The sequence below is a fragment of the Nonomuraea sp. NPDC049269 genome, assembly GCF_043197155.1.
Classification (GTDB): Bacteria; Actinomycetota; Actinomycetes; order Streptosporangiales; family Streptosporangiaceae; genus Nonomuraea.
On the sequence record NZ_JBICSO010000011.1, the window covers coordinates 111,839 to 166,634 of the forward strand.

The 54,796-nt window shown below is 69.4% G+C and carries 55 protein-coding genes and 2 riboswitches (1 of these 57 only partly in view); of the genes, 33 read left to right on the forward strand and 22 right to left on the reverse strand.

Annotation, left to right across the window (positions count from 1 at the left end; translation table 11 throughout):
- Positions 1–192, forward strand: the final stretch of a protein-coding gene (locus ACGFNP_RS49895) for a DoxX family protein (protein ID WP_393330304.1). 381 nt of this gene lie to the left of the window's left edge; 192 of the gene's 573 nt are visible here — the last part of the coding sequence; its start codon lies beyond the left edge, outside the window; the stop codon is at positions 190–192.
- Positions 193–194: 2 nt separating this feature from the next.
- Here ACGFNP_RS49895 and ACGFNP_RS49900 read toward each other — a convergent pair whose 3' ends face one another.
- Positions 195–1,505 carry an aminotransferase class V-fold PLP-dependent enzyme gene (locus tag ACGFNP_RS49900; RefSeq protein WP_358320529.1) on the reverse strand — a complete coding sequence of 437 codons (1,311 nt, stop codon included), beginning with the start codon at positions 1,503–1,505 and terminating at the stop codon, positions 195–197.
- A gap of 42 nt (positions 1,506–1,547) precedes the next feature.
- Positions 1,548–1,663, reverse strand: a riboswitch (SAM riboswitch).
- A gap of 102 nt (positions 1,664–1,765) precedes the next feature.
- Between ACGFNP_RS49900 and ACGFNP_RS49905 the strand changes: the two genes are divergently transcribed.
- Both ACGFNP_RS49905 and ACGFNP_RS49910 read left to right on the forward strand, forming a co-directional pair.
- On the forward strand, positions 1,766–2,491 hold the full coding sequence (locus tag ACGFNP_RS49905; protein ID WP_358320526.1) for a TerC family protein: 726 nt from the start codon (positions 1,766–1,768) through the stop codon (positions 2,489–2,491).
- A 9-nt stretch (positions 2,492–2,500) separates the two neighbouring features.
- Complete coding sequence (locus ACGFNP_RS49910; protein WP_393330307.1) at positions 2,501–3,691, forward strand: cytochrome P450; 1,191 nt, start codon at positions 2,501–2,503, stop codon at positions 3,689–3,691.
- A gap of 178 nt (positions 3,692–3,869) precedes the next feature.
- On the opposite strand, the gene ACGFNP_RS49915 is transcribed toward ACGFNP_RS49910, so the two are convergent.
- Complete coding sequence (locus ACGFNP_RS49915) at positions 3,870–4,832, reverse strand: SAM-dependent methyltransferase (protein WP_358320521.1); 963 nt, start codon at positions 4,830–4,832, stop codon at positions 3,870–3,872.
- Between the two features lie 282 nt (positions 4,833–5,114).
- On the opposite strand from ACGFNP_RS49915, the gene ACGFNP_RS49920 reads away from it, so the two are divergent.
- The 4 genes from ACGFNP_RS49920 (at position 5,115) to ACGFNP_RS49935 (ending at position 10,284) form a co-directional block, all read left to right on the forward strand.
- Positions 5,115–6,005, forward strand: coding sequence for a DUF2520 domain-containing protein (locus tag ACGFNP_RS49920; protein ID WP_358320518.1), 891 nt, complete (start codon positions 5,115–5,117; stop codon positions 6,003–6,005).
- Positions 5,996–6,832 carry a pantoate--beta-alanine ligase gene (gene panC / locus ACGFNP_RS49925; protein ID WP_393330310.1) on the forward strand — a complete coding sequence of 279 codons (837 nt, stop codon included), beginning with the start codon at positions 5,996–5,998 and terminating at the stop codon, positions 6,830–6,832. The genes ACGFNP_RS49920 and panC overlap by 10 nt, the downstream gene beginning before the upstream one ends.
- Before the next feature lie 80 nt (positions 6,833–6,912).
- Complete coding sequence (locus ACGFNP_RS49930) at positions 6,913–9,498, forward strand: L-aspartate oxidase (protein ID WP_358320512.1); 2,586 nt, start codon at positions 6,913–6,915, stop codon at positions 9,496–9,498.
- 3 nt (positions 9,499–9,501) lie between these two features.
- The gene (locus tag ACGFNP_RS49935) at positions 9,502–10,284 is read left to right on the forward strand and encodes a type III pantothenate kinase (protein ID WP_358320508.1); all 783 of its coding nucleotides are present in this window, start codon (positions 9,502–9,504) and stop codon (positions 10,282–10,284) included.
- Positions 10,285–10,335: 51 nt separating this feature from the next.
- Here the strand turns inward: ACGFNP_RS49935 and ACGFNP_RS49940 are convergent, their stop codons facing one another.
- Positions 10,336–10,809, reverse strand: coding sequence for a hypothetical protein (locus ACGFNP_RS49940; protein ID WP_358320505.1), 474 nt, complete (start codon positions 10,807–10,809; stop codon positions 10,336–10,338).
- A 146-nt stretch (positions 10,810–10,955) separates the two neighbouring features.
- On the opposite strand from ACGFNP_RS49940, the gene lysX reads away from it, so the two are divergent.
- Positions 10,956–12,437 carry a bifunctional lysylphosphatidylglycerol synthetase/lysine--tRNA ligase LysX gene (gene lysX, locus ACGFNP_RS49945; RefSeq protein ID WP_393330314.1) on the forward strand — a complete coding sequence of 494 codons (1,482 nt, stop codon included), beginning with the start codon at positions 10,956–10,958 and terminating at the stop codon, positions 12,435–12,437.
- A 109-nt stretch (positions 12,438–12,546) separates the two neighbouring features.
- On the opposite strand, the gene ACGFNP_RS49950 is transcribed toward lysX, so the two are convergent.
- Positions 12,547–13,476 carry an NADP-dependent oxidoreductase gene (locus ACGFNP_RS49950; RefSeq protein WP_393330316.1) on the reverse strand — a complete coding sequence of 310 codons (930 nt, stop codon included), beginning with the start codon at positions 13,474–13,476 and terminating at the stop codon, positions 12,547–12,549.
- A gap of 80 nt (positions 13,477–13,556) precedes the next feature.
- On the opposite strand from ACGFNP_RS49950, the gene ACGFNP_RS49955 reads away from it, so the two are divergent.
- Both ACGFNP_RS49955 and ACGFNP_RS49960 read left to right on the forward strand, forming a co-directional pair.
- Entirely contained in the window at positions 13,557–13,955 is a 399-nt protein-coding gene (locus tag ACGFNP_RS49955; RefSeq protein ID WP_358320496.1) for a helix-turn-helix domain-containing protein, read from the forward strand.
- A 680-nt stretch (positions 13,956–14,635) separates the two neighbouring features.
- On the forward strand, positions 14,636–14,848 hold the full coding sequence (locus ACGFNP_RS49960; RefSeq protein ID WP_214641953.1) for a LuxR C-terminal-related transcriptional regulator: 213 nt from the start codon (positions 14,636–14,638) through the stop codon (positions 14,846–14,848).
- Positions 14,849–14,869: 21 nt separating this feature from the next.
- On the opposite strand, the gene ACGFNP_RS49965 is transcribed toward ACGFNP_RS49960, so the two are convergent.
- Positions 14,870–15,832: an NlpC/P60 family protein gene (locus tag ACGFNP_RS49965; RefSeq protein ID WP_393330319.1), complete on the reverse strand. Its 963-nt coding sequence runs from the start codon at positions 15,830–15,832 to the stop codon at positions 14,870–14,872.
- 86 nt (positions 15,833–15,918) lie between these two features.
- Positions 15,919–16,075: riboswitch (cyclic di-AMP (ydaO/yuaA leader) on the reverse strand.
- Between the two features lie 289 nt (positions 16,076–16,364).
- Between ACGFNP_RS49965 and ACGFNP_RS49970 the strand changes: the two genes are divergently transcribed.
- The 6 genes from ACGFNP_RS49970 (at position 16,365) to ACGFNP_RS49995 (ending at position 24,189) form a co-directional block, all read left to right on the forward strand.
- Positions 16,365–16,922 carry an amino-acid N-acetyltransferase gene (locus tag ACGFNP_RS49970; protein WP_393330322.1) on the forward strand — a complete coding sequence of 186 codons (558 nt, stop codon included), beginning with the start codon at positions 16,365–16,367 and terminating at the stop codon, positions 16,920–16,922.
- A 97-nt stretch (positions 16,923–17,019) separates the two neighbouring features.
- The gene (locus tag ACGFNP_RS49975) at positions 17,020–18,318 is read left to right on the forward strand and encodes an RDD family protein (protein WP_393330325.1); all 1,299 of its coding nucleotides are present in this window, start codon (positions 17,020–17,022) and stop codon (positions 18,316–18,318) included.
- Between the two features lie 108 nt (positions 18,319–18,426).
- On the forward strand, positions 18,427–18,915 hold the full coding sequence (locus ACGFNP_RS49980; protein WP_393330327.1) for an RDD family protein: 489 nt from the start codon (positions 18,427–18,429) through the stop codon (positions 18,913–18,915).
- Positions 18,916–19,425: 510 nt separating this feature from the next.
- The gene (locus ACGFNP_RS49985; RefSeq protein ID WP_214641947.1) at positions 19,426–19,758 is read left to right on the forward strand and encodes an Lsr2 family protein; all 333 of its coding nucleotides are present in this window, start codon (positions 19,426–19,428) and stop codon (positions 19,756–19,758) included.
- Between the two features lie 664 nt (positions 19,759–20,422).
- Positions 20,423–22,930, forward strand: coding sequence for an ATP-dependent Clp protease ATP-binding subunit (locus ACGFNP_RS49990; protein WP_358320480.1), 2,508 nt, complete (start codon positions 20,423–20,425; stop codon positions 22,928–22,930).
- A gap of 320 nt (positions 22,931–23,250) precedes the next feature.
- Positions 23,251–24,189 carry a TIM barrel protein gene (locus ACGFNP_RS49995; protein WP_358320478.1) on the forward strand — a complete coding sequence of 313 codons (939 nt, stop codon included), beginning with the start codon at positions 23,251–23,253 and terminating at the stop codon, positions 24,187–24,189.
- Positions 24,190–24,275: 86 nt separating this feature from the next.
- Here ACGFNP_RS49995 and ACGFNP_RS50000 read toward each other — a convergent pair whose 3' ends face one another.
- Positions 24,276–24,746 carry a MarR family winged helix-turn-helix transcriptional regulator gene (locus ACGFNP_RS50000; RefSeq protein WP_358320475.1) on the reverse strand — a complete coding sequence of 157 codons (471 nt, stop codon included), beginning with the start codon at positions 24,744–24,746 and terminating at the stop codon, positions 24,276–24,278.
- A gap of 113 nt (positions 24,747–24,859) precedes the next feature.
- Between ACGFNP_RS50000 and ACGFNP_RS50005 the strand changes: the two genes are divergently transcribed.
- Positions 24,860–25,186, forward strand: a complete 327-nt coding sequence (locus ACGFNP_RS50005; RefSeq protein ID WP_358320473.1) for a cupin domain-containing protein — start codon at positions 24,860–24,862, stop codon at positions 25,184–25,186.
- 224 nt (positions 25,187–25,410) lie between these two features.
- A complete protein-coding gene (locus ACGFNP_RS50010) occupies positions 25,411–25,827 on the forward strand; it encodes a cupin domain-containing protein (RefSeq protein ID WP_393330332.1) in 417 nt (138 codons plus the stop codon).
- Between the two features lie 8 nt (positions 25,828–25,835).
- On the opposite strand, the gene ACGFNP_RS50015 is transcribed toward ACGFNP_RS50010, so the two are convergent.
- A complete protein-coding gene (locus ACGFNP_RS50015; RefSeq protein WP_393330335.1) occupies positions 25,836–26,711 on the reverse strand; it encodes an A/G-specific adenine glycosylase in 876 nt (291 codons plus the stop codon).
- A 78-nt stretch (positions 26,712–26,789) separates the two neighbouring features.
- On the opposite strand from ACGFNP_RS50015, the gene ACGFNP_RS50020 reads away from it, so the two are divergent.
- Complete coding sequence (locus tag ACGFNP_RS50020) at positions 26,790–27,467, forward strand: hypothetical protein (protein ID WP_358320464.1); 678 nt, start codon at positions 26,790–26,792, stop codon at positions 27,465–27,467.
- Positions 27,468–27,482: 15 nt separating this feature from the next.
- Here the strand turns inward: ACGFNP_RS50020 and disA are convergent, their stop codons facing one another.
- Genes disA through ACGFNP_RS50045 form a run of 5 tightly spaced genes read right to left on the reverse strand, consistent with a single transcriptional unit; the run spans position 27,483 to position 31,488 of the window.
- Positions 27,483–28,565 (reverse strand): DNA integrity scanning diadenylate cyclase DisA, encoded by a 1,083-nt coding sequence (gene disA, locus ACGFNP_RS50025; protein ID WP_358320461.1) that lies wholly within the window; start codon positions 28,563–28,565, stop codon positions 27,483–27,485.
- Positions 28,566–28,606: 41 nt separating this feature from the next.
- Positions 28,607–30,013, reverse strand: coding sequence for a DNA repair protein RadA (gene radA, locus ACGFNP_RS50030; RefSeq protein ID WP_358320459.1), 1,407 nt, complete (start codon positions 30,011–30,013; stop codon positions 28,607–28,609).
- Positions 30,014–30,069: 56 nt separating this feature from the next.
- Positions 30,070–30,375, reverse strand: coding sequence for a thioredoxin (gene trxA / locus ACGFNP_RS50035; protein ID WP_358320456.1), 306 nt, complete (start codon positions 30,373–30,375; stop codon positions 30,070–30,072).
- Positions 30,372–30,746, reverse strand: a complete 375-nt coding sequence (locus ACGFNP_RS50040; RefSeq protein ID WP_219532997.1) for a MerR family transcriptional regulator — start codon at positions 30,744–30,746, stop codon at positions 30,372–30,374. The genes trxA and ACGFNP_RS50040 overlap by 4 nt, the downstream gene beginning before the upstream one ends.
- Positions 30,747–30,789: 43 nt before the next feature.
- Positions 30,790–31,488, reverse strand: a complete 699-nt coding sequence (locus tag ACGFNP_RS50045; protein WP_393330338.1) for a class I SAM-dependent methyltransferase — start codon at positions 31,486–31,488, stop codon at positions 30,790–30,792.
- 55 nt (positions 31,489–31,543) lie between these two features.
- Here ACGFNP_RS50045 and ACGFNP_RS50050 point away from each other — a divergent pair, with 55 nt between their 5' ends.
- The 7 genes from ACGFNP_RS50050 to ACGFNP_RS50080 all read left to right on the forward strand — a co-directional run bounded on the left by ACGFNP_RS50050 (position 31,544) and on the right by ACGFNP_RS50080 (position 38,228).
- A complete protein-coding gene (locus ACGFNP_RS50050; protein ID WP_358320448.1) occupies positions 31,544–32,353 on the forward strand; it encodes a sugar phosphate isomerase/epimerase in 810 nt (269 codons plus the stop codon).
- 11 nt (positions 32,354–32,364) lie between these two features.
- Entirely contained in the window at positions 32,365–33,114 is a 750-nt protein-coding gene (locus tag ACGFNP_RS50055) for a class I SAM-dependent methyltransferase (RefSeq protein WP_358320446.1), read from the forward strand.
- The gene (locus tag ACGFNP_RS50060) at positions 33,111–33,692 is read left to right on the forward strand and encodes a TetR family transcriptional regulator (RefSeq protein WP_358320443.1); all 582 of its coding nucleotides are present in this window, start codon (positions 33,111–33,113) and stop codon (positions 33,690–33,692) included. The genes ACGFNP_RS50055 and ACGFNP_RS50060 overlap by 4 nt, the downstream gene beginning before the upstream one ends.
- A 115-nt stretch (positions 33,693–33,807) precedes the next feature.
- Positions 33,808–35,907 (forward strand): (Fe-S)-binding protein, encoded by a 2,100-nt coding sequence (locus ACGFNP_RS50065; RefSeq protein ID WP_358320440.1) that lies wholly within the window; start codon positions 33,808–33,810, stop codon positions 35,905–35,907.
- 148 nt (positions 35,908–36,055) lie between these two features.
- Positions 36,056–36,853 (forward strand): hypothetical protein, encoded by a 798-nt coding sequence (locus ACGFNP_RS50070; RefSeq protein ID WP_358320437.1) that lies wholly within the window; start codon positions 36,056–36,058, stop codon positions 36,851–36,853.
- Complete coding sequence (locus ACGFNP_RS50075) at positions 36,850–37,917, forward strand: glycosyltransferase (protein ID WP_393330342.1); 1,068 nt, start codon at positions 36,850–36,852, stop codon at positions 37,915–37,917. The genes ACGFNP_RS50070 and ACGFNP_RS50075 overlap by 4 nt, the downstream gene beginning before the upstream one ends.
- Positions 37,918–37,946: 29 nt before the next feature.
- Entirely contained in the window at positions 37,947–38,228 is a 282-nt protein-coding gene (locus ACGFNP_RS50080) for a metal-sensitive transcriptional regulator (RefSeq protein ID WP_080044376.1), read from the forward strand.
- 506 nt (positions 38,229–38,734) lie between these two features.
- On the opposite strand, the gene ACGFNP_RS50085 is transcribed toward ACGFNP_RS50080, so the two are convergent.
- Positions 38,735–40,426: a hypothetical protein gene (locus tag ACGFNP_RS50085; RefSeq protein ID WP_393330345.1), complete on the reverse strand. Its 1,692-nt coding sequence runs from the start codon at positions 40,424–40,426 to the stop codon at positions 38,735–38,737.
- A gap of 62 nt (positions 40,427–40,488) precedes the next feature.
- Between ACGFNP_RS50085 and ACGFNP_RS50090 the strand changes: the two genes are divergently transcribed.
- Complete coding sequence (locus ACGFNP_RS50090) at positions 40,489–41,391, forward strand: hypothetical protein (protein WP_358320429.1); 903 nt, start codon at positions 40,489–40,491, stop codon at positions 41,389–41,391.
- Here the strand turns inward: ACGFNP_RS50090 and ACGFNP_RS50095 are convergent.
- Positions 41,363–41,884: a gamma carbonic anhydrase family protein gene (locus ACGFNP_RS50095; protein WP_358320426.1), complete on the reverse strand. Its 522-nt coding sequence runs from the start codon at positions 41,882–41,884 to the stop codon at positions 41,363–41,365. The two genes, ACGFNP_RS50090 and ACGFNP_RS50095, sit on opposite strands and share 29 nt — an antisense overlap.
- 147 nt (positions 41,885–42,031) lie before the next feature.
- On the opposite strand from ACGFNP_RS50095, the gene ACGFNP_RS50100 reads away from it, so the two are divergent.
- Positions 42,032–43,162 carry a hypothetical protein gene (locus ACGFNP_RS50100; RefSeq protein WP_393330348.1) on the forward strand — a complete coding sequence of 377 codons (1,131 nt, stop codon included), beginning with the start codon at positions 42,032–42,034 and terminating at the stop codon, positions 43,160–43,162.
- Positions 43,163–43,426: 264 nt separating this feature from the next.
- Here the strand turns inward: ACGFNP_RS50100 and ACGFNP_RS50105 are convergent, their stop codons facing one another.
- The 4 genes from ACGFNP_RS50105 to ACGFNP_RS50120 form a co-directional block, all read right to left on the reverse strand.
- Positions 43,427–43,666: a hypothetical protein gene (locus ACGFNP_RS50105; protein WP_358020553.1), complete on the reverse strand. Its 240-nt coding sequence runs from the start codon at positions 43,664–43,666 to the stop codon at positions 43,427–43,429.
- 119 nt (positions 43,667–43,785) lie between these two features.
- On the reverse strand, positions 43,786–44,538 hold the full coding sequence (locus ACGFNP_RS50110) for a GntR family transcriptional regulator (RefSeq protein WP_358320419.1): 753 nt from the start codon (positions 44,536–44,538) through the stop codon (positions 43,786–43,788).
- Positions 44,539–44,689: 151 nt separating this feature from the next.
- Positions 44,690–45,154, reverse strand: coding sequence for a VanZ family protein (locus ACGFNP_RS50115; protein ID WP_358320415.1), 465 nt, complete (start codon positions 45,152–45,154; stop codon positions 44,690–44,692).
- A gap of 164 nt (positions 45,155–45,318) precedes the next feature.
- Positions 45,319–46,032 (reverse strand): dienelactone hydrolase family protein, encoded by a 714-nt coding sequence (locus ACGFNP_RS50120; protein ID WP_393330352.1) that lies wholly within the window; start codon positions 46,030–46,032, stop codon positions 45,319–45,321.
- Between the two features lie 280 nt (positions 46,033–46,312).
- Here ACGFNP_RS50120 and ACGFNP_RS50125 point away from each other — a divergent pair, with 280 nt between their 5' ends.
- The 4 genes from ACGFNP_RS50125 (at position 46,313) to ACGFNP_RS50140 (ending at position 50,684) form a co-directional block, all read left to right on the forward strand.
- On the forward strand, positions 46,313–47,008 hold the full coding sequence (locus ACGFNP_RS50125; protein ID WP_393330355.1) for a 2-keto-4-pentenoate hydratase: 696 nt from the start codon (positions 46,313–46,315) through the stop codon (positions 47,006–47,008).
- Between the two features lie 13 nt (positions 47,009–47,021).
- Positions 47,022–48,176 (forward strand): ABC transporter substrate-binding protein, encoded by a 1,155-nt coding sequence (locus ACGFNP_RS50130; protein WP_358320406.1) that lies wholly within the window; start codon positions 47,022–47,024, stop codon positions 48,174–48,176.
- A 4-nt stretch (positions 48,177–48,180) separates the two neighbouring features.
- The gene (gene kynU / locus ACGFNP_RS50135; protein ID WP_393330358.1) at positions 48,181–49,377 is read left to right on the forward strand and encodes a kynureninase; all 1,197 of its coding nucleotides are present in this window, start codon (positions 48,181–48,183) and stop codon (positions 49,375–49,377) included.
- 122 nt (positions 49,378–49,499) lie between these two features.
- Positions 49,500–50,684 (forward strand): serine hydrolase domain-containing protein, encoded by a 1,185-nt coding sequence (locus tag ACGFNP_RS50140; RefSeq protein WP_393330361.1) that lies wholly within the window; start codon positions 49,500–49,502, stop codon positions 50,682–50,684.
- Between the two features lie 6 nt (positions 50,685–50,690).
- Here ACGFNP_RS50140 and ACGFNP_RS50145 read toward each other — a convergent pair whose 3' ends face one another.
- Both ACGFNP_RS50145 and ACGFNP_RS50150 read right to left on the reverse strand, forming a co-directional pair.
- Positions 50,691–51,065, reverse strand: a complete 375-nt coding sequence (locus ACGFNP_RS50145; RefSeq protein ID WP_214641916.1) for an MmcQ/YjbR family DNA-binding protein — start codon at positions 51,063–51,065, stop codon at positions 50,691–50,693.
- 11 nt (positions 51,066–51,076) lie between these two features.
- Positions 51,077–52,120, reverse strand: coding sequence for a DUF2293 domain-containing protein (locus ACGFNP_RS50150; RefSeq protein WP_358320394.1), 1,044 nt, complete (start codon positions 52,118–52,120; stop codon positions 51,077–51,079).
- Between the two features lie 102 nt (positions 52,121–52,222).
- Between ACGFNP_RS50150 and ACGFNP_RS50155 the strand changes: the two genes are divergently transcribed.
- On the forward strand, positions 52,223–53,095 hold the full coding sequence (locus tag ACGFNP_RS50155) for an FKBP-type peptidyl-prolyl cis-trans isomerase (protein WP_393330365.1): 873 nt from the start codon (positions 52,223–52,225) through the stop codon (positions 53,093–53,095).
- A 64-nt stretch (positions 53,096–53,159) separates the two neighbouring features.
- Here the strand turns inward: ACGFNP_RS50155 and ACGFNP_RS50160 are convergent, their stop codons facing one another.
- Together ACGFNP_RS50160 and ACGFNP_RS50165 are read right to left on the reverse strand one after the other, a co-directional pair.
- Positions 53,160–54,566: an N-acetylmuramoyl-L-alanine amidase gene (locus ACGFNP_RS50160; protein ID WP_393330368.1), complete on the reverse strand. Its 1,407-nt coding sequence runs from the start codon at positions 54,564–54,566 to the stop codon at positions 53,160–53,162.
- 2 nt (positions 54,567–54,568) lie between these two features.
- Positions 54,569–54,790, reverse strand: coding sequence for a hypothetical protein (locus ACGFNP_RS50165; protein ID WP_393330371.1), 222 nt, complete (start codon positions 54,788–54,790; stop codon positions 54,569–54,571).
- Between the last annotated feature and the right edge of the window lie 6 nt (positions 54,791–54,796).

Here is a 54,796-nt window from a genome sequence, read left to right on the forward strand (position 1 = left end):
GGCATCCTGCACAGCACGTACCGGCGGCGCGCCGAGCGCCGCGCGGCCGAGCAGGATCTGGCCGGTCACGCCCCGGCCACCTCCATCAGACCGGAGGCGGACACCACCAGACCCATGTCCACGCGCCCCACCGGGTACTTCGATGAGACCGTCGCCGACGAGCCATCGCGCAGACGCCCACCGCCCGGCTGACCTCAGCGGGCGGCGAGGTCCCGGAGTGCGTCGACGAGGCGGTCCACGTGCTCCTCCGTGGTGCCGATGCCGATCGAGGCACGCACCGCGGAGGCCGTGTCGTCCTCGCAGCCGCCGTCCGCGGTGCCGAGCAGGTGCCGGACGAAGGGGTGCGCGCAGAACTTGCCGTCACGCACGCCGATGCCGTACTCGCCGGACAGCACCTCGGCCACCTCGCGCGCCGAGTGCCCGTCCACGACGAACGAGACGATGCCCACGCGCGGCTGGTCCGGCCCCCACAGCGACAGCTCGCGCACGCCCTCGATCGTGGCCAGCCCGGACCGGAGCCGGGCGATCAGCCGCTCCTCCTCGCGCACCAGCTCGGTCCAGCCGGTCGCGCTGAGCGCGTCACAGGCGGCGGCCAAGGCGATGGCACCCAGCACGTTAGGGGTGCCCGCCTCGTGCCGCGGCTCGGCATCGTCATGCCACTCGATACCTTCCTGGACGTCACCTTCCTGGACGTCAGCGGCGACCGAACGCACCGCGCCACCGCCCTTCAGGTACGGCTCGCCGGACGAGAGCCAGTCACGGCGGCCGACCAGCACCCCGGCGCCGAAGGGGGCGTAGAGCTTGTGGCCGGAGAAGGCGACGTAGTCGAGGTCGAGCGCGGTCAGGTTGAGCCGCCGGTGCGGCACCAGCTGGGCGGCGTCCACCAGGATCCGGGCCCCGTGGCGGTGCGCGATGTGCGCCAGGGCGGCGATCGGCCAGAGCTCGCCGGTGACGTTCGAGGCTGCGGTGACGACCAGCAGCTTGGGGCCGTCGATCCCGGCCAGCGCCTCGTCGGCCACGCGGACCGCCTCACCGGGGAAGGCGGGCGGCGCCAGCCGTACGGACCGCTTCCAGGGCAGGAGCGAGGCGTGGTGCTCGGTGTCGAAGACGACCGCGGTCGTGCCCTCGGGCAGGCAGCGGGCCAGCAGGTTCGTGGCGTCGGTGGTGTTGCGGGTGAAGATCACGGCATCGTCGGGGCGGGCGCCGACGAAGGCCCTGACCGTGTGGCGGGCCTGCTCGTAGCGGGCCGTGGTGAGCTGGGAGGCGTACCCCGCGCCGCGGTGCACGCTGGAGTAGGCCGGGAGCGCGGCGGTGACGGCGGCGCTGACCGGCTCCAGACAGGGGGCGCTCGCCGCGTAGTCGAGGTTCGCGTACGTCACGAGCCGGCCGCCCTTGACCGGGACCTCCAGATCCGTGCCGAGCACGGCGGGGATCGGACGGCTGTGCCCGACCGGCGTCTCGGTGGCCTGGGCGGGCAGGGAGCTGAAAATCGTCAAAGTGGACATGGCGCACCTCCTGGGGACATCGGACCCCTGGAGCACCCAGCAAGCCCGCGCTTGCCCGCCACACCTCGTGACGGACCAGGTCTTCACCCGGGGCACCCCGCCGCGGACGCGAGGGTTGCCGGCCAGCAAGCCGGGGCTGTGCGCTGGCACTCATGACCTACACCCCGCACTATAACCGACACTCGGCCATCAATCACAACGGTGAACTTCTGCGGCCCTTGCCTCGTTGGAACCTGAAACCCCTGCCGTGAGGAGTACTAATGCTGGACTGGGTGACCGACCCTCAGATCTGGATCGGGTTTTTCACCCTGGTCGCGCTGGAGATCGTGCTCGGTATCGACAACATCATCTTCATCTCCATCCTGGCCGGGAAGCTGCCGCCGGAGCAGCGTGACAGGGCCCGCGTCATGGGTCTGGGCGCGGCTCTGATCAGCCGGTTGCTCCTGCTGCTCGCGTTGTCGTGGGTGGTGCGGCTGACCGCGCCGCTGTTCGAGGTCTTCGGCCACGAGATATCGGGGCGCGACCTGATCCTGCTGCTGGGCGGTCTGTTCCTGCTGGCCAAGAGCGTCACCGAGATCGGGCACAGCATGGAGCTGAAGGAGGAGGACGGCAAGACGCGGGCCGTCACGTCGTTCGCCTCGGTGATCGCGCAGATCATGGTGCTGGACGTGGTGTTCTCGCTCGACTCGGTGATCACCGCCGTGGGCATGGTGGACGAGCTCGGCGTGATGATCGCCGCGGTGATCGTGGCGGTGCTGGTCATGCTGTTCGCGTCGGGGCCGATCAGCAGGTTCGTGGACAAGCATCCGAGCATCAAGATGCTGGCTCTGGCGTTCCTGGTGCTGATCGGGGTGGTGCTCATCGCCGAGGGGCTCGGCCAGCACATCTCGAAGGGCTACATCTACTTCGCGATGGCATTCTCGGTCATCGTGGAGCTGCTCAACATCCGGATGCGCAGCAGGCATGCCAAGCAAGCATCCTCATAAGATGAAATAGTGCGCTTCGACCCCTGGAATCCGGATTTTGTCGCCTATCCGTACGGCGCCTACGCGGCGCTGAGGCATGACGCGCCCGTCAGCTACTTCGAGCCGACGGGTCAGTGGCTGGTCTCCCGGCACGCGGACGTGAACGCGCTGCTCAGAGACCGTCGCCTGGGCCGCTCCTACCTGCACGTGGCCACGCACGAGGAGTTCGGCCGACCGGCCGAGCCGGAGTTCCAGGAGCCGTTCTGGCGGGTGACCAGGGCGGGCATGCTCGACGTCGAGCCGCCGGTGCACACCAGGCTGCGCCGGCTGGTCTCCAAGGCGTTCACGCCGCGCATGGTCGAGTCGCTGCGTCCCCGGGTCAGGTCGATCGCGGAGGGGCTGGTCGCCGCGTACGTCGAGAAGGGCGGCGGCGACCTGATCGCCGAGGTGGCCGAGCCGCTGCCGGTGACCGTCATCGCGGAGATGCTCGGCGTGCCCGAGGCGGACCGGCACCTGCTGCGCCCCTGGTCGGCCGACATCTGCCGCATGTACGAGCTGAACCCGAGCCTGGAGTCGCAGCACCTGGCCGCCAAGGCGGCGTCGGAGTTCGCCGGCTACCTCGCGGACCTGGCGCGCGAGCGCGCCGTGCGACCGGGCGACGACCTGATCAGCGCGCTCGCGGCGATCGACGAGCTCACCGAGGACGAGCTGGTCGGCACGTGTGTGCTGCTGCTCAACGCCGGCCACGAGGCGACCGTGAACGTGACCGGCAACGGCTGGTGGTCCCTGTTCCGCAACCCCGCCGAGCTGGCCCGGCTGCGCGCGGACCGGAGCCTGCTGCCCACGGCCGTCGAGGAGTTGATGCGCTGGGACACCCCGCTGCAGATGTTCGAGCGGTGGGTGCTGGAGGACATCGAGGTGCACGGGGCCGAGATCCCGCGCGGGGCCGAGGTGGCGCTGCTGTTCGGCTCGGCCAACCGGGACGAGACGGTGTTCGACGACCCGGACCGGCTCGACGTCGGGCGGCCGGACAACCCGCACATCTCCTTCGGGGCCGGGATCCACTTCTGCCTCGGTGCCCCATTGGCCCGCCTGGAGCTGATCGAGTCGTTCGGTGTCCTGCTGGAGCGGGCGCCGAAGCTGGAGCTCGTCACCGAGCCGGAGTGGAAGCCCGGCTACGTCATCCGAGGCCTGCAGTCCCTCGACCTCACAACCGGCTAGCCGCGCTTTCGCACAGACCGCTCCGTCTCCGACCCCGCGAACAACCGCCGCCCCGCTCCTCAGGCCGAAGCACGGCGGAAGGACCCCAGCCGCCCCTCTCCCCAGAAGGACCCCAGCCGAAGTACGGCGGGAAGTGCGGGAACAAGGGGTAGTCGTGATGACGCGCCGAATACCAGGGTCAGCGGTCCTGGGTGAGCCAGCCGAAGCCGCCGAGACCCTTCGCGTCGATCAGCTCCCCCTCCTCCGAGGCACGGGCCAGAGCCCGCAGATAGCCCGGCGGATCGAGGTGGGCGAGGTCGATGGGCGGACGCGTGCCGGTGACCCCCAGAGCCTTTAGCGCATCCCGCTGTGTGGACAAGCCTGTGGATATCGCACCGGCCCGCCGACCGGCCTCCGCGCACGCATCGAGCGCCACGTGCGCGGTGATGTCGCAGGTCCCGTCGGGTATGGGCGCCACGACCGCACCGTCGCGGTACCCGGTGAGCGTGCCGTGGCAGGGACGGTTATCCACAGGGTGTGCATAATCAATGGCCACCGCGCGCCCCCTGCTGAGCCGGGTCAGCACCGCCGCCCAGGCGGCGTCCCGAGGGCACCCGATCTCCCCGCGCGAACCGATGCGGCCCAGCGGCCACCACCGGTCGAGCCAGGCGCGGCCGATGCCGGGCACCGGGTCGCCCAGCCGTTCCTCACCTGTCTCGGTCTCGACCAGAACCAGCCGCGGCCCGTCGGCCGTCTGCTCGGCCACGTCGAGCGGGATGTTGTCCAGCCACTCGTTGGCGATCGCCAGCCCGGTGATGCCGTACGGGATCCGGGATCGCCAGGCGATGCTCTCCGGCAGGCCGTCGGGCCGGGGCGAGAGGTCGACGGCGGTGATGTTGAGCCGGGCGCGCAGTGCGGGGTCGGCGGCGTCGAGCACGCGGGCGACCAGAACGCCCTCTCCCGCGCCGATGTCGACCAGGTCGAGGCGGTCCGGCGAGCCGAGCTCGGCGTCGACCTGGGTCAGCAGCGCCAGAACCGCCTCGGCGAATGCCGCCGAGGCGCTGACCGAGGTACGAAAGTGGCCCGAAGGGCGCTCGCGAAGGTAAAAGCCGTCCTCGCCATAAAGCGCGTGCCGCATCGCGGCGCGCCAGGTGAGCCACATGCCCTGGACTATCTCATGGCTCGCCGAAACGAGGACCTGGCCGGCCAAGTCCGCACCTCCAAGAGGCTCGCATTTCTACGCGGGCGTCGGGTCGCAACTCGGCGCCCGCCACCAATGCGATGACCCCTCTCCTCATCTCTTCCGACAGGGGGTGCATAGTTTTATATGCCCTTGTCCCATTTGTCGGTAACTCAACATGCAGCAAAAGCCTGGTCACGTACGTAGTCTCAAGCGGCCGTTACGCTGAACGGCAGTGCCATCAGGTCGACAGGGGTGGACGTCATGGACGCAGGGGATCGCCCGGGGCGGTTGGCAGTGGGTGTGCTGGGCGCGGGCAAGGTCGGTTCGGTGCTCGGTGCCGCACTGGCTCAGGCCGGGCATCACGTGGTCGCCGCCAGCGGAGTTTCCGACGCCTCGCAGCGGTGGGCGGCGAAGCGGCTCGGTGTGCAGCCGACCCGGCCCGAGGAGGTCGTCAAGGTCGCTGAGCTGATCCTGCTCACCGTGCCCGACGACGCGCTGCCCGATCTGGTCAACGGGCTGGCGTCGACCGGCGCCGACCTTCAGGGCAAGCTGCTCGTGCACACCAGCGGCGCGTACGGGCTGTCGGTGCTCGACCCGGCCGCCAGGGCGGGCGCGCTGCCGCTCGCGCTCCATCCGGTGATGACGTTCACCGGGAGGGACGACGACCTCAACCGCATCACCGGCATCTCGTTCGGCGTGACGGCGCCCGATCCGCTCAGGCCCATCGCCGAGGCCCTGGTCATCGAGATGGGCGCCGAGCCGGTCTGGATCGCCGAGGCCGACCGTGCCCTCTATCACGCGGCCCTGGCCGGGGCGGCCAACCACATGGTCACGCTCATCGCGGAGTCGCAGGAGCTGCTGCGGGGGATCGGCGTCGAGCATCCGGGGATCATGCTCGGCCCGCTGCTCGGCGCGGCGCTCGACAACGTGCTCCGGCTCGGCATCGCCGGGCTGACCGGCCCCGTGGTGCGGGGTGACGCGGGCACCGTGCGCAAGCACGTCGACGCGCTGATCCTGGCCGCCCCCGAGGCGGCCGACGCCTACATCGCCCTCGCTAGGCTCACCGCGGACCGCGCGCTCGCCGCAGGGCTGCTGAAGCCCGAAGAGGCCGAGCGCCTGCTCGACGCGCTCGGAGGCAACATATGGACCTGATCGTCGCCAGGAACCGCACCGACCTGGTCAAAGCACGCGGCCAGGGGAGCGTCGCCCTGGTGCCCACGATGGGCGCGCTGCACGAGGGCCACCGCTCCCTGATCCGCGAGGCCCGCACCCGCGCCGACCAGGTCGTGGTCAGCATCTTCGTCAACCCCCTGCAATTCTCCCCAAACGAGGATTTTTCCCGCTATCCACGGACGTTCGACGCGGACCTGGAGGCGTGCCGGGACGAAGGCGTGGACGTCGTCTTCGCTCCGACAGCCGACGACATGTATCCCCCCGACCGCCAGGTCAGCGTCCAGTCCGGGGAGATGGGCACGATCGTCGAGGGCGCGGTCCGGCCCGGCCACTTCGACGGCGTGCTCACGGTCGTGCTCAAGCTGTTCAACCTCGTCCAGCCCGACGTGGCGATCTTCGGCCAGAAGGACGCCCAGCAGCTCGCCATGATCCGCAGGATGGTCGCCGACCTCGACCTGCCGATCGACATCGTCGGCGCCCCCACGGTCCGCGAGCCCGACGGCCTGGCGCTGTCGAGCCGCAACCGCTACCTGTCCGCCGACGAGCGGCAGGTCGCCCTCGCGCTCTCCACGGCCCTGCGGGCGGGCGCGGCGGAGTCCGTCCCGTCGAAGATCCGCGCGGCGGCGCTGTCCGTACTCGAAGCCGCGGCGCCCCGGCTCGCGCTCGACTACCTGGTGCTCGTCGACCCGGCCACGTTCACCGAGGTGTACGAGCTCTTCCAGGGCGAGGCGGTGCTCGCGGTCGCCGCCAAGGTCGGCACCACCCGGCTGATCGACAACGTCGTCCTGACGCTGCGCCCTGCTTGACAGACCCACCCCCCGGAGTCATCGCATCCTCCGATGGCGTTATCGTCATAGTGACGAAATCGCCTCTTTGAGGAGACTCCATGAGCGCACCGGCGATTCCCCTCCGACTGACGGCCCCCGATCCCGGCTGGATCGCCGAGGCCGACGTGGTCGTCGTGGGCTCCGGCATCGCGGGGCTGACCGTGGCCCTGCGCTACGCCGAGCTGGATCCCGCGGCCAAGGTCCTCGTCGTCACCAAGGACGTGCTCTCGTCCGGGTCCACCCGCTGGGCTCAGGGCGGGATCGCGGCCGTGCTCGATCCGCGCGACAGCCCCGACGAGCATCTGAACGACACCTTGGTCGCCGGGGTGGGCCTGTGCGACGTACGGGCCGTACGGACGCTGGTGACCGAGGGCCCCGGGGCGCTGCGGCGGTTGATGGAGCGCGGCGCCCGGTTCGACCGGACCCCCGACGGTGAGCTCCAACTGACCAGGGAAGGCGGCCACCGGCGCGACAGGATCGTGCACGCGGGAGGCGACGCCACCGGCGCCGAGGTGCAGCGGGCGCTGGTCGAGGCGGTCAGGGCGGGCTCGGTGGAGGTCATCGAGCACGCGCTGGTCCTCGACCTGCTGACGGACGCGCGCGGCCGGGCCAGGGGCGTGACGTTGCACGTCATGGGCGAGGGCGCGCGCGACGGCGTGGGCGCGGTGCACGCGCGGGCGGTCGTGCTGGCCACCGGCGGCATGGGGCAGGTGTACTCGTCCACGACGAATCCCGTCGTCTCGACCGGCGACGGCGTCGCGCTCGCGCTCAGGGCGGGGGCTGTGGTGCGCGACATCGAGTTCGTCCAGTTCCATCCCACGGTGCTGTGGCTCGGCGAGGAATCGACCGGGCAGCAGCCGCTGATCTCCGAGGCGGTCAGGGGCGAGGGCGCCTTCCTGATCGACCACGAGGGCCGCGCGTTCATGAAGGGCGTGCACGAGCTGGCCGACCTCGCGCCGCGCGACGTGGTCGCCAAGGCCATCATGCGGACCATGCGCGAAAGCGGGCAGAGCCACGTCTTCCTCGACGGCCGCCACTTCGGCGAGGATCGGTGGAAGACCCGCTTCCCCACGATCTACGAGGTCTGCCGCGAGCACGGCATCGACCCGGCCACCGAGCCCATCCCCGTCGCCCCCGCCGCCCACTACGCGAGCGGCGGGGTCAGGACCGACCTGCACGGCCGTACCTCCATCGAGGGCCTGTACGCGTGCGGCGAGGTCGCGTGCACGGGCGTGCACGGCGCGAACCGGCTCGCGTCCAACTCACTGCTGGAGGGCCTGGTCTTCGCCGAGCGCATCGCCGCGGACATCCACGCGGTCCGCGGGGCTGAGAAGCAGGCGGCGGTACGGTCGGCGTCGGGCGATGAGGTCGCGAGGGAGCAGGCAGCGGTACGGCCGGCGCCGGGTGACGTGGTCGCGAGCCGGGCGGCGACGGGGCTGGCCGACCCGAGGATCCGCGCCAGGGTCCAGGCCCGCATGAGCGGGGGAGCGAGCGTGCTGCGTAGCCGCGAGTCGCTCGCGGAGACGGCGCGCGCGCTCCGCGACGCCCGCTGGACCCCGGTCCAGGTGCTCCCGTGCACCGAGTCGTGGGAGGCCACGAACCTGCTGACCGTCGCCACCGTGCTGGTGGGCGCGGCCCAGGCGCGGCTGGAGACCCGCGGCTCGCACTGGCGCGAGGACTTCCCCGACCGGGACGACAATGAATGGCTGGGCCACCTGGACGTGACCCTGACCGAAGAGGGGCCGCAGATGACGTACACGCCGCACGGCGACACCACGCCGCCGCGACTGGCGCAGGAGCTCGCCGCCGCCGGGCTGAACCCGGCGGAGATCGACGCGCTGATCGACCGGGCCCTCGACGAGGACCTGCAGGAGGCGGGCGACGTGACGAGCCTGGCCACCATCCCGGCGGAGCAGCGCGCGATCGCGGACGTGGTGGCGCGCAAGGACGGCATCGTCGCCGGGCTGGCCGTCGCCGAGGCCGTGTTCGTCCGGCTGGGCGCCGCCCGTACCGAACGAAGGGCCAAGGACGGCGAGCACGTCCGGGCGGGCGACGTGCTGATGACCGTGGAGGGGCCGGTCAGGGGCCTGCTGACGGCGGAACGTACCGCGCTCAACCTGCTCACCCACCTGTCGGGCGTCGCCACGCTGACCGGCAGGTGGGTCGAGGCGATCAGCGGCACCCGGGCCAGGGTGCGGGACAGCCGCAAGACGCTGCCCGGGCTGCGGGCGCTGGAGAAGTACGCGGTGCGCTGCGGCGGCGGCGTCAACCACCGGATGTCCCTGTCGGACGCCGCACTGATCAAGGACAACCACGTGGTGGCCGCCGGCGGGGTGGCCGAGGCGTTCCGCGCGGTGAGAGAGCGCTATCCGGAGCTGCCGATCGAGGTGGAGGTGGACCGGATCGACCAGCTCGGTCCGGTGCTCGACGAAGGGGCCGAGGAGATCCTGCTCGACAACTTCACGGTCGAGGAGACCGCCCAAGCCGTCCACATGGTGAGAAATCGGGCGAAGCTTGAGGCGAGTGGGGGGTTGACCTTGGAATCGGCCCGTGATGTAGCCGAAACTGGCGTTGACTACCTTGCGGTGGGAGCGCTCACGCACTCGGCGCCGGCCCTCGACATCGCACTGGATCTACGGGGGTAATCGATGCTGCTAACGATCGACGTCGGCAACACGCACACGGTGCTCGGCCTGTTCGAGGGCGAGGAGGTCATCGAGCACTGGCGGCTGGCCACGGACGCCCGCCGCACAGCCGACGAGATCGCGGTCGTGCTCCAGGGACTGCTCGGCCAGTCGCCGTTGCTCAAGGGAGCCGATGTCAGCGGCATCGCGATCTGCTCGACCGTGCCGAGTGTGCTCAACGAGATGCGCGAGATGTGCCGCCGCTACTACGGCGACGTGACCGCGGTGATCGTGGAGCCGGGCATACGCACGGGCGTGCCCGTCCGCATGGACAACCCCAAGGAGGTCGGCAGCGACCGCATCGTCAACGCGCTGGCGGCCATCGACCAGTACGGCGGCCCCTGCGTCATCGTCGACTTCGGCACCGCGACCTCGTTCGACGCGGTGTCGGCCAAGGGCGAGTACATCGGCGCGGTCACCGCGCCCGGCATCGAGATCTCCGTCGACGCCCTGGCGGCGGCGGGCGCCCAGCTGCACAAGGTGGAGCTGGTCAGGCCGCGCTCGGTCATCGCCAAGAACACGGTCGAAGCACTCCAGGCCGGCATCATCTACGGCTTCGCGGGCCAGGTCGACGGCATCGTCGAGCGGATGACGGCCGAGCTGGCCGACGACCCCGACGAGGTGACCGTGGTGGCCACCGGCGGCCACGCGGCGCTGGTGGTGGGCGAGTCGCGCACGATCGACGTGCACGAGCCGTGGCTGACGCTGATCGGCCTGCGTCTGATCTACAACCGCAACACGACATGAACAAGCGGCCCCCCGCTCGGGTGAGGGGGCCGCTTGCGTTCGTGGACCGTCTTACTCGGATTCGTTGGTGTACAGGTACTCCCAGCTGCCGCAGTTCTTCGGAGAGCTGCTGTGGAGGCCGATCTGGCAGACCTTCACCCTGATGCTGGAGGCGTCGTCGGTGTCGAAGGAGAAGCGCTTGAAGGCGGGGTAGCCGCAGTACTTCTTGCTGTAGACCGTCGACCAGTCCTCGTCGAAGTCGCTGGCCTGGAACTTCACGTAGGCGCACTTGCCGCCCTCGTCGTAGCTGCGGTTGTCCAGGTCCCAGAGCTTGCCCTTGACGGTGACCGTGTTTGATTCCTCGTCGTCATCCCACTCCACGCCGATCCAACCGGAGGCCTTGGCCTGGTAGTGCTGCGAGTAGACCGGGCCCCAGGACTCGGAGTAGTCGTCGGTGGTGCTGGCGCTGGCGGCCGTGGGCAGCGCTAAGGCCAGCGCGCTCGTGGCGGCGACGGCGGCGAGGCCGGTCGCGAGCTTCTTCATCATGATTTCTCCTTGAGCTCCCCTGGGCCGGCACTGTGCCGGTCCCCCCCTGAGCTCGATGTGTCATTAGTAAGGGGGAGCTCTTGCAAGCACCCTGCAGAGAGGTGACGAGCCCTTGCAGTTCGCCATATCCCCTACTCTTTGATGCTGTGAGCGACGAACTTCCCGAGCAGATGCGCATCCGGAGGGAGAAGCTCGACCGCCTTCGCAGTGAAGGCGTCGATCCTTACCCGGTGACCTTTCCCCGCACGGCGACCAACGCCGAGGTCAGGGAGAAATACCAGGGCCTCGACCCGGACACCGCGACCGGCGACAAGGTCGGCGTGGCGGGCCGCGTCATGCTCAACCGCGTGGGCGGCAAGCTCTGCTTCGCCACGCTCCGCGACGGCGGCGGCGACCTGCAGGTGATGATCTCGCTCGACAAGGTCGGCGAGGAGTCGCTCGCGGCCTGGAAGCGCGACGTCGACCTGGGCGACCACGTGGGCGTGGAGGGCGAGGTGATCACCTCCCGCCGCGGCGAGCTGTCGATCCTGGCCGACCGCTGGCAGATCACCGCCAAGTGCCTGCGCCCGCTGCCGGAGAAGCACGTCGGCCTCACCGACCCCGAGGCCCGGGTCCGCCAGCGCTACGTCGACCTCATCGTCAACGACGAGGCGAGGGAGATGGCCCGGATCCGCAGCGCCACCGTGCGCGCGGTGCGTGACTTCTGGCACGAGGAGGGCTACCTCGAGGTCGAGACGCCCATGCTGCAGCCGATCCACGGCGGCGCGACGGCCCGGCCGTTCAAGACCCACATCAACGCCTACAACATGGAGCTCTACCTTCGCATCGCGATCGAGCTCTATCTGAAGCGGCTCGTGGTCGGCGGCATCGAGAAGGTCTTCGAGATCAGCCGCAACTTCCGCAACGAGGGCGCGGACTCCACGCACAACCCCGAGTTCACCATGCTCGAGGCCTACGGCACCTACCTCGACTACAACGACATGGCCGACCTGACCCAGCGGATGTACCAGAAGGCCGTCGTGGCCGCGCTGGGCACCTCTGTGGTCGTCCACGACGGCGTCGAGGTGGACCTGGGCATCCCGGAGTGGCCGCGCGTCACGCTGTACGGGACGGTGTCCGAGGCGCTCGGCGAAGAGGTCACCACCGACACCCCGATCGAGCAGGTCCGGAAATTTGCTGACAAGCGGGATGTCCACTGGGACCCGAAGTGGGGCCAGGGCAAGCTCGTCCAGGAGATCTTCGAGGCCCTCGTCGAGCACACGCTCATCCAGCCGACGTTCGTCATGGACTACCCGCTGGAGACCTCGCCGCTGACCCGCCAGCACCGCGACAACCCGCTGCTGACCGAGAAGTGGGACCTCATCGGGTTCGGCACCGAGCTGGGCACCGCCTACTCCGAGCTGGTCGACCCGATCGAGCAGCGCCGCCGCCTGGTCGAGCAGTCCCTGCTGGCCGCCGGCGGCGATCTGGAGGCCATGCAGCTCGACGAGGACTTCCTGCAGGCGCTGGAGTACGCCATGCCGCCCACGGGTGGCATGGGTGCCGGCATCGACCGGATGATCATGGCCTTCACCGGCAAGAACATCCGGGAGACGATCCTGTTCCCGCTGGTCAAGCCGACCCACTGACCCGCACGGCTACGTCCTGACCCGTGCGGCTACGTCCTGATCCGCGCGGCCGCGTCGTACGGCGCTCGGCCGGCGAGCAGCTGACTCACCGGCCGATGCGTCGGGCGGCTCACGGCACCAGCACGAGCCGTCCACGCAGGCCGCCCGCCGCGAGGCGGGCGTGCGCGTCGGCGGCCTTCTCCAGCGGGTACGTGCCCGCGACGCGAAGCGTGATCCGGCCCGCCTCGACCAGGCGCACCACCTCGTCGAGCTGAGCCGCGTCCGCCCTGAAGAACACCGACGCCACGTCCGTGCCACGCAGCGGGATGACCGTCACCCCGGGCGTCAACGAGACGTACGTGCCGCCGTCCCGTACGGCGTCGAGCGCGCCCAGCCCCAATACCGCCGCGTCCACGACCGCGTCCACGCCACCGGGCACCAGGGACCGCACCGCCGACGCCAGATCCGCGGACCGGGGAACGAACCACTCGGCGCCCAGCCCGCGCACGAGCTCCTCGTCGCCGTCTCCGGCCGCCGCCACCACCCGGAGACCCCGCACCGCGCCCAGCTCGACCAGGTAACCGCCGACGGCTCCCGCGGCGCCCGTCACGAGCAGCGTCCGTCCCGGAGCGAGCGGGGCGCGGTCCAGCGCCTGCCAGGCGGTCAACGCGTTGAGCGGGATCGTCGCCGCCGCCACGGCCGACGCGCCCCGGGGCGCCCTCGCCACGGCCGAGGCGTCGACCACCACGTACTCAGCCTGCGCCTTGACCGGCAGCTCCAGCCTGGCCACCAGCGCGATCACCTCGTCCCCGATGCGGTAAGAGACCCCTTCGCCCACCTGGTCGACCGTCCCGGCCACGTCGAAGCCGAGCCCGTAGGAATCCAGCTTCCTGGCCACGCCGTGGTCGGCCAGTGTTCCCGCGGCCACCGCAAGGTCGAAGGGGTTCATCCCGGCCGCCGACATCCTGATCCGCACCTGTCCCGGTCCCGCCTCCGGCACCGGCACCTCCACGAGCCGTGGGGAGCCGGTACCGCCGATGAGCGCGCGCATGTTCGTCATGCCTGCGACCCTAGGAAGAGTTACTCTCTTCTGGTAAGTAGGCACCTGCGAGTGCGTAACTCAACTGGAGGGACGAAGAAATGGCGACGACCACGGCGGCCGGCCGGCGCGAGGAGGCCAAGCAGGCGTTCGACGCCTACTTCGCGGAGTGCCCGTCGAGGAAGCTGCTCGACCGGCTCAGCGACAAATGGGTGACGCTGGTGCTCACCGGCCTGGCGAGCGGGCCGCGCCGCTACAGCGACCTGTCGAGGCGCATCGCGGGCGTCAGCCAGAAGATGCTCACCCAGACGCTGCGCGGGCTGGAGCGCGACGGCCTGGTGCGGCGCACGGTCACGCCCTCGGTGCCGGTCCGGGTCGACTACGAGCTCACCCCGCTTGGCGAGAGCCTGATGCCGCTGGTGGCCGCGATCAAGGGCTGGGCCGAGGCCAACATCCAGACCGTCGAAGCGGCCAGGAAGACGTACGACGCCACTGCCTGACCACCCGCTCACCGCATGAGGCGTACGGGCCGTGCCCGCCGTGTGCCGCGTAACGTTCAGGACGCCGTCGACGGTTAGGTTGACAGCGGTCCCGTGCCCGGCGGCGAGTAGGAGAGCAGTGATCAGCTCGGCCTCGTTCGGCAGCGTTCAGATCAGCTCGGTTGCGATCGTCTCGGCCCGCGCCCGCGGGCGCGCTCTCTTGGCCGGCCCGCTCAGGCGGCCGGGAGTCCATGAGCAGGAACGATTCCACCGGCTCTGTCGGATCGCCTTTGCCGAGCGGGTCGGAACCGTGTCCGAAAGGGGGATCGTGCGGCAGGGCTCGTACGTACCGCCGACCCGGGGTACGAAAGAGTGGCGCATGCCGCTGTATTTCCCGATATTTCGTATATGGGGCGCGGAGGAAAAGCCATGTCTCAAGGATCGAAGCCCAGCATGTCCGCGATGCTCGGCAGTGGTGGGTCGGAGCCCTTGTAAGGACGGCTGTGCTCGCCCATCAGGCCCCGAAGTGTGCCGACATATGGCGAGTACTTCACATATAGAGGATCATGTCAATGTTGATCGTCAAATGTGAGGATTGGCTTGCTTGACGACCTTTCCAGAATGCGTTTACCGTCTGCGAGACGAGCAGCTCTGCTCGGACAGAGACGTCTCGAGTTCTGCTGTTGGGGGGAGGGCTCCCGATGTATGTGCTCACTGAGGGCGTCGAGCTCAGCCATGCGGATCTGGCGTTGCTGGCGGAGCTTGCCAAGGGAGTCACGGTTGACCGGGTGGGCAGACGACTGGATATCAGCGGGCGCACGGTACGCCGGAGACTACGGGGTATCTGCGACCGCATCGGAGTCGCCACCGCGATCGAGGCCGTGGCTTGGGCCGCCCGCCGTCAGCTCATCTGACCGCGCCGCCGGGCCGGAGGTTCAGTCGGCGATGCGTACGGCGCCCGCGAACGGACGGCGAGCGATGGACGCGATGCGCACGACGTCGCCGGTCTGCGGCGCGTGGACCATCATGCCGCCACCGATGTAGATGCCGACGTGATGCAGGTCGCCGTAGAAGAAGACCAGATCGCCGGCGCGCAGCTCCTCCTTGGAGATGTGCCGGCCGGCCGTCCACTGATCGCCGGTGTAGTGCGGCAGTGAGATGCCCACCCGCTGGTAGGCCGCCATCACCAGGCCGGAGCAGTCGTACGAGCTCGGGCCCTCGGCGCCCCAGACGTAGGGCTTGAGCTGCTGCGTGAGCGCCCACCTGGCGGCTATGGCGGCCTTGCCGGCGCCGATGACCGGCAGGCTCACCTTCACGGCGCGGGTGCCGGGGCGGCCCGCCTCGCCGATCGCGCGCTTGAAGAGGCTGCTCTCGACCTTGGAGACCAGCTTGGTGATCTTGTCACGCTTGGTGTCGAGGCCGTCGACGATCTCCTGGACCTCGTCGATGCGCGTCTTGGCGCTGGTCCTGGCCCGCTCGGCGGCCTCCCTGGCCGCGGTCACCAGGTTGACCTCGGCGCCCTGCTGCTGTTCCAGCGCGTCGGTGGTGGCCGCCCGGTCGAGGAAGCTCTCGGGGTCGTCGGAGGAGGCGAACGCCAGGGAGTGGCCGAGGCCGCCGTTCATGTAGGCGTTCTGGGCCAGCAAGGCGGCCTTGGCGCGCTTGGTGGCGAGATCGGACTCGCTGGCGGCCAGCGTCTTCTGGGCCGACTCGACCGCCTTCTTGGCGGTCTTGAGCTTCTCCCGCTGGCCGTTGTACTGCTCGCTGAGCGTCTCGATCTGGGTGTGGAGCTCCTCGGCCTGCTTGGACAGGGCCTTCAGCGAGGGCTTGGGATCGGCGACGGCGGAGGCGACGGGGATGGCGAGCAGGAGGGTGGCGACGGTCGCCGCGATGACACCCAAGCGGGTGGAGGCTTTCCGGGATCCCGGAGGGCGGGCATGAGCGCCCGCCGGCTTCCCCTCGCGATTGCGGGTGTACTTCACCAACCAGCTCCTCTCATCGGCGCCTACCGGGTTAGCTGACGGGTTCGGGCCGGAGCAGCCCTACCGAACGAATCGCTCGGATTCACCCCAGGGTGGCGTCAGGATGAGCTCGCCACCGGCGGGTCCCCGGTTCTCCTCGCGGAGATTGGGCGCGTCTCCACGCTTGGCTCGCGCGGGTGACATCGTCGCTGGACACTAGTGCACTCCGCGTTCGTGCTCAACCAGAACTGCCAAGTCAGTAGAGGTTTCGCAACCGAAGGGTCACGAGAGGGTCTCGTGCTTGGCCGTACAGAACAGACTTTATGTCCTTTTTCCACCAAGTTCGCCAAGACATGGAAGCCTAGAAGCCAAGGGATCCCCCATCGTGATCGATCAACCACCAGATGTCATGAGATGGGGGAGAGGTCGCAGTTAGGGGGGAGCCGTAATCGGATCTGTACTCTGGAGACCCATGGAGCAGGTCGCCGAAGTGACAGTCCCGGACGCGGAAACCGTCGTCCGGCGTGCCCGCACGCCGGATGTCAGGACGATAAGGCGCCTGGTCGACACCTATGCGGGCGCTGGACCACGGCTTCTGGAGAAGGCCACCGTCACCCTGTACGAGGACGTGCAGGAGTTCTGGATCGCCGAGCGCGGCGGCCAGGTGGTCGGTTGTGGCGCGCTGCATGTGCTTTGGGAGGATCTCGCGGAGATTCGCACGGTGGCCGTCAACCCGGAGTTCCGCGGCCTCGGAATCGGGCACCGGATCGTCTCCTCCTTGATCATGACCGCCCGAGAGCTCGGCCTGCGCCGGGTATTCTGTCTGACTTTTGAGGTCGATTTCTTCGCGAGGCATGGATTCCGCCCGGTTCAGGGCACTCCGGTCTCGCCAGAGGTCTACGCGGAGCTGCTGGCCTCGTACGACGAGGGTGTCGCCGAGTTCCTCGACTTGGAACACGTCAAGCCCAACACTCTGGGGAACACCCGCATGCTGCTCCACCTGACATCGGGTGACGCGGACCTTGACTAATGGGAAAGGTGATTGTTGATACCTATGTCGATACGTTGGGCAGCACAGGCATGTGTCCTGACACGTGCCACATGCGCACTCGAAGCGAGGTGACACGGTGAGCACCGGACAGCCGCCGTATCCACAGGACGAATCCGGCGAGAACTCTGCGCCTGGCGGGACTCCCGAATACGGACAGCACAACGCGGGCCGCCCCTATGGCGGGCCCGACCCGGATGCAACGATCGTTGGCTACCGGGCGGACGACGCCTATGGTCAGCAACCCAACTATGGGCAGCAGCAGCCGGGCTATGGTCAGCAGCCGCAGTACGGCCAGCAGCAGCAGCCGGGCTACGGCCAGCAGCCCGGTTACGGGCAGCAGCCGCAATATGGCCAGCAGCAGCCCCAGTACGGGCAGCAGCCCGGCTACGGCCAGCAACCTGAATACGGCCAGCAGCCCGGCTACGGGCAGCAGCAGGCCTCGGGCCAGCAGCCCGAGTACGGCCAGCCGGACTACGGTCAGCAGCCGCAGTCGCAGCCGGGCTACGGCCAGCAGCCCGGTTACGGGCAGCAGCAGCCGTCCCAGCCGGGTTATGGCCAGCAGCCGCAGTCGCAGCCCGGTTACGGCCAGCAGCCCGGCTATGGGCAGCAGCCCCCGTCGGGCCAGCAGCCTGGTTACGGTCAGCAGCCCGGCTACGGTCAGCAGCCTGGTTATGGGCAGCAGCCCCCGTCGGGTCAGCAGCCTGGTTACGGTCAGCAGCCCGGCTATGGCCAGCAGCAGCAGTCCCAGCCGGGATACGGTCAGCAGCCGCCGCAGTACGGTGGTCAGCCCGGATACGGGCAGCAGCAGCCCCAGTACGGCCAGCAGCCCGGTTACGGCGCCCAGCCGTACGGGATGCAGCCGCCCGGAGCCCCGGCCCCGCTCGCCGAGTGGTGGCAGCGGCTCGTGGCGAGGATCATCGACGGTGTCATCTTCGGCATCGTGTCCGGGGTGCTGGGCCTCATTCTCGCGGCCGTCCTGCTCAGCAGCTACAACTCCGTGACCGGTACGACGAGCGGCCTGCTGGGCCCGCTCGCCTACGGGATCGTGCAGACCATCATCATGACGGCGATATATGTCGCCTACGAATACTTCATGACCAAGATGAGCGGCCAGACGGTCGGCAAGCTGGTCATGGGTATCAAGATCGTGCCCATGGGCAACATGCTGCCGCCCGGCGGCCTGCCCAACGAGGTGGCGCTCAAGCGGGCGGCCATCACCTGGGGCGGATACCTCCTCGGCATCATCCCGTTCGTCGGGACGCTGCTCGGTGGGATCGCCGTCGCGCTGAACGGTGCCTCCCAACTCTGGGACAAGCCGCTGCAGCAGACGTTCGCCGACAAGTTCAGCAACACCGTGGTAGTGAAGATCAAGTAGTCCTCGCGAGCGCGAAACAGAGGTCGGCCGGTGGCCGGCCTCTGTTTTGTGTGTGCGGGCCGTACCAAAATGGGTAGCGGCCGGTTCGCCGAAGGGTCGAGGTGGGTTATGACCGGGTCGCCGCCGTGGAGTGACGCGGCCCCAGCGGAATGGTGGGAACGGCTGGCCGCCCGGCTCATTGAAGCCCTCGTCTTCGGTGTCTTCTATTACATTCTGTTCGTTGCGCTCTGGGCGGCCTTTCGAACTGTCGGGTTGCTGGAGGCGTTCGACGGCCGGTTGCCCGGCGTGTTCGCGTGTCTGCTCGCCGGGCTGGGATATACGGTCTATGACTGGACCGCGCATTCCATGGGCTGCCGCACCTTCGGCAAGGCGATCATGAAGATTCGCCTGGAGCCCGGTGGCCTTCGGCGAGGCGCGCTGCTGAAACGGTCCCTGATCTATCCCGGAGCTGTCATGGTGATGGGCATTCCGGTGGTCAATGTGCTGGCCGGAATCTTCGTCTTCTGGGTCGGGATCCTCATCTTGATCGACAGGCCGCTGCAGCGCGGGCCGCACGACAGGCTCGCCGGAACACTGGTGACCAAAGATCTTCGTTGAGCCTTGGGTACCTGGGCCGATGCCTTTCCGTAAAATTTTCACTTGATCCGGTAAGGAGTCTGGAGAGACTGGCATTAGGCTATGAGACGTCCGGGTTGCCGGATGTTGGCGCTCTTGGCACACGGACAGCATCGGTGTACCACTATGGTCAGGTGCGGGCGGTTGTCCACCTGGTGTGGCATGAGGGGCGCTCATGCTGGGGCCGCTTGTGGATAAAGCGCCCATCGAAACCCCGGTCCGCTGTGGAGACGAGGACGAATGCAGGCCCTTACCGACGTATTGTCAGCCCTCATCCCACCCGTGGTCGTGGGCGGCGCCTTCATCTTTGGCGTAGTGAAGTTGGTCCGATCCGAGGCCGCTGGACGCCGTCCAAACCGCCAGGATCAGGCCGAGAACCACAACTGATCGGTGACTCAGCGGAATCCTTGTAGCGCTGAATTGTCTCAACGCCTTTCCGGGTATATGTTTGCCCTGGCGAATGAAACAATGCTCCGCGAAAGGATTGCGTAGATGGCCAAGCAGATCCAGGAGATTCTCATCGATGACCTCGATGGGGGCGAGGCCAATGAGACGGTCAGCTTCGCTATTGACGGCTCCTCCTATGAGATTGACCTGAGCGACCTTAACGCCAAGAAGCTGAGGGACGCGCTCACGCCTTTCGTACAGCACGCTCGTCGGTCCGGTGCCGTCACCACGCGTCGGCGCGGTCGCGGCGGACAGCGTGCGATGAGCCGCGAGAAGAGCTCGGAGATCCGGCAGTGGGCCAAGGCTCACGGTCTGCCGGTGAGCGAGCGTGGCCGAATCGCCTCCACCGTGGTGGAGAAGTACGAAGCAGCTCACTGAGAGAGTCATCTCCCGACCATGCGCTTATGCCGCTCGCCTAAGGACCCCGGCGAACGCCATAAGCGCATGATCATTTTATCGGCTCTTCTCAAATGCTGGACAGTTCGCGGGGCGATCTTCTAATCGCCCATATGTGATCATTTTGGGCTGATCGCTCGGTAGATTCCGGGCGGTTTTCCGTTCTGGTGCGTTCCAGCCCCGGGTGTGGGCTCCCCGGTGGCGCGACGGCCCGGGTTGGTAACCCGGCTGACCAGACGGGCGATTTCGCGGCCTCCGGGCGACGTACCACGATCGATTGGCGCGGAGCGCGCTTCCCTACATAGGATGTTTGCGTATGGCTCACTGATGTGGCATGGGCGATGCGCGGGCGAGCCCTCTCACCCGTGGCGGCCAGAAGCCGCTCCATGTTGATCTGCCGGCGCCGTGGCGACCAATTCCAGGTGCTTCGCCGAAGCTTCCCAAACATCGTTCGCTTGCGGCGTATCGGGAACACGTAACCCCCGATCGGTAGTTGGATAGAGGGTGAACGCCCTGCTCCCGGGGAACGTCTCTGCTATAGAGCGTGTCAGTGGCAGTGGGCACGGTTCGCCGAGCCAGGGCTAGCATGCGGGATGACGGGACCGGATTTACCGGCCTGACTGACCGCTCTGTGAGGAGCGACGAGATGTTCGAGAGGTTCACCGACCGAGCAAGGCGGGTTGTCGTCTTGGCCCAAGAAGAGGCCAGGATGCTCAACCACAACTACATCGGCACTGAGCACATTCTTCTTGGTTTGATCCATGAAGGTGAGGGCGTAGCCGCCAAGGCTCTGGAGAGCCTCGGCATCAGCCTTGAAGGAGTGCGTCAGCAGGTCGAGGAGATCATCGGCCAAGGCCAGTCGGCTCCGTCGGGGCACATTCCGTTCACCCCGCGGGCCAAGAAGGTTCTTGAGCTGTCGCTCCGTGAGGCCTTGCAGCTGGGTCACAACTACATCGGCACCGAGCACATCCTGCTCGGGCTCATCCGTGAGGGTGAGGGTGTGGCAGCCCAGGTGCTGGTCAAGCTTGGAGCCGATCTCAACCGTGTCAGGCAGCAGGTCATCCAGTTGCTCCACGGCTACCAGGGCAAGGAGCCGGCCGCAGCCGGCGGCCCGCAGGAGTCGGCCCCGTCGACCTCCCTGGTGCTCGATCAGTTCGGCCGTAACCTGACCCAGGCCGCCCGCGAGGGCAAGCTGGATCCGGTCATCGGCCGTGAGAAGGAGATCGAGCGGGTCATGCAGGTCCTCTCCCGGAGGACCAAGAACAACCCGGTGCTGATCGGCGAGCCCGGCGTCGGCAAGACCGCCGTCGTCGAGGGCCTGTCGCAGAAGATCGTCAGGGGCGAGGTGCCCGAGACGCTGAAGGACAAGCAGCTCTACACGCTTGACCTCGGCGCTCTGGTGGCGGGTTCCCGCTACCGCGGTGACTTCGAAGAGCGTCTGAAGAAGGTGCTCAAGGAGATCCGCACGCGCGGCGACATCATCCTGTTCATCGACGAGCTGCACACGCTCGTCGGCGCGGGCGCGGCCGAGGGCGCGATCGACGCGGCCAGCATCCTCAAGCCGATGCTGGCGCGTGGCGAGCTGCAGACCATCGGTGCCACGACCCTCGACGAATACCGCAAATACCTGGAGAAGGACGCCGCTCTGGAGCGGCGCTTCCAGCCGATCCAGGTGGCCGAGCCCTCGCTCAGCCACACGATCGAGATCCTCAAGGGTCTGCGCGACCGCTATGAGGCGCACCACCGGGTGTCCATCACCGATGGCGCGCTGGTCGCGGCCGCGCAGCTGGCCGATCGCTACATCAGCGACCGCTACCTTCCCGACAAGGCGATCGACCTCATCGACGAGGCCGGTTCGCGGATGCGCATCCGCCGGATGACCGCTCCGCCGGACCTGCGCGAGTACGACGAGAAGATCGCCAACGTCCGCCGGGACAAGGAGTCCGCGATCGACGCGCAGGACTTCGAGAAGGCGGCCGCCCTCCGCGATCAGGAGAAGCAGCTCCAGCTCAAGCGCGAGCGGCGCGAGAAGGAGTGGAAGGCCGGCGACATGGACGTCGTGGCCGAGGTCACCGAGGAGCTCATCGCCGAGGTCCTGGCGACGGCCACCGGCATCCCGGTCTTCAAGCTGACCGAGGAGGAGTCGCAGCGCCTGCTCCGCATGGAGGACGAGCTGCACAAGCGGATCATCGGTCAGGACGACGCCATCAAGGGCCTGTCCCGGTCGATCCGGCGCACCCGCGCCGGGCTGAAGGACCCGCGCCGTCCCGGTGGCTCGTTCATCTTCGCCGGCCCGTCCGGCGTCGGTAAGACCGAGCTGTCCAAGGCGCTGGCGGAGTTCCTCTTCGGTGACGAAGACGCTCTGATCAGCCTGGACATGTCGGAGTTCATGGAGAAGCACACCGTCTCCAGGCTGTTCGGTTCGCCTCCCGGCTACGTCGGCTACGAGGAGGGCGGTCAGCTCACCGAGAAGGTGCGGCGCAAGCCGTTCTCCGTGGTCCTGTTCGACGAGATCGAGAAGGCCCACCCCGACATCTTCAACTCGCTGCTGCAGATCCTGGAAGACGGTCGCCTGACCGACGCCCAGGGCCGCGTGGTGGACTTCAAGAACACGGTCATCATCATGACCACCAACCTCGGCACCCGCGACATCTCCAAGGGCATCGGGGTCGGGTTCGCCAAGTCCAACGACGCCGACTCCAACTACGAGCGGATGAAGTCCAAGGTCCAGGAGGAGCTCAAGCAGCACTTCCGGCCCGAGTTCCTCAACCGTGTCGACGACATCGTGGTCTTCCACCAGCTGACGCCGGCGGAGATCATCCTGATCGTGGACCTGATGCTCGCTCAGGTCGACGCCCGGATGAAGGACCGCGACATGGGGCTCGACGTCTCGCAGGAGGCCAAGCAGCTGCTGGCCGACCGCGGTTACGACCCGGTCATGGGTGCCCGGCCGCTGCGCCGGACCATCCAGCGCGAGCTCGAAGACTCGCTGTCGGAGAAGATCCTGTACGGCGAGCTCCGTCCGGGCCAGATCGTCAAGGTCACGATCGAGGGCGAAGGCGACGACGCGAAGTTCATCTTCACCGGTGAGGACGCGGCGTCCAGCCAGGTTCCCGACTCGGCCGCGGCGATCGCGGCGCCGATCAAGAACTAACGGCGCCCGAGTTCGACCCAGCGACCCCCGTGTGAGAGATCACACGGGGGTTTCGTCGTTTCATAGGCCGGTTGCTTAATTTGTTGGAAACCTGGGTGTACCGCCACCGGTAGTAGTACTACACTGCGTAGAGCATCGCCTGGCCTCCCCATGTCGTCCGCAAGACGGCGTTCCCAAGGGGAGGGCTGCTCCCTGGGGAGTACGCGCGAATCAACTCAGGGCGGACGCGTGCGCCACCCGGCAGCAGGCATGCTCGACAGAGTCCGCATCATCCCCAGGGCGGGCGACGGGAACGACCAGTGCAAGCCGTGGAGGATTCAATGCGTCTGCGTCACGATGACGGAACGCTGGTTCACCTCGCCTACAACGCAGGCGTACACCCCGCGGAAGACCTGGAGAACCTGATCGCCCACCTGACCCGCTACGCGGTGCCGGTGCGCAAGCGGCTCGGGGTCGAGCGGATGGGCGTCGGCCTGTGGCTCTCGCCCGCCGTGGCCGACCACCTCACGGCCGACCGCATCGAGCTCGTACGGCTGCGCAGGTCGCTGGAGGAGCGCGGCCTGGAGGTGGTGAGCCTCAACGGCACCGGCGGGCGCAACCTGGAGGTGCCAGGTCCCGACTGGGCCAAGCCGGAGCGCTACCGCTACACGATGGCGCTGGCCAAGATCCTGGCGTTCCTGCTGCCCGACGACGTACGGTTCGGCAGCATCTCCACCATCCCGATCGGCTGGCGCCACGACTGGCCCGCCGACCTGCACGCCATCGCCACCCGGCGGCTCGAACGGCTGGCCAGAGAGCTCCGTGGCATCTACAGCGTCACCGGCAAGACCATCCGCGTCGGCTTCGAGCCGTGGCCCGGCTGCGTGCTGGAGACGACCGAGCAGGCGCTGGAGCGGGTGTGCGGGATCGACTCCGACCACCTGGGCGTGTGCCTCGACGCCTGCCACCTGGCCTGCGGCGCCGAGGAGCCGGGTGCGGCACTGCGCGGCCTGGCCGCGGCGGGCGCTCCGGTGGTCAAGCTGGGGCACGTGCACAACCACACAGGGGATACGCCCAGTACGGGCGCGGTGCTGTACGACACGATGGCGGCGATGCTGTCGGGCGCGGTCAGCGGGAGCGCGCACATCGAGGTCGAGACGCACAACCTGGCGGTGCCGGGACGCGCCAAGGGGCCGGGGGCGCTGGTGTCCCTGCTGGCCGAACAGCTCGACTGGGCCCGCAACAGCCTGACCGGGCTGGGCCTGCAACTGGCCGCGTAACAACCTGACCGCGGTTGGGCCTGCAACTGGCCGTGTAACAGCCTGACCGCGGTCGGGCCTGCATCCAGCCGCGTAGCTCCCGGCCGCTACAGCGTCCCGAACCAGCCCGGCGTGTCCAGACGGAACAGGTCGGGCGGAGTTACCTTGCGAAGATCGGCCACCAGGGCCTGGACGCGCTCTTCGCCCAGTTCCCCGGCCCAGCGTTCGCGGAGGGTTTCGAAGATGCGGCCCGAGCGGACCAGGGCGTCGACGCCGTAGGGCGTCAGACGGACGATCTTACGTCGCGTGTCGTGGGGGTCCACGGTGCGCTCCACATAGCCGATGCGTTCCAGCACGTCGATCGTCTTGCCGGCCGCCTGCTTGGAGACGCCCAGCGTCCGGCCGAGGTCCACGGCGGTCGTGCTGCCCCGGCCGATCGCCTGCATGACGAAGCCGTGCATCGGCCGGATGTCGGGATGGCCCTGGCGGCCCAGCTCCGCGTGGAGCTCGTCGATGAGCACGCGGAAGCCGAGAAGGAGGCGGAGCGGAAGCTCGAAGCCGGGGATGTCGCTTGACACGATAGACAACCTGGTTCACTATATAGACAACTTTGTTGTCCATCTTAGGGGTTGCCGGGATGACTGTCATCCGTGATGCCGATGCGCGTCGATCAGAGACCGCCGGCGGGGTCATGACCACGTTCGCCTCGCCGAGCCAAGGGGGTGCGTCGCGGTCCCTGTGGCGGGTCGACGCCAAGCCCGGTGTGGCCGGGCCGTCGCACGACTTCGACAGCGAGCAGGTGTGGACGTGGCTGGCCGGGACGGCCACCGTCGAGCTGGGCGAGGAGACGTTCGGCGTCGGGCCGGGCGACACCGTCGTCATGCCCGCCCGCACGGTACGGCGCGTCACGGCCGGCGCCGAGGCCGGCTACACGGCCGTGGTGACGGCACCGGCCGGAGCCAGGGCACTCGCGGCCGACGGCTCTGACGCCTACGGCACGCCACCGTGGATCGCGTGACCCACCGCCCGTACGCCCGACCACAGACCGGCCACCAACTGCCGGTCACCCGCGAACCACAGGCCAGTCGCTAGCACTAGTCGCGCTGCCCAGGACCCGCGCTGCCCAGGGCCCGTGGGCCGCCAACAAGCGCGGTCCGTGTGCCCTGGCCGGAGGCCGGTCATCAACCGTAGGTCGCCGACCGATTGTCAACCGCAAGCCGATCATCCATTGAGGAGAAACCGATGCCTGTTGTCCTTTCCGCCGGCTCCCGCCGGACCGAGACGCCCAACGCCGTCATGACCACCCTCGCCTCACCGACCCAGGGCGAGGCGGGGGCGGCCGTGTGGCGGGTGGACGCCGTGCCGGGGATGGTGGGGCCGGTCCACGTCTTCGACGCCGAGTCCGTGTGGACGTGGCTGGCCGGGACGGCCACTGTCGAGCTGGGCGGCGAGCTGTTCACCGTGGGGCCCGGCGACACCATGGTGCTGCCCGCCGACGTGACCCGGCAGATGACGGCCGATCCACGCGACGGCTTCGCGGCGATCGTGGTCGCGTCTCCGGGAGTCGAGGCGTACAACCCGGACGGCGTGTCGGCCCCGGACGCCTGCGACCTGGCGCCCAAGGGCTCGGAGCGGACGGTCCCGCCCTGGGTCCGGTGAGCCGGCGGTCAGGAGTGGGGCAGGCGGTAGGTGCCGTCGTCGAGGTGTTCGGCCAGGCCGTCCGCGATCAGGCCGTCCAGGGCGCGCTCTCGTTGCACCGGATCGTCCCAGACCACGTCGAGCGCGGCCTTGGGCACCGGCCCGTGGGCCGCCCGCAGCACCGCCAGCAGGCGCCCCCGGCACTGGCGGTCGGTCCCCGCGTACGTCTGGCCCTTGCGGGCGGGCCCGTCATGCGGCGGCTTGCCGGCCAGGCGCCACGCGCACACCTGGGCGATCGGGCAGTCGGCGCAGCGTGGCGTGCGGGCCGTGCAGACCAGGGCGCCCAGCTCCATGACGGCCACGCCCCAGCGGGCGGCACCGAGCTCGGGCAGGAGCGTCTCGGCCAGCCGACGTTCGGCGGCGGAGGTGGCCGTCGGCGGATACTCCTCGGCCCGTACCGCCCTGGCGAACACCCGCCGGACGTTGGTGTCGAGGATCGCGTGCCGCCCGCCGTACGCGAAGCTGGCGACCGCGGCGGCGGTGTACTCGCCGATGCCGGGCAGGGCCAGCAGGGTCGCGTGGTCCGACGGCACCTCGCCGTCGTGCTCCTCGGTGATGGCCTTCGCGCACGCGTGCAGCCGCAACGCCCGGCGCGGGTAGCCGAGCCTGCCCCAGTGGCGTACGGCCTCGCCGGGGAGCTCGGCCGCCAGGGCCTTCGGGGTGGGCCAGCGGTTCATCCACTCGTGCCAGATGGGCAGGACGCGGATGACCGGGGTCTGCTGCAGCATGATCTCGCTGACGAGCACGCCCCACGGCGTCGCGTTGGCGGTACGCCACGGGAGGTCTCGGGCGTTGTCCTCGTACCACTCCAGAACGGGGACGTGTAGGAGGTTCGGCTCAACCACGCGCCCTAGGCTATGCCGAGATGGCGACCAGCGGCGTGTCGTCACACTCCGTGGCCAATGGATTACCATGCTGTGTGTATGGATCCGGATACGATGGGTGACGGCAGCGGCGACATCTACTGGCGACGGCGTATGAGCGTCCTGGTGGCGGTTCTCGTCGTGGTGGCGGTTGTCGCTTGGGCGTGTTCCAGCGGGGGGAGCGGGCCGCAGCGGCCCTCCAGCACGCAGAGCTCCGTGAGCGTCACCCCGACGGCGGCGGATCCGCTGCTCGCCGGTCTGCACACCATGACCGTGAGCACCGGCACCCCCTCGCCCACACCGAGCGCCGGCAAGACCACGACGGCGGCCCTGCCGCCCCAGCGGCCCGGCGATCCCTGCAGCGAGGGCGACCTGGTGCTCAGCATGCAGGGCAAGCAGGATGTCTACGCGCCAGGCGCCCAGCCCAACTTCCTCATCAGCCTGGTCAACACCGGCCCCGTCATGTGCTCCGCCGACGTGGGCCCGCGGTCCATGGAGGTCCGCATCACCTCCGGGGAGGACCGCATCTGGTCCAACTCCGACTGTGTCAGCGGCGAGGCCACCGAGCTCAGGCAGTTGCAGCGCGGGGTCCCCTTCGTGCGCTCGCTCGACTGGGACCGGCGCCGCTCCAGCAGCGACTGCCGCACCGACCCGCCGGCCGCCCTGCCGGGCACGTACGTGGCCGTGGTGCACATGGGCAAGCTCAGAAGCCCGATGGGCGTCTTCCACCTTCGCTGAGGAAGGCCGGCGGGCTCAGACGTAGCGCTCCAGGATGGAGGACTCCGCGAGCCGGGAGAGCCCCTCGCGGACGCTGCGCGCCCGGGACTCGCCGACGCCCCCCACGGCCTGGAGGTCGTCGATGCTGGCGGCCAGCAGCTTCTGCAGCCCGCCGAAGTGGTTGACCAGCCGATCGACGACGGTCGCGGGCAGGCGGGGCACCTTGGCCAGCAGACGGAACCCGCGCGGGCTGACCGGGCTGTCGAGCGTCTCGTCCTCGCTGTGGCCCAGCACGTGAGCGACCGTCGCGAGGTTGAGCAGCTCCTCGCTCGAGAGCGCGTCGAGATCGTGCATGGCCTCGGTGAGGCGCCGGTGACGGCGGCCGGCGGGGGTCGGGAGGTAGTCGCGCACGACCAGCTCACGCTCCGAGTCGACGCCCGCCACCAGCTCGTCGAGCTGCAGTGACAGGAGCCTGCCGTCGGTGCCGAGCTCGACCACGTAGCCCTTGATCTCGTCGGAGATGCGCCTGACCATCTCCAGCCGCTGGGCGACGGCGGCCACGTCACGGACCGTCACCAGGTCCTCGATCTCCAGGGCCGACAGCGTGCCGGAGACCTCGTCGAGGCGGTGCTTGTAGCGTTCGAGCGTGGCCAGGGCCTGGTTGGCCTTGGACAGGATGGCCGCCGACTCCTCCAGCACGTAGCGGATGCCGTCGAGGTAGAGGGCGATGATCCGCATCGATTTGCTGATCGCGATGATCGGCAGTCCGGTCTGGCGGGCGACCCGCTGCGCGGTGCGGTGGCGGGTGCCCGACTCGTCGGTGGGGATGCCCGGGTCCGGCACCAGGTGCACGGCGGCGCGGACGATCCGCTGGCCGTCGCCGACCACGATCGCGCCGTCCATCTTGGCCAGCTCGCGCAGGCGCGTGGCGGAGAACTCGACATCGAGCTCGAACCCGCCGCTGGACACCTCTTCGACCACGCTGTTGTAGCCGAGCACGATCAGGCCGCCGGTCTGACCGCGCAGGATCCGCTCCAGGCCGTCGCGTAGCGGTGTGCCCGGGGCCACGGAGGCCAGGGCTTCGCGACGGCGGTCGTCGAGACTCCTGTCGTTTGGCACCTGACCCCCGTGTCGAAATAGTCAGGTCAAGCTTAGCCGCGCTATGTGACGTGTGTGAGTGCGTCCCAGACGTTCTCCACCTCTACCACCTCGAAGCCGGCCGCGAACGCCACCGGCCCCACGGGCACCAGGGAACGCTGTCCGTCACGCCGGCTGCCGCCCTGGTCGAGGGATCCGGCGGGCACCAGCCCGCGTTTGAACCCCAGCCGCGCGGCCTCACTCAGCCGTCGCCGCACGTCCTTCACCGGGCGCAACTCGCCCGCCAGCCCCACCTCGCCCATGGCCACCAGACCGGCCGGCAGCGGCTTGTCGCCCGCCGCGCTGGCCACCGCCAGCATCACCGACAGGTCGATGGCCGGGTCGGACAGCTTGATGCCGCCCACGGTCGCGGTGAACACGTCGCAGCCGCCCAGCTTGGCGTTGAGCCGGCGTTCGAGGACGGCGAGGATCATCTGCACCCGGAAGGTGTCGAGGCCCGAGGAGGTGCGCCGGGGCTGCTGCGCCTCGGTGCGGGCGACCAGGGCCTGGACCTCGGCGGGCAGCGGCCGGGTGCCCTCGACCGTGACGGTCACACAGGTGCCCGGCACCGGCTCGCTGCGCCGCGAGACGAACAGCCCGCTCGGGTCGGTGATGCCCTCGATGCCGCGCTCGTGCAGGTCGAAGCAGCCGACCTCCTCCGTGGGGCCGTACCTGTTCTTGATCGCGCGGACCATCCGCAGCCGGGAGTGGCGGTCGCCCTCGAAGCTGAGCACGACGTCCACCAGGTGCTCCAGGGTGCGCGGCCCGGCGATCGAGCCTTCCTTGGTGACGTGGCCGACGAGCACGGTGGCCATGTTGCGCTCCTTGGCCAGCCGGACCAGATTGGCGGCCACCTCCCGCACCTGCGTCACCCCGCCCGGCACACCGGTGGTCTGCGCGGAGCCGACCGTCTGCACCGAGTCGACGACGAGCATTTTGGGCTGGACCTTGTCGACATGCGCGACCAGCGCCGACAGCTCGGTCTCCGCCGCGAGGTAGAGGTGGTCGCGGATGGCGCCGATGCGGTCGGCCCGCAACCGCACCTGGGCCGCCGACTCCTCGCCCGTGATGTAAAGCACCGTGTCGCGCTCGGACATGCGGGCGGCCGCTTCGAGCAGCAGCGTCGACTTGCCGATGCCGGGCTCGCCGGCCAGCAGCACCACCGCCCCGGGCACCAGGCCGCCGCCGAGAACCCGGTCGAGCTCGCTCACCCCGGTCGTGCGCGCGGCCGCCGTCTCGGCCTTGACCTGGCCGATCGGCACCGCCGGCGCGGTCGTCGCGCCGGCCTGGACGACGTGCACCCCGGCGCGCGCGCCCTCCTCGTCGACCGTGCCCCAGGCCTGGCACTCGCCGCAGCGGCCCACCCACTTCGTGGTGCGCCACCCGCACTCGGCGCAGCGGTAACCGGGCTTCTGCGCAGACTTGACCATGCGGAGCAGGCTAGCGGCCCGCGCCGACAATCTTCACGAGGTACGGGCCCGAAGTCCTACTTCAGGCCCAGTTCGGCCTCGATCATGCGCTTGGGCTTGGCGCCGACGACCTGCTTGACCGGCGCCCCGTTCTCGAACAGCAGCATCGTGGGCAGCCCCATGACGCCATAGCGGGCCGAGATCTCAGGATGTTCGTCGCTGTTGAGCTTGCCGATGGTCAGACCGTGCTCGGTCTCGATCTCCGCGAGTACGGGGGCGACCATGCGGCACGGCCCGCACCATTCGGCCCAGAAGTCGACCAGCACCGGCTTGTCGCTCTTGAGTACCTGCTCCTCGAAGTTGGCGGCGGTCAGCTCAATCATTTCTCTCCTTTAAGCACGCAACCAGGGCACGCCGCGCCGAGCTGGGCGGCGACTTCGGCGCGCCGGGTGAGCAGGACGCGGATCTCGTCGTCGATCTCGGCCAGCTTGCGCTGGTAGACCGCGACAGACTCGCGGCAGGAGCCGCCCGTACTGTGGCCGGAGCGCAGGCAGTCGACGAACGGCCGCGTGTCCTCCAGCGTGAACCCCACGGACAGCAGCGCCCGGATCTCGGACACCAGCTTGATGTCCTCCTCCGCGTAGTCGCGATAGCCGTTGGACCCGCGCCTGGCCGTGAGCAGCCCATGCTGCTCGTAGTAGCGGAGTGATCGGGTGCTCACCCCGGTCCGTTCGGCCAGCTCTCCGATGCGCATGCCCCTACGCTAAACGTTGACACTGACGTCAATGTCAACCCCCCTAGAACGAGCGCCAGCGCAGCACGTTCGGGTAGGGCAGTTCCAGGCCGGGTGTCTCGGCGATCGCCTGCGCGGCCACCTCGGGCGTGAACTCGATGCGCAGCACGGCCTCCAGGTCGGCCCGGCGGGAGAAGGCCATCCGCAGGTCGAGTTGCTGTCGCTGCCAGCCCTGGAGGTCCCAGAAGGCCTCCACCGCCTTGGCGGAGTAGGTGGGCACCGTGCGCTGGAACCAGCCGCCGAAGGCCCCGCGGGTGGCGTCCAGATCGATGACGAAGGCCGCGCCGCCCCGGCGTACCACCCGGGAGAGCTCGCGTAAGCCGGGCTCGCAGCCGGGGCCGAAGAAGTAGGCCCAGCGCGCCACCACGACGTCCACGGACGCGTCGGGCAGCGGCAGGTCCTGTGCGGCGGCGGCGTGGACCTCGACGGAGGGCAGCCCGGCGCAGCGGCGGCGGGCGAGCGTGACCAGATCGCCGTGGGGCTCGACGCCGATCACCTTCGCCGCCTCGGCCGCGAACGCCGGCAGGTGGTAACCGGTGCCGCAGCCGATGTCGAGCACGGTGGCGCCGTTCCAGGAGCGCAGGGCGCGCATCGCCGCGTTGGCCGCTCCGTCAGGGTCGATGGCGCGATTCTCCAGCTCGTAGACCTGGGGGGTGTTCCAGATGTTGGGGCTGGGGATGGCGCCTTTGGCGATCCGTGGCATGGCCCAACCGTACGGGGCGCGCGCCAGAACGTCGTCACCGGCTTAGGCTGGCAGCGTGGCTGATGTCATCCGCGTGCCCAATGCGAAGATCGCATTGTCCACCGCCTCGGTATATCCGGAACGCACTCCCGACGCGTTCGAGCTGGCCGCGCGTCTTGGCTACGACGGGGTCGAGATCATGGTCGGCGCCGATCCCGTGAGCCAGGACATCGATGTGATCGAGCGGCTCTCCGAGCACTACGAAGTCCCCGTGCTGGCCATCCACGCGCCGTGTCTGCTCGTCACGCAGCGCGTCTGGGGCCGCGACCCCTGGGCCAAGCTGGTCAAGGCCCAGAAGGCGGCCGAACGGCTGGGCGCCTCGACGGTCGTGGTGCACCCACCGTTCCGCTGGCAGCGCGAGTACGCGCGCGACTTCGAGACCGGCCTGGCCAGGATGCGTGACGAGACCGGCGTCACGTTCGCGGTGGAGAACATGTTCCCGCTCAAGGCCAGAAACAACGACGTGGTCCCCTACTCGCCCAGCTGGGACCCGACCGACTACGACTTCCCGCACGTCACGCTCGACCTGTCGCATACGGCCGTCTCGGGCACCGACGCCATGGAGATGGCCGCCAAGCTCGGTGACCGGCTCGCCCACCTGCACCTGGCCGACGGCCTCGGCGTGACGAACAAGGACGAGCACCTCGTACCCGGCAGGGGCAACCAGCCGTGCGCGCCCATGCTGGAACGGCTGGCCAACTCCGGCTACGGCGGGCTGGTCGTGCTGGAGATCAACACCCGCAAGGCGGCCAGCCGTACGGAGCGGATCGACGACCTGGCGGAGGCGCTCGCCTTCGCCCGCCTCTACCTGGCGGCGGCCAGATGAGCGTGGGACCGATGAGGGAGCTCGGCAGGGTGTTCGACAGCGTCGCCGACGCCTACGACGCGGGCCGGCCGACGTACCCCGACGAGATGTACCACGCGCTGTCGGAAGTGTCCGGCATCCAGCTCGCCGGCGCGACGGCGGTCGACGTGGGCGCCGGCACCGGCATCCTGACGCGTGCCCTGCGCGCCCGCGGCTCGCGGGTGATCGCGGTGGACGCGGGCTCGGAGATGCTCGCCCGCCTGCTCTCGAAGGCCACGGACGACGGCATCGCCGCACTGCTCGCGGACGGCAACGCCCTGCCGCTGACCGACGGGGTGGCCGACCTGGTGACGTACGCCCAGTCCTGGCACTGGCTCGACCCGGTGGTCTCGATCTCCGAGGCCAGGCGGGTGCTGCGGCCCGACGGGGCCATCGTGGGCTGCTGGAACCTGGCCCACGCCGCCGAGGCCGACTGGCTGGCCGCCCATGAGGCCCGGCTGGCGGCGGAGTGCCCGACCTACTGGGGCCCGGCGCTGGCGGAGTGGTCCGTGCCGCCCATCGCCGCCGCCATGGAGGTGGTCGAGGAGCGCTGGATCGCCTGGACCAGGCTGGTCGGCATCGAGGACTTCCTGCTCAACCTGCGTTCGCATTCCTACATGGCGGCGCTGTCTCCCGAGGCCGCCGACGATCTCGTCGCACGGCAGCGGGTGGAGCTCAGGAAGGTCTTCCCCGAGGGGGTCCTGTACGTGCCCATGCGGGTCTACCTGGCGGTGGGCAGGTGACGAACACGCGCCGTCCGGGGCGCCGGCCGGGCTCGGCGGACACGCGGGGTGAGATTCTCGCCGCGGCTCGTCGTGTCTTCGCCGAGAAGGGCTTCGACAAGGCGACGGTACGCGGCATCGCCAGGGAGGCGAACGTCGATCCCGCCCTGGTGCACCACTACTTCGACACCAAGGAGGGCATGTTCGCGGCGGCGATGCGGCTGCCGGTCACCCCTGACCAGATCGTGCCGCTGCTGCTCGAAGGGCCCCGCGAGGAGATCGGGGAGCGGCTCGTCCGGCTGATCCTGTCGGTGACGGGCGCGCCCGAGACGCGCGAGCCGATGGTCGCGCTGATCCGGTCGGCCATGACGAACGAGCAGGCCGAGAAGATGTTCCGGGAGTTCGTCACGAACGCCCTGCTCTACCGGGTCGCCGACCGGCTCGAGGTGCCGCACCTGCGGATCGAGGCCGCCTTCGCGCAGATGTTCGGCATCGTCATGGGCCGTTACGTGCTCAGGCTGGAGCCGCTGGCGAGCGCCGATCCCGAAGATCTGGTCCAACTGCTGGGGCCGACGGTACAGCGCTACTTGACGGGGTAGAGCATTGTTCTGGACGCACCGCCGACCGTAAGGTTACTAGTCGGTAGGATTCCGGTAGTGCCTGGCCGGTGACGTGACCGTACGCTGGCAGCCAACATCGTCAGTGGGAGGACCCGTGCTCTGGGTGGCCATCATCGGGCTCATCATGACCGTCGCGGCGGTCGCCGTAGCGGGCCGCAGGACGTTGTTCCTGTTCAAGCTCGCGACCGTGGGTCCGCCCGCGCCCGAACGCATCGAATACGCGAAGACGCACGCGGGCACTGAGCTCAAGACGCAACTCGTCGAGGTGTTCGGGCAGAAGAAACTGCTCAAGTGGACACCGTCCGGCACCGCGCACTTCTTCGTGATGTGGGCGTTCTTCATCCTGCTGACCGTCTACATCGAGGCGTACGGCGCCATCGTCCAGGGCGCGATCACCGGTGAGCCCGACTTCCACATCCCGCTCATCGGCACCTGGGCGGTGCTCGGTTTCCTGCAGGACTTCATCGCGGTGGCCTGCCTGCTCGGCCTGCTCGCCTTCGCCGTCATCCGGATCAAGAACTCACCCAAGACGCTCGGCCGCAAGTCCCGCTTCTCCGGCTCCCACCTCGGCGGCGCCTGGCTCGTCCTGTTCATGATCTTCAACATCATCTGGACGCTCTTCCTGGCCCGTGGCGCGGCGGCGGCCAACGGCAACTTCCCCTACTCGTCGGGCGCCTTCGTGTCACTGGCCCTGGGCAAGATTCTGCCCGCCAGCTCGGTGCTGGAGGAGATCGCGCTGCTGCTGCACATCGGCTTCATGCTGGTGTTCCTGGTCATCGTGGTCCACAGCAAGCACCTGCACATCTTCACCGCGCCGCTGAACGTGCTCTTCTCCCGCCGCCCCGACGGCCTGGGCGCCGCGTCCGAGCTGCGCGTCGACGGCAAGCTCGTCGACTTCGAGGACGAGGACCTGGACCCCGAGCGGCTCGGCCGGGGCAAGATCGGCGACACCACCTGGAAGGGCTTCCTCGACTTCTACAGCTGCACCGAGTGCGGCCGCTGCCAGTCGCAGTGCCCCGCGTGGAACACCGACAAGCCGCTGTCGCCGAAGATGCTCATCCTCGACCAGCGTGACCACGCCTTCAAGGTGGCCCCCTACCTGATGGCCGCCTCCACCGAGCACGCGGACACCGACGTGCTCGCGCTGCTCAACAAGCCGCTGGTCGGCGAGGAGGGCGTGATCCACCCGGACGTTCTGTGGTCCTGTACGAACTGCGGCGCCTGCGTCGAGCAGTGCCCGGTCGACATCGAGCACATCGACCACATCCTCGACATGCGCCGCTACCAGGTGATGGTGGAGTCGTCGTTCCCGTCGGAGGCGGGAGTGATGGTCAAGAACCTGGAGAACAAGGGCAACCCGTGGGGCATGTCCGAGATGAAGCGCGCGGACTGGATCTCCGAGCTCGACTTCGAGGTCGAGCTGGTCGAGGACAAGATGCCCGAGGACGCCGAATACCTCTTCTGGGTCGGCTGCGCGGGCGCGCTCGAAGACCGGGCCAAGAAGACCACCAAGGCCGTCGCCGAGCTGCTGCACATCGCGGGCGTGAAGTTCGCCGTGCTCGGCCCGATGGAGGCGTGCACGGGTGACCCGGCCCGCCGTCTGGGCATGGAATACCTGTTCAACATGCTCGCCCAGCAGAACATCGAGACGCTGAACGAGGCGGGCGTCAAGAAGATCGTCGCCACCTGCCCCCACTGCTTCAACACGCTGGCCAACGAGTATCCGCAGCTCGGCGGCACCTACGAGGTCGTACACCACACGCAGCTGCTGGCCAAGCTGGTCGACGAGGGACTGCTCACCCCGATCACGCCGATCGAGGAGAAGATCACCTACCACGACCCGTGCTTCCTCGGCCGCCACAACAAGGTCTACTCGCAGCCCCGCGACATCATGTCGAAGGTGCCCGGCGTGCAGACGCAGGAGATGCACCGGCACAAGGACCGCGGTTTCTGCTGCGGGGCCGGCGGCGCCCGGATGTGGATGGAAGAACGCATCGGCAAGCGCATCAACACCGAGCGCGTCGACGAGGCCCTGACCACCAATCCTGACACTGTCTCCACGGCCTGCCCGTTCTGCATGGTGATGCTCGGTGATGCCATCAACGAGAAGAAGAACAGCGGCCAGGCGAAGGAGTCGTTGGAGGTCGTGGACGTGGCCCAGCTCCTGATCAAATCTGTCAAAACCGGCTCCTGACGGGGCAAAGTCGGACTCCTCTACAGCGCTTGTAGAGGAGTTCCGCACGTCAGAAGGGCCGAGTAGAGGAAAACTGCCATCCACATAACGGGAAAATCACGGTAACCTCAACGTCGCATGGCTTCATTCGACGGGGAGGGGGCTCGTGATGCGCGTCGTCGTCACAGACGCGGAAGTCACGCTCGCCGACGTGCTCTCCCTGCGACTCGCGATCGAGGAGCCGCTGAGGGAAGGCACGGAGCTCGTGCTCAGGCACCGGACGACGGGGGTCGAGCGTGACGTGCTGCTCGGCACGCCGGGCGCCAGGACGCGAGAGGCCAGCCTGGCGGTGTCGCTGGCGCCGCTGATGCTCAGCCCCGGCCGCTGGGACGCCTATCTGCGCCGCGACGGCAAACGTTCGCGGCTGCGCAGCATCGACCCGGGCTTCTCGCTCGACCACCTCGACGCCTACGCCCTGTGCAAGCGGACCCTCGCCTATCGCTCCTATCGCACGCGCAACGGTTTCCTGGCGCTGAAGATAGCCGACGCCGAGCCGGCGGCGGAGGTGCGCTCGATCTGGTTCAGGGAGGGCCGGTTCGAGGTGATGGGTCTGCTCGCCTACACCGGCCTCGATGACGACGACTCGCGTCATGAGGCCAGGCTGGCGCTCCAGCGCGAGCAGCCCACCGGGACGACCATCCGCACGGTGGCCACCGTGCAGGGGGTGCGCTTCCACGCCGCGTTCTCCTTGGTCGACGTGGTCGAGGCCGATCCGGAGTCCTCGGGCGTCTGGGAGCCGTCGCTGGAGGTCGAGGGCGTGCCGACGCCCATGATGCTGGGTGCCCGACTCGACGACATAGACGGCAAGCGCCGCCGGCTGCACTACCCGTCAGCCAGGGTCGACGGGGTGGCCGTCCGTCCCGCCTACACCGCCGACGACGAGCTGCGGATCGAGGTGGGCAGGTGAAGGTCAGCATCTTCGTCTCGTCCGCGTACGCCATGCGTGGCGACATACGCTCCACCCTCAACCTCGCCACCGCCCTCGCCGACCGCCATGACGTCGAGGTGATCAGCCTCCGGCGGCAGAAGGACAAGCCCTTCTTCCCCGTGGGCCCGAAGGTGGCCATGCGCTCCGTGGTCGATCTCCGGCCCGGGGTCAGGCACCTGTTGCCGAGGGGGCAGGTACGCACCGAGGTGGCGCTGTGGCGGGTGCTGCGCAACCTCAAGACCGACGTCCTCATCACCACCAGGCCGGGGTTGAGCGTCCAGGCGGCCAGGCACGCGCCACGGGAGACGCTCAAGCTCGCCAGGGAGTGGGCGCGGCCGGCAATACTCGGGCCCGTCCAGCGCTTCTATCCGCGGCTCGACGCCGTCGTCACGGCCACCGACAGCGCGCAGGAGGAGTGGCGCGAGCTGCTGGGCGAGGGGGCGCCCGTACATGTCGTGCCGGACGCGCTGCCCGGCGGGCCGTGGCCGCGCTCGCGGATGGACAACCGCATCGTCGCGGCGGGCGGCAGGTGGGAGCCCATCAAGGCGTACGACAGGCTGATCAGGGCGTTCGCCACCGTCGCCGACAAGCGGCCGGACTGGCGGCTGCGACTGTACGGCGGGGGCCCAGAGGAGCGGCGGCTGCGTGCTCTCGTCCGGGAGCTCGACCTGCACAACCACGTCTACTTCATGGGCGTCACCCCGGACCTGGCGGGGGAGTTCGCCAAGGCGTCGATCGTGGCCAACACCTCGACCACCGCCGATCTGGGCATGTCCGTGCTGGAGGCCATGGGCTGCGGGGTGCCGGTGGTGGCCTTCGACGGCGCCAGGGGGCCGAACGAGTTCGTGGCCACCGGTTACAACGGGGTGCTGGTGCCGGAGGGCGACGGCGGGCTGGAGCTGTTCGCGGCCGCGCTGCTCGCGCTGATCGACGACGAGCGCCGGCGCCGCTCGCTGGCCGCGGGCGCGCTGGAGACGGCCATCCGGCACGAGGCGGCCGAAGTGGGCGAGCAGTGGGAGAAGCTGCTCAGCGACCTCCGCTGATTGATACGGGTTACGGGTACCGTAGGAGCATGCATGGGTACAGCGGAGACAAGCAGGCGTATCTGACGCGGCTCAGGCGGATCGAGGGGCAGATCAGGGGTCTGCAGCGGATGGTCGACGACGACGCCTACTGCATCGACGTGCTGACCCAGGTGTCCGCGGCGACGCGGGCGCTGCAGGCGGTGGCTCTCGGGCTGCTTGAGGAGCACATCTCGCACTGCGTGGCCGATGCCATCAACACCGGCGGGCCCGAGGCGGAGGCGAAGGTCAAAGAAGCGTCGGCGGCGATCGCGCGTCTCGTCCGTTCGTAGGAGCGTCTCGTCCGTTCGTAGGAGATGGCGCGCGCAGTTAACTAGTTATGTTGTGCGGTAGTGAACCATCCGCGGAAACCACCGTCCCGGACCCCGATGGGATCCGGGACTAGGTCATTAGTGATGGTCTTCAGCGACTCGCCGAAGTCCGCAATCCGAGCGCGTCGTCGAGCTCGTCCAAGGTCAGCCGCCGCTCACTGATAGCGACGGCGGTGAGCACCTCAGCGTAGAGCGCAATCTCGTCCAACGCGACACGGTCGTGGACCCGAGAGTCCAGGTCATCGTGCCCCACCGCGTCGTCCTTCCTTCCGCAGCCCACACCCTCTACGAGGTTACGGCGGGGGCCCTTCGGGCGACATGGCCCATCGGAGTCATTCCTTTGAACGCCGCCTGGGCCCCATGGGGATCATTTCCCGAATCCGAGATCACAATTCAGCTAATGGTGCGTTGCCTCAAGTGTTAGAAGGCTATAGGCGGGGTTAGGGTGAAATAGCGGTATTAGTGGTTTAGGAGTGCATGTCGTCGCGTTCGGGGATCAAGCGATGGACCAGCGCCGCCGCTCCCGCGAACCCGCGCTCCGGCACCCGCGCCCCCGTAAGCCGCCCCCACGCCAGCCCGACGGCGTACGCGGCCCCCAGCACGGCCGCCGCTGCCGCCCGATCGGGCGGCTCGACACCGGATCCTGACGCCCGCGCCTCCTCTTGCACGGACGCCGCCCTCCCCGCCCCCGGCACGCCATGAGCGCCCGTCCCCGGCGCCGAGTGAGCGCCTGTCTCCGGCATGGCGTGAGCGCCGGTTTCCGGCACGGCAAAGGCGCCCGGCTGTCGTGCGCCGTGGGTGCCCGTTCCCGGCGTGACGTAAGCGCCTGTTCCTGGTACGGCGTGAGCGCCGGTTTCCGGCAAGGCGTAGGCGCCGGTTTCCGGCATGGCGTAGGCGCCTGTTCCTGGTACGGCGTGAGCGCCCGTCTCCGGCATGGCGTAAGCGCCTGTTTCCGGCATGGCGTGAACACCGACCCCGGTCCATGAAGAGGGCACCGCGTAGGCGCCCGTCTCCGGTGGGTCGGAGCGCCATGGGTAGGGCGGGGGCGTCTGCGCGGGGAAGCCCTCCGGTTGGGTGGTCTCCGCCGCGGAGGTGCTCGTCAGCCCGGCCCTGGCGAGCTCGTCGTACGCCCGCCGCAAACGGTGGTCCAGGTAACCGGGAAGCAGCCCCCGCGAGTCGGAGAGGTCCGCCAGGAAGGCGGCCGCCGCCCGGGCCGGCTCGGTGGTGAAGTCCAGCGCCTCGACCAGGTCGTACACGGTGTGGCGGAAGTGCGCCTCGGGGTCGGTCTCCACCAGCACCCCCCGGCCCAGCCGCTCCGGCAGCCGGTCGAGCCACGCCTGTCGTACCGTGTGGTCGTCGCGCAGGGCCGCGCGGTCGTCCAGGTGGGGCTGTCTCAGAGTGGGCTCCACCATCGTGAGCAGCGCCAGCGCGCGCGGCCTGAACCGGGGGTCCGAGAGCAGGATCTGGGCCGTGTCGGCCATCATCGCGGCCAGCCGGAGCGCGGCTCGGGAGTGGCCGGCGCGCAGCCGCTCGGAGACGAGCGTGACGAGGTCGAGCAGCGGTGGCGCGGGCAGCCAGCGCACCCACTCGTCACCGGGGAGCGGCCGCCGCAGATATTCGCCGAAGGCCGTGATGAGCCGCTCGTTGCCGTCGAAGGCGGGCGCGTACGCGCACCACATGATCGTCCCCCAGATCGCGGCGACCGTGCTCGGCACGTCTCTGGCGAAGATCTGGTCGAAGGCGCTCATCGGGTAGTCGCGCTCGGACCGGCGTTCCTCGCCCCGCAGCAGCAGCCGGATCCGATCGGTGAGCGCGTGGGGCACGTCGGGGCCGACGAACGCCTGGGTGGAGCCGGGCTCGGCGGCGAAGTCGGGCCCGCGCGGTATCACCCGGGTGGGCAGCACCGCGGCGGGGTGCCCCGCGTTGCGGGTGAGAGCGCCTCTGGGCGGCGGTGAGGCGTGCCAGCGGCCGTCGGCGGGGTCGTGCAGATACCAGCACGCGTGCGCCCCGAACAGCCATCTGTCGCCCTCGGGTGTCACCAGGGCTCTGGCCGCGATCACCTGGGCGCGTACGGGCACGGGAAGCCCCTGCCAGCGCGGGTCCGCGACCATCGCGCGGACGTCCGCCTCGACGGCGGTGAACGCATTCCAGGGGCGCACGGCGGCCATCGTACTGGTCCGATCTCAATCGACAAGAGGCTCTACACGGCAGAATGTCCACTATGAGGGCAACATGGGTAGGGGTTCTGTCGGTCGTCGGCGTCCTCGCGGGGTGTGGGACGGTTACCTCGGCGCAACCTTCTCCCACCGGCCCCGGTGTCCTGACCCTGAAGGACGCCTTACCCCCCAAGCCCGGCGGAGAGGTGGGCTCGGCGTCGGACGAGTTCGCCGCCGCCACCGGTCTGTCGGTGTGGAGCAAGCTGAGCGAGACCGAAAAGGACCTCGATCGGATCGCCAAACTTGACGTGAACACGACCGCCAAGGGCTCGTTATACCTGGAGCCCAAGGTTTCCGCGTGGTTCGACGGCTTCCGCGGCCCGTTCGTCTACCAGGAACTCGCCGGGGACATCGTCATGCACGCGCGGCTCAAGGTCGAGGGCAAGAAGGGCGCCAAGCCCACGCGGAAGTTCTCGCTGGGCGGCCTGATGGCCAGGGTGCCCAATTCGTACGGGAAGGCGAACTGGATGTCGGTCACCACCGGCACGGCCGACGCGAGCGGCCGGCTGGAGATGACGTACACCAAGGACGGTAGTTCCGGGCCGCACGAGGTCACGATCAAGAGCGGCTGGGTGGAGCTCGTCCTGGCCAGGGTCGGGCGCCTCGCGGTGGCCCTGTACAAGGAGGACGGCGGCGCCTGGAAGGTCGGCGGGCGCTGGCCGTCGGAGCTGCCCGAGGTGCTGCAGTGGGGCATGACCGCCTACACCGACTGGGACAGCTACGGCGCGCTCAAGAAGGACCCCACCAAGGGCAATGCCAAACAGGTCAAAGGCACGCCCGACCTCAAGCTGACCGTCGACTTCGTCCGGTTTCTCCGGCCCGAGCTGCCCGACTACGCGGACCCGCTCAACACCGCGTCGGTGCCGGACGACGTCCTGATCAAAGTGGTGACGCCGTCCGGTGCCTGAGCGCCTTGGCCATGTAGTTGTCCGGCGTGCTCGCGAAGCTCGCCCGGTCGTCGTCGGTGAGCTCGCGCATGATCTTCCCCGGCACCCCGGCGACCAGCACCCCGGCCGGGATCTTCTTGCCCGGGCCGACCAGCGCGCCGGCCGCGACCAGAGTGCCCGCGCCGATGCGGGCGCCACCGAGCACGATCGCGCCGATGCCGATCAGCGCTCCGGACTCCACATGGGCGCCGTGCACCATGGCCTTGTGGCCGAGACTGACCCGGTGCTCCAAGATCGCCGGCTCGCCCGCGTCAGAATGGAGACAGCACAGATCCTGTACGTTGCACTCCTCGCCGATCTCTATTCGCTCGTCGTCACCCCGGAGAACGGAGCCGTACCAGATGCTGGACGCCCGGCCCACTCGCACCCTGCCCACCACGACGGCGCCTGGCGCGATGTACGCCTCGGGATGAATGTCCGGCTCTGCCCCGTTGTCCAATGCAGCGATGTACATCTGTCACATGGTAATTCCCGGCTCAGGTCTGGTGTTCCGGTTGCGGACGTGGGCAGATGGCAGGAAAGTCGATTCCTGACGTCTCGACGCCAGACCCTTACAAGCTGCCGGTTTCCCCCGCCTCACGCAAACCCTTAGGTAACCCCCATGACAAACCAGCACGAGAGCATTCCCGATCTGATGCAAGAGGACACCTTCGAAGTCGTGATGCGCGGCTACAACCGCCGTCAGGTACACGACTACATGATCCGTACCCGTAACCAAGTCCGAGATCTGGAAGAGCGGCTGGCGCGGGCGATCGACCAGGCCGAGCAGGGCCGGGTCGAGCTGGCGGAGGCCAGACGGCGCATGGTGGAGGCGCCGCAGAGCTACGAGGACCTCAGCCCCAGGCTGGCGCAGATTCTCCGGCTGGGGGAAGAGGAAGCCGCCGCCAAGAAGGAGGACGCCGAGGCCGAGGCCGTCAGCGTGCGTGACGCCGCCAAGTCGGAGGCCGACCGGCTGGTCACCTCCGCGCGTGAGACGGCGGACAACATGCTGACCTCCGCTCAGTCGGAGGCCGAGCGGCGCGTGGGCGAGGCGACGGGGGCCGCCGAGCGCATGCTGGCTCAGGCGGGCGCCGACGCCGAGGAGAAGCTGACCAGCGCGCGCACGGAGGCGGAGGACACCGTGCGGGAGGCGCGGGCCGAGGCCGACAGCGTGCTCACCTCCGCCAAGCAGGAGGCCGAGCAGCTTCTGGAGTCCGCCGGCTCGGAGGCTGAGCGGACCCTCACGAGCGCTCGCGCCGAGGCCGAGTCGACGCTCGAGTCGGCGCGGCAGCGGGTCGAGTCGCTCGACGAGCACGCGGGCCGGCGCGTCGAATACCTGAGCAACACGCACACCGAGGTCGTGCGGAGGCTGACCGAGATCAGTTCCGTGCTCGGTGACCTCATGCAGACCGAGAGCAAGGCGGGCCCGCTCGTCATCGAGCCGGCTTCCACGCCCGAGCCCGCTCCCCTGGAGCCCGCTGCGCAGGACACCGTCGCTCAGGACACCGTCGCTCAGGACACCGTCGCTCAGGACACGGTCGCTCTGGACGCTGTCGCCCAGGACACCGTCATCCAGGAGGCCGTCGTCCAGGACGCTGTCGTCGAGGAGCCGGAGCACCTGCCGACTCCGCAGGACGACGTGCGGGTCATCGTCGAGGACAACCCGGCCGAGCGGACGGCGGAGGTCGCCCGCCCCGTCTCCGACGACACGGACGTCGACATCATCGGCCGCCTGTCGGACGTCCGCCGCTGACCGGCGAAACGCCGCTGATCCACAGGCTGCCGACGGACAGGTCCCGATGAGGATGCCCCGGTAAGCAGGTAAGGGCCCCGCCCGATGTGGCGGGGCCCTTTCACATCCCACGGGCGGAAGCCCCCGCCCCCGATCGGGTCGGGGGCTTCCGCGCTCGCAGCCCCTATGGGGGCCCGGTGCCGGAGCCGCCGAGACGCTGGACCCGGCACCGGGCTGCTCGCGAGCGTCTGCGGCGTACCGCCGGAACGGCCCGCCGCGACGCGATCACGGAGGCGCCGGACCGGCTCGCGGCTCGTGCTCGCCGGCCCTGCTCTCCTGGTCCCGGAGCTGCTCGCGCAGGCCCTCCGGGTCGTCGGCGTCGATGGTCATCGCACACCCGGCATCGCGCTGCGCCGCGCTGAGCGGGTGATGTCGCGTGGCCCACCATCGGCCGGCGTCGCTCCGCCAGATGGTCCACTGCGCGAACTCCCGGGCGATGTCGGCTAGATGCCGGTCAAAGGACATCTGATCATCCCTCCGGGACCCACGCGAGGTTCCATCTCCTTGAAGGGTCCGTCACATCTCTAGAGAAGGCAATGATCGCAAGGGACAGGTCAACCTATCGCTTGACATTTCTGCTTGACCTAAGCGTCGAAGTCGTACTGGAGTACGTACGCCGCCGAGTCCAGGACCATCTCGTTGAGCTCGACGGGCACGCCCGTCGCGGTGTAGGCGGTCCGGGTGATCACGATCACCGGAGTGCCGCCGGGCAGGTCGAGCAGCCCGGTCTCGCGCGGTCCCGGCATCCTGGCCCGTACCTCCTCGGTGAAGTGGGTGGGCGGCAGGCCGAGATCGCGCAGCCTCGCGTACACGCCGCCCGGCCCCGTGTCGGGGGACGTGATGGCGCTGCCCTCGACCAGGCGGGCGGGGAAGTAGGACGTGGCGAGCTGCACGGGCCGGGCGTCGACCGAGTAGCGGCGCCGCCGTACCCATACCTCGCCGCTGTCGAGGACGCCCGCGACCTCCTCGGCCGCCCGCTCGCGCGCCACCTCCACCTCGTCCACGGTGAAGGGGCGGCCGCGGGTGTCGGCGTCCCAGATGGTGCGCCCCTGACCCCACTGCTCGCGGGAGAGCCGGCGTGAGCCGTGCCGTCGGATCGGTTTGAACAGTCGCACGTAGACCCCCGAGCCTCGCTTCGGTACCGCCAGCCCCTCGTTGATCAGTACGGCGAGCGCCTGCCTGGCGGTGGCGCGGGCGATCCCGTAGTCGGCCATGAGCGCGTTCTCGCCCGGTAGCCGATCCCCGTCGCGCAGTTCGCCGGACAGAATCCGGGATCGGAGACCGTCGGCGATGCGTCGATAGATCGGAGAATCGTGGGGAACCGGGACTTCAGACACGTTCGACCACCCTCTGTCACCAACCGGGTTTGGCGTCTCCAGAGAACTTGCCCCGTCTTGTCCACGATCGCACAGATACGGGGGATGGTCGCGAGCTTCTTTTGAGCGCATCATGCCTGTGTGATGAAGTCGGCCAGGTTTCAGCGGACCGTTATCGTGGAACGGTCCCAGCCGCTACTCGGCTCGCCCACCAGCGGCGAGTAATCAGCGCGGCGAGCACGGCGCCCGAGGTGTTGACGATCACGTCGTCGATCGACGAGAGCCGGCCCAGCCGCAGGCCGTACTGAAGCGCCTCCACGGTGACCGAGGCGGCGGCCGCGACGGCGGCGACGCGGGCCGTCGAGGCCATCCGCGCGGTGCGTACGGGCAGCAGCGCGCCGAGCGCGGCGAAGACCAGCAGATTGCCTCCCACCTGCACCAACACGGTCTCCCAAGGCGCGTTGACCACGTCGATGAGGTCGCTGAACGGCACGAGGCTGACCCCGGCCGGACCCCCTGCCGGAGTGAGGATCATCCACACCCACGGCGCGGTGCCGACGGCGATGCCGATGTCGGCCAGGGCGGTGCGGACGGGTGCCGGATGGCCGGCTCGGGCGCGGTGACGGGCGAGGAGCAAGATTGCCAGTGCGGCCAGCGGCAGCGCAAAAGTACCAGCAATAATGACGTTTCCCCACAAACCCCACGTCCGAGCCATCGGACCATGATGGCGGCCGTCCAGTGGTACGGGAAGCTGTCCCTCCGGATAGGTACCGGTGGATGCCCGGCCGCACGGGCGGGTGGCTACGAGCGAGTGGGCAGATGCTCGGCGAGGAAGTCGCGCGCGACCCGCCAGGCCCGCGCGGCGGGCTCGGGTTGGTGGAACATCGGCGACTCGCTGTTGTGGAAGGCGTGCCCGGCCTCCTCTTCGACGTGCATGAGCACGTTGTCCCGGCCCGCCGCGGCCTGCTCGACCGCGGCCACCTGGTCACGCGGGATGTACGGGTCACTGCCGCCGAACACCAGCAGCAAGGGCGAGCCGATGCGCTCCATCAGCCCGGCCGCCTCCGGCACCGCCGAGCCGTAGAAGGCCACCACGGCGCCGAGCTCGGCCTGGGTGGCCAGCAGGTACGCCAGCGAGCCGCCCAGGCAGAACCCGAGCGCCCCGACACCACCGGTCACCTCGGGCAGCTCGCCCAGATGAGCCAGGGTGAGCGCGCAGTCGGCCACGGCCTGCGGGACGTCGAAACGGGCGGCCAGCTCGATCGAGGCGGCCGTGCCCTCGGGAGTGTGCTCGCCGATCCAGTTGGGCTGGAGCCGCCAGAACAGGTCGGGCGCGGCCACGACGTAGCCGAGTGCGGCCAGCTCTTCGGCCACCTTCGCGATGTACGGCCCGACGCCGTAGATCTCCTGGATGAGCAGGATGCCGGGGCCCCCGCCGCTGCCGGTGGCGGGGAGCCAGATATGGACGTCGAAGGAGCCGTCGTGGGCCGCGATGCGGTCGATGCGCTTCTGCATGTAGTCAAGGATGGCGATCGGCGGCCGTCCGCGCATGGATGGCGTGGCCTGTCGGCACAGAGTCGGCACAGATCGGGTACGTACGGCATGGCGCCTGAAGCCATCGGAAGAGACGATGTCAGAGACGTTCCTGGTCTACTCCCACCTACGACGATCACGATGAAGCTGGAGCAGCCTGATGCATGACGAATGGTCAGAGGCGGTAGACGCTGGCATCCACGCCGCGGACCGGTTGGCCGAGGCCGGGCGCTTGGGCAAGCCGTGCGCTCCCGTCAGAGACATGATCAGCACCGCCGCCGAGGGCTACGCCGTACAGGAGATCCACACGCGGCGGGCGCTGAACGAGGGGCGGCGGCTGGTCGGCAGGAAGGTCGGCGTCACCAACCCGCTGATGCAGAAGCAGTTCGGGATCGACGAACCCGACTACGGCATGCTTTTCGCGGATATGTCGTACCTCGATGGTCTTCCTGTGCCGGTGGAGCGGTTCCTGCAGCCGCGCGCCGAGGCGGAGGTCGCGCTGGTGCTCGGCCGCGACCTGATCGGCGGGCCTTTCACCGTGGCGGACGTGATCAGGGCGGTGGAGTTCGCGCTGCCCGCCATCGAGATCGCGGACTCGCGCATCGCCGACTGGGACATCACGCTGGCCGACACGATCGCCGACAACGCCTCCGCGGGCGCGTTCGTGCTGGGCAGCACGCCTGCCTCGCTGATGGGCCTGGACCTGCGGCGGGCCGCGATGACGATGACGCGGCGCGGCCAGGAGGTCTCGACCGGCTCGGGCGCCGCCTGCCTGGGCCAGCCGCTCAACGCGGCCGTGTGGCTGGCGGGCCGGCTCGGCCGCACCGACTACCCGCTGCGGGCGGGAGACGTGGTCCTGACCGGCTCGCTCGGGCCCGTGGTGCCGGTCGAGCCGGGCGACGACTTCGAGGCGCACATCGACGGCCTGGGGTCGGTGCGGGCGGTGTTCTCGCCGTGAGGCCGGGCGGGGCGTGCCGGTCGAGACCCACCCGTCGATCGTCGCGATGATCCCCATGCGCGGGCCGGTGCTCGGACTGGTGGTGGTGCTGATCGCCGCGGGCTGTGGTGTCTCGCCCGCGCTGGAGACGGAGCCGGATCCCACGCTCAGGGTCGGCGCGATCATCTCGCAGACCGGGGTCTACGCCACGCTCGGTGACGACATGGAGGCGGCCATGCACCTCTACCTGGAGGCGCATGGTGGCCGGCTGGGCGGCAGACCGGCCGAGCTGATCGTCGCCGACGACGCGGGCAACCCCGAGAAGGGGCAGCAGCAGGCCAGGTCGCTCATCGCGCGCGAGCGGGTGAACGTGATCACCGGCCTGATCTCCTCGCCGGTCGCGGTGTCGGTCGTCAAGGAGGCGGCCGGCACACCGGTGGTGATCGCGAACGCCGGCGCCGACGAGCTGGGCGGGCCCGGCGTCTTCCGGGTGTCGTTCACCAACCACGAACACGGCTACGCGGCGGGCAGGTACGCCGCCGAGCGGTACGGCAAGGCGGGGGTCGTACTGATGGCCTCCGACTATTCGGGGGGCACCGAGACGCTCGACGGCTTCACCCAGGGGTACGGCGTCAAGCCGCTCAAGCGCATCCTCACCCCGTACGGGAAGTCCGAGGACCTGGAGCCCTACCTCAGGCGCATCCCGCCGGACGCCAAGCTCCTGTACGCCTTCTACGCGGGCGGCGAGGCGGTCACCTTCGCCAAGGCGTTCAAGCAGCTCGGCTACGACACCAAGATCGACCTGCTGACCTGCCAGAACCTCACCGACGAAGACGTGCTCGAAGCCATCGGGACCGACGCCGAGGGGATCACCAGCGTCGGCCTCTACTCACCGGCGCTCACCACCCCCGAGAACGCCGCGTTCGTCGCCAGGTGGAAGGCCAAGACGGGCCGGAACCCGTCGGCCGTGGCGCTGCAGAGCTGGGACGCCATGCAGCTCATCGACCGGGCGGCCGGGCTGGGCGGCGACCTGTCCGCGGCGCTCGGCCGGGTGGGCGACCTGGCCAGCCCGCGCGGCACGTTCCGGCTCGACCCCACGACGCATAACCCAGTACAGAACTGGTACGCCCGTAAGTACGAGAATGGCGTAAACCGGGTAATCGCCACGATTCCCCCAGAAAGGAAGTAGCCGCATGCTGGATCGCGACCACTGCCTCGCCCTGGACGCCGAGGATCCGCTGAGGGACTTCCGCGACGAGTTCGTGCTGCCCGAAGGCGTCGTCTACCTCGTGGGCAACTCACTCGGCGCGCTGCCCCGCCGTACCGCCGAACGGGTGCGGCAGGCGGTCGAGGACGAGTGGGGCGGGCAGCTCGTCGGCGGGTGGAACCAGGCGGGGTGGTACGAGCAGCCGCTGACCACGGGTGACCGGCTGGCCCCGCTCATCGGCGCGGGCCCCGGCCAGGTCGTGGTGGGCAACACCACGTCGATCGCCGTCTACCAGACGGTCGCCGCCGCGGCGCGGCTGCGGCCCGACCGGCGGGTGATCGTCTCCGACGTGCGGAACTTCCCCACCGACCACTACATGGTCCAGGGGCTGGCCGGGATGCTGGGCGGCTACGAGGTCCGCGACTTCGCCGAGGGGCGCTTCGACGACGCGGCCGTGGTGCTGCTGTCCGAGGTCGACTACCGCACCGGCGCCCGCCATGACGTGCCGGCGGTGACCGCGCGGGTGCAGGCGGCGGGGGCGCTGATGGTCTGGGACGTGTGCCACAGTGTGGGCGCCATGGAGGTGGACGTCTCGATGGCCGACTTCGCGGTCGGCTGTACGTACAAGTACCTCAACGCGGGTCCCGGCGCGCCCGCGTTCCTCTACGTCAACCCACGCCACCTGGCCGCCGCCGAGAACGTCCTGCCCGGCTGGCACGGCCACGCGGAGCCGTTCGCGTTCGAGCCCGGATTCCGGCCGGCCGAGGGGATCAGGCGGTTCGCGGTCGGCACCCCGCACGTGCTGTCGTTCGCGGCGCTGGAGGCGGCGCTCGACGTGTGGGAGCGGGTGCCGATGCGCCAGGTCCGGGCCAAGAGCGTCGCGCTGACCTCGCTCTTCATCGACCTGGTCGGTGACGCCCTGGAGCTCGCCTCGCCGCGCGAGGCGACCGATCGGGGCAGCCAGGTGAGCCTCTACCACCCCGACGGCTATCCGGTGATGCGCGCGCTCATCGACCGCGGCGTACACGGCGACTTCCGCGCGCCCGACATTCTTCGCTTCGGCTTCGCGCCGCTGTACACGCGGTTCGTGGACGTGTACGACGCCGCCGCCGTCCTGGCCGAGGTGCTGGAGAAGGAGCTCTGGCGGGAGGAGAGGTACGCCCGGCGGCTCGCGGTCACCTGAGCGACCGAGTGCCTCCCTCGCAGGAGGGAGACGGAAGATCGCCTGCGTCGGCGATCCGGGTGGAGCGCGTGATCGACAGGCTTGAGGCAGTTGAACTTCCCGCCTCTCACCTGGAGCTTTCCATGAAGCGCACTTATGTCGCCGGTCTCGTCCTCGCCCTCTCGGTCGCCGCCACCGCACAGGCCGCCACCGCCCACGCCTTGACGGGAACACACGCTGTCGCTCAGGTCGAGGTGCCGCCTGTCAACGCGGCGGCGTTGGCGAAGAGCATCGAGGGCCTGCCCGCCGCCGACGCCACCGCGGCGGACGTGCGGGTGAGCGGCTCGACGGGCTCGTGGCAGGGCGTGTCCGGCGTGACCGACCTGCGGACGAAGCGGCCCGCCGAGGCCGGGGCCAGGTTCCGGGCGGGCAGCGTCACCAAGGTCTTCACCGTGTCGGTGGTGCTCCAGCTCGTCGCCGAGGGCAAGCTGTCCCTCGACGGCACGGTCCAGGAGTACCTGCCCGGCCTGCTGCCGGCCGACTACCCGGCCGTCAAGGTCGGCCAGCTGCTCAACCACACCAGCGGGCTTCCCGCGCCCAAGGTGAGCGATGACTTCGCGGACATCTACGCCACCCGGTTCCAGAAGTGGACGCCCGAGGCGTACGTCGCCAAGGCGGTGGAGAACCCGATCGAGTTCACCCCCGGCACGCAGCAGCACTACCTCAACACCAACACGTTCGTCGCCGGCCTGCTCATCGAGAAGGTCACCGGGCGTTCCTACGAGCACGAGGTGACGACCAGGATCCTGCGGCCCGTCGGCATGACCGACAGCTACCTGCCGGGCACCTCGGTCCGCATCCGCGGCCGGCACAACCAGGGCTACCAGGCAGTGCCCCAGGGCTTCCCCGACGCGATCAAGTACGGCGAGGACTACGTGGTGAACATGACCGAGTCGAGCGTCACCTCGACCTGGGCCTCGGGCGACCTCATCTCCACGACCGCCGACCTGGAGAAGTTCGTCAAGGCGCTCTTCAGCGGCAGGGTCGTGCCGGCCGCGCAGTTGGAGCCGATGTTCACGGTGCCGCCGGTGAAGGCGTACGGCGGCAAGGGCGATGCCGTCTACACCTCGGGCCTGGCCAGGATGGAGCTGCCCGGCGGCCTCGTGGGGTACGGCAAGACCGGAGCCAGGTGGGGCAGCGCGGCCGGCATCGGGGCCACCCGCGACCTGAGCCGCACGGTGGTCTACTCGGTCAACTCCACCGACGCCAAGAGCTCCGGCCAGAACCAGCGCGCCCTCGCCATCGCCCTGGCCGCCTTCGCGAAGTGAGCCCGGCTACGATTCGCCGTCCAGCAGCTTGATCGCCCGCTTCGGCGCGATCGTCCGGTAGCTCTCCTCCACCCAGTCGATCAGCACCTCGGTCTCGGGCAGCTCGGCCAGGAACGGCACCGTCACCCACCCGGCCTTGCCCAGCCCGTAGCCGGTGGGCGCGGCCCCTTCGACGGTCAGCGCGTGGCCGCGCGCCTCGGACAGCAGCTTCACGGAGAAGGACGGGTCCCACTTCTCGGTCCGCTCCTCCATACCGAGGAAGATGAACACCTTCTTGTTCACCTTGATGACCGTCTCGCCCCACGGGTGATCCTCGTGGGACTCCGGGAGCCCGAGGGCGAACACCCGCAGTCGCTCTCGTACGTCGTGCCAGTCATCCATGCCTTCGGACGCTATCGAACGCGCCGGAACTCGGCCAGTTTGGCGTCGATCCGATCCCTGATCAGGTCGCGGGCCTCCATGCGCGGCACCCCCGACATGAGCAGCCGGTCATAGTCGGTGTCGAGGTGGCGGATCGAGGCCACCACGGCCAGCGTGATCGCGTTCTCGTCGAGCGCCCTGGCCGCCGCCGAGCGCCCGACCCGGCCGCTGCCGCGCTGGCCGGCATGGGCGGCCACCTCCTGGGCCCGCTCGGCCGGGCAGCCGGGGAAGAGCCTGGCGATCTCGGCCGCCATCCGGGCCTGGTAGTCGACGTCCTGGTCCGCCCGGCGCTCCCGGTCGCGCTCACGGCGGCGCAGCCGCACCTCCTCGTCGGCCAGGCACCGCTCCTCCGCCGCCGCCATCGCGTGCTCCTCGACCAGCAGCCCCTGGCGCTGGTAGACCTTGCGCCGCCGGTTGAACTGGACGACCACCGCCGACAGGCCGCTCTCCTGCTTCGCCCGGCGGCTGAGCGCCGCGTTGCCCGCCGGCAGGAAGACCAGGTGGTCCATGTCGGCACAGGTCAGGCAGTGGGACACGTCCTCTTCCATGATCAGGTAAGGACCGGTGTCGCCGCAGGTCGCGCACGTCCAGGCGTTGAGCGGGGCCACCACCACCAGGTCGGGTGCCTTGCTCTGCCGCTCGGTGAGCTGGCGCACCCGGGCCTCGCTGAGGTCGGGGGACAGCCAGTGGACGCGGAACGCCTCCTGCGCGTGGCCGGCGGTGAAGCGCAGCTCGCGGCGGTCGCGGCTGCCGGAGACATAGGGGGTCTCCACCGGCCGCAGCCCCTTGGCGGTCGCCCAGTCCTTCAGCAGCGCGGCGGCCGTGAGCAGCCGGTCGTCGTCGACGGGCGCGAGCTCGGCCAGCGTGGCGGCGCGGCCCTGCCGCCAGGTGTCGACGTGCCGCGAGTGCACCCAGCGCAGGCCGGTCACCACGTCGATGAACGTCACGTACTTGCGGTGGGCCAGCGCGATCTCGGCGGCGTCCGCGACCCTGCGGGCCAGATTCGGCTTGCTCATCGCCCCAGTCTCTCGCGCCTTTGCCGGGAGATGACGCGGTCGGACGCATTCCTTGCGCCGGGCGCGGTAAGTAATCCGGCTGATCAGGATATTGGGGGAATCGTGCGCCTGCTCTGGCTTGCCGTGCTCGGGCTCCTCACCGCATGTGACCTGACCGGACAGGACCGGCTGCCGGTCGTGACGGGCGCCTTCGGCGATCGGCCGGTCATCACGATCCCGGACGGCGAGCCGGATCGCGTGCCCCGGGTGACGGTGCTGTCGACGGGCAGCGGGCGGCGGACCATGCCGGGTGACGTGGTGCTGGCGGACGTCGAGGTCCGCGGGTGGCCGGGCAACCGGCCGTACGCGACCACGTACGACACCCAGCGCCCGGCCAAGGTCGTCCTCGACGGCCGGCACGCACCGGACTCCTGGCGCGAGGCGCTCATCGGCCGGCCGGCGGGCAGCCGGGTCATGCTCGTCGCCCCCGCTGCCCAGGCGTACGGCCCGGGGCTGCCGCTAGGCGGCTCCCGCCCGGCTCGGGCGGATGGCTCGGGGCCGCCGCTCGGCGGGGCTCGCCCGGCCCAGGCGTACGGCTCAGGGCCGCCGCTCGGCGGGGCTCGTCCGGCCGAGACGCTGGTGCTGGTCTTCGACGTCCTCGGCGGCTATCCGCCGGACGCCCGTGTCGTCGGGCGGCCGTTGCCGGACGTGCCCGAGGACCGCTCGCCCCGCGTCCTCATCGGCGGCTCCGGCCCTCCGGTGCGGGCGGGATCCAAGGTCATCGTCCAGTACGTCACGGCGGAGTGGCCGGGCCGCCGGGTCGTGGACTCGTCGTACCGCCGCGGCGGCCCCAGCGCCTTCACCCTCGGGCCGCGGGCGGCGCCGCCCGGCTGGGTGGCGGGTCTCGCCGGCCAGCGCGTGGGCGCCCGGGTGGCCTTCCCCGCCGGGGAGGGCCGGTCCCTGCTGTACGTCGTCGACATCGTGGACGTGCTCTGACCAACGAGAAACGGCCCTGACACCGGAGGGTGGTGTCAGGGCCGCGCACTTCAGCTGAGGGGGATCAGCCGCAGTGCTCGGGGGGGCTCGTGTAGCTCGACGAGCCGACGGAGCCGCCCCACGTCACGCACTTGTCCTCCGCGGCCGCCCTGACGGGACCCGCGTAGTAAGTGAAGCTGCCCGAGTCGGTGACCTTCGCCTTGCCGGCCACCTGGAGGAACGCGCTGGTCGCGCTGGCCTTGCCGAGCGACGTCTTCTTCAGCGTGGCGACGCAGTTGTTGGCGTTGGCGCTGTTGTAGAGCAGGTAGACCGTGCCCGCGGTGCCGAGGGCCTGCGAGTCGATCACCTTGTAGCCGTCGCCGCAGACCTTCTCGGCGGTGTACGGGTTGGTGCCGCCGCCACCGGAGCCGCCGCCCACGTAGCTCATGTACTTGGTCCAGTCCCAGTGCGACCCGGGGTCGGTGTGGTCGGAGCCGGGCACCTCGACGTGGCCGATGATGTGGCTGCGGTCCTTCGGAATGCCGTACCGGTCGGCGATGTTCTTGGTCAGCGCCGCCGACGAGCGGTACATCTGGTCGGTGAACCACGAGGCGTCGTTGATGAAGCCCTCGTGCTCGATGCCGATCGAGCGGTGGTTGTAGGAGCTGACGCCCGCGTGGAAGGCGCGGTTCTTCTCACGCACCATCTGCGTGATCTGCCCGTCGGACGAGCGCACCACGTAGTGGGCCGACACCTTGGCCGCGGAGTTCTGGAACCACGAGATCGTGCCCGCGTACGAGCCCTGGGTCACGTGGATGATGATCCGGTCGATCTTCTCGTCGGTCGGCCGGTTGGACACGGCGTAGTTCGACGAGCTGGCAGCGGCCCACAGGGCGCCGGGGTAGTCGGTGGTCGCCGCGAGCGTGCGCGGGTCCGAGTTGTACTTGCCGCGGTCCGGCTCCACGACCTTCGCGGCGGCCTTCACGCCCGCGGTGTTGACGCCGGCGGCCAGCACCTCGTAGACGGCGTCGGCGTAGACCCGCGCGGTGGTCTCGTTGGCCGCGCCACCGTACGCGGCCACCGCCTCGTACCACTTGGCGGGGTCCTTGCGCTCGGTCGCGGTCAGGCCGAGCTTGTCAGCCTTGGCGCGCAGCACGGCGGCGCCGCCGAGCACGTTGGACGCGTCGTCGGTCTTGAGCTTCGCCGCGGTCAGGGAGGTGATCTTGGCCGCGTCCTCCAGGGTGTGCGAGGAGGGGTTGCTGACCAGGTGCATCACGCCGAAGCCGTTCATGGCGCTGGGCTGGCCGTCGTGGTCGTCGAGGTGCGTCTCGGCGTAGCCGAGCGCGACCAGCAGGTCACGCGGCACCTCGTAGGTCGAGGCGGCCTTGTCGAAGGCGGCCGGGAGGGGGGCGGCGGTCGCCTGCGCGGCGCCCGCCAGGGCGGCCTGCTGGGCGCCCACGATGAGCACCCCGGCCACCAAAAGCTTCTTCATCATCATGACCCGCAATGTTCGGAGGGAGTGTCGTACACGCTGGAGACGGTCACCGGGCCCGCGTTCACAGAGAAGCTGTTCAAATGGGCATAGCCGGTGGCGTAGCCGCCACCCTGGTCGATCTTCACAAGGTTGCCGAAGCCCCTGGTTCGCCGCGGCGACGACGCCGTCCCGAGGCCGAACAACAGTGCGTCGCCCGCGACCGCGGGCCCACTGAGCTTCATGAGGTG

What these genes read in the sequence shown, in the direction of transcription:
- ACGFNP_RS50160 (WP_393330368.1), bottom strand. Translation starts at nt 54,566, where the DNA reads ATGAAGAAGCTTTTGGTGGCCGGGGTGCTCATCGTGGGCGCCCAGCAG.
- ACGFNP_RS50020 (WP_358320464.1), top strand. Translation starts at nt 26,790, where the DNA reads ATGGATCCGGATACGATGGGTGACGGCAGCGGCGACATCTACTGGCGA.
- ACGFNP_RS49950 (WP_393330316.1), bottom strand. Translation starts at nt 13,476, where the DNA reads ATGACGAACATGCGCGCGCTCATCGGCGGTACCGGCTCCCCACGGCTC.
- ACGFNP_RS50150 (WP_358320394.1), bottom strand. Translation starts at nt 52,120, where the DNA reads ATGAGCAAGCCGAATCTGGCCCGCAGGGTCGCGGACGCCGCCGAGATC.
- ACGFNP_RS49900 (WP_358320529.1), bottom strand. Translation starts at nt 1,505, where the DNA reads ATGTCCACTTTGACGATTTTCAGCTCCCTGCCCGCCCAGGCCACCGAG.
- ACGFNP_RS50010 (WP_393330332.1), top strand. Translation starts at nt 25,411, where the DNA reads ATGCCTGTTGTCCTTTCCGCCGGCTCCCGCCGGACCGAGACGCCCAAC.
- ACGFNP_RS50145 (WP_214641916.1), bottom strand. Translation starts at nt 51,065, where the DNA reads ATGGATGACTGGCACGACGTACGAGAGCGACTGCGGGTGTTCGCCCTC.
- ACGFNP_RS50080 (WP_080044376.1), top strand. Translation starts at nt 37,947, where the DNA reads ATGCATGGGTACAGCGGAGACAAGCAGGCGTATCTGACGCGGCTCAGG.
- ACGFNP_RS49995 (WP_358320478.1), top strand. Translation starts at nt 23,251, where the DNA reads ATGCGTCTGCGTCACGATGACGGAACGCTGGTTCACCTCGCCTACAAC.
- ACGFNP_RS50120 (WP_393330352.1), bottom strand. Translation starts at nt 46,032, where the DNA reads ATGCAGAAGCGCATCGACCGCATCGCGGCCCACGACGGCTCCTTCGAC.
- ACGFNP_RS49955 (WP_358320496.1), top strand. Translation starts at nt 13,557, where the DNA reads ATGGCGACGACCACGGCGGCCGGCCGGCGCGAGGAGGCCAAGCAGGCG.
- trxA (WP_358320456.1), bottom strand. Translation starts at nt 30,375, where the DNA reads ATGATTGAGCTGACCGCCGCCAACTTCGAGGAGCAGGTACTCAAGAGC.
- panC (WP_393330310.1), top strand. Translation starts at nt 5,996, where the DNA reads ATGGACCTGATCGTCGCCAGGAACCGCACCGACCTGGTCAAAGCACGC.
- ACGFNP_RS49960 (WP_214641953.1), top strand. Translation starts at nt 14,636, where the DNA reads ATGTATGTGCTCACTGAGGGCGTCGAGCTCAGCCATGCGGATCTGGCG.
- ACGFNP_RS50070 (WP_358320437.1), top strand. Translation starts at nt 36,056, where the DNA reads ATGCGCGTCGTCGTCACAGACGCGGAAGTCACGCTCGCCGACGTGCTC.
- ACGFNP_RS50140 (WP_393330361.1), top strand. Translation starts at nt 49,500, where the DNA reads ATGAAGCGCACTTATGTCGCCGGTCTCGTCCTCGCCCTCTCGGTCGCC.
- ACGFNP_RS50090 (WP_358320429.1), top strand. Translation starts at nt 40,489, where the DNA reads ATGAGGGCAACATGGGTAGGGGTTCTGTCGGTCGTCGGCGTCCTCGCG.
- kynU (WP_393330358.1), top strand. Translation starts at nt 48,181, where the DNA reads ATGCTGGATCGCGACCACTGCCTCGCCCTGGACGCCGAGGATCCGCTG.
- ACGFNP_RS49915 (WP_358320521.1), bottom strand. Translation starts at nt 4,832, where the DNA reads ATGTGGCTCACCTGGCGCGCCGCGATGCGGCACGCGCTTTATGGCGAG.
- ACGFNP_RS50105 (WP_358020553.1), bottom strand. Translation starts at nt 43,666, where the DNA reads ATGTCCTTTGACCGGCATCTAGCCGACATCGCCCGGGAGTTCGCGCAG.
- ACGFNP_RS50095 (WP_358320426.1), bottom strand. Translation starts at nt 41,884, where the DNA reads ATGTACATCGCTGCATTGGACAACGGGGCAGAGCCGGACATTCATCCC.
- radA (WP_358320459.1), bottom strand. Translation starts at nt 30,013, where the DNA reads ATGGTCAAGTCTGCGCAGAAGCCCGGTTACCGCTGCGCCGAGTGCGGG.
- ACGFNP_RS49920 (WP_358320518.1), top strand. Translation starts at nt 5,115, where the DNA reads ATGGACGCAGGGGATCGCCCGGGGCGGTTGGCAGTGGGTGTGCTGGGC.
- ACGFNP_RS49940 (WP_358320505.1), bottom strand. Translation starts at nt 10,809, where the DNA reads ATGATGAAGAAGCTCGCGACCGGCCTCGCCGCCGTCGCCGCCACGAGC.
- ACGFNP_RS50040 (WP_219532997.1), bottom strand. Translation starts at nt 30,746, where the DNA reads ATGCGCATCGGAGAGCTGGCCGAACGGACCGGGGTGAGCACCCGATCA.
- ACGFNP_RS50005 (WP_358320473.1), top strand. Translation starts at nt 24,860, where the DNA reads ATGACCACGTTCGCCTCGCCGAGCCAAGGGGGTGCGTCGCGGTCCCTG.
- ACGFNP_RS49980 (WP_393330327.1), top strand. Translation starts at nt 18,427, where the DNA reads ATGACCGGGTCGCCGCCGTGGAGTGACGCGGCCCCAGCGGAATGGTGG.
- ACGFNP_RS49970 (WP_393330322.1), top strand. Translation starts at nt 16,365, where the DNA reads ATGGAGCAGGTCGCCGAAGTGACAGTCCCGGACGCGGAAACCGTCGTC.
- ACGFNP_RS49930 (WP_358320512.1), top strand. Translation starts at nt 6,913, where the DNA reads ATGAGCGCACCGGCGATTCCCCTCCGACTGACGGCCCCCGATCCCGGC.
- ACGFNP_RS50165 (WP_393330371.1), bottom strand. Translation starts at nt 54,790, where the DNA reads ATGAAGCTCAGTGGGCCCGCGGTCGCGGGCGACGCACTGTTGTTCGGC.
- ACGFNP_RS49935 (WP_358320508.1), top strand. Translation starts at nt 9,502, where the DNA reads ATGCTGCTAACGATCGACGTCGGCAACACGCACACGGTGCTCGGCCTG.
- ACGFNP_RS50125 (WP_393330355.1), top strand. Translation starts at nt 46,313, where the DNA reads ATGATCAGCACCGCCGCCGAGGGCTACGCCGTACAGGAGATCCACACG.
- ACGFNP_RS50045 (WP_393330338.1), bottom strand. Translation starts at nt 31,488, where the DNA reads ATGCCACGGATCGCCAAAGGCGCCATCCCCAGCCCCAACATCTGGAAC.
- ACGFNP_RS50100 (WP_393330348.1), top strand. Translation starts at nt 42,032, where the DNA reads ATGACAAACCAGCACGAGAGCATTCCCGATCTGATGCAAGAGGACACC.
- ACGFNP_RS49990 (WP_358320480.1), top strand. Translation starts at nt 20,423, where the DNA reads ATGTTCGAGAGGTTCACCGACCGAGCAAGGCGGGTTGTCGTCTTGGCC.
- ACGFNP_RS49905 (WP_358320526.1), top strand. Translation starts at nt 1,766, where the DNA reads ATGCTGGACTGGGTGACCGACCCTCAGATCTGGATCGGGTTTTTCACC.
- ACGFNP_RS49985 (WP_214641947.1), top strand. Translation starts at nt 19,426, where the DNA reads ATGGCCAAGCAGATCCAGGAGATTCTCATCGATGACCTCGATGGGGGC.
- ACGFNP_RS50055 (WP_358320446.1), top strand. Translation starts at nt 32,365, where the DNA reads ATGAGGGAGCTCGGCAGGGTGTTCGACAGCGTCGCCGACGCCTACGAC.